This is a genomic window from Marinomonas piezotolerans (assembly GCF_003362755.1).
GTDB classification, from domain to species: domain Bacteria; phylum Pseudomonadota; class Gammaproteobacteria; order Pseudomonadales; family Marinomonadaceae; genus Marinomonas; species Marinomonas piezotolerans.
Map to the genome: position 1 here is coordinate 173,015 of NZ_QKRA01000002.1, position 57,671 is coordinate 230,685.

The window sequence follows — 57,671 nt, forward strand, 5'->3', positions numbered from 1 at the left end:
ATAGACAGTGTAGACGTTAGATTTGATCGAGGTGATGTGTTCTCGGATCAATGTCCATCGCGAGAGGTATTACGTCATGTGACAGGACGCTGGGGCATGCTGGTTTTTTTTGCACTGCGCGATGGCCAGTTTCATCGCTTTAGTGATTTGCGACGGATGATAAAAGGTATTAGCGAAAAAATGCTGGCTCAAACGCTACAACAGTTGGAAGGCGATGGTTTCATTGATCGTGTTGTCCATCCTGTCGTGCCACCGCACGTAGAATACCGGTTGACGCCTATGGGGGCTGAATTTTCAGAGCGTGTAATAGATCTCATAAGCTGGCTAGAAGACAACCTTTTAGATATTTTAGATCGCCGTCACCAAGCGTAAAAATGAAAAAAAAGACCCTGTGAAGCAAGGTCTTTCGTAAACATGATGTAAGTGCTTACTATGTCTGTAACGCTTTAATTAAGAGTATTTATGTAGCGTCGCAATGGCGAACGCGGCTAAATCTGTGTAAATATCAAAGTGGAAATCGATGTTCTTATACTGCGTTTCTCGGCCATTACCTGTGAGCACTAAAACGGGAGCACAGCCCCTAGCCTGCCCTGCTTGAAGATCGCGTAGTGAATCGCCCACCATAATGGCTGGCTGCTCTGTAAAGTCCATACCGAGGGATTTCTCGATCGCTTCAATCATTCCGCTTTTGGGTTTACGGCAATGACATGCGTCATCTGGCCCGTGCGGACAGTATTCTATGCCGTCAATTTGGCCTCCCTCAGCAGCCACTAGATCCGACATCTTTTGATGCATTGCTGCAAGTGTTTCTTCACTGTAGTAACCACGTGAGATTCCTGATTGGTTTGTGACCACGTATATTTTGAAGCCCGCATTACTTAACGCTGCGATGGCTTTGATACTGCCTGCTAACGGAATCCACTCTTCCACTGATTTCACATAGTCTTTTGAATCTTGGTTAATAACGCCATCACGGTCCAAAAGAATGATTGGCTTTTGCTGCACCTTCATATATGTCCTCAATATCGACATTAATTTTCCGTCAGTATAATGAATTCGCGTTGTTGGTGCTGGGGTTTCATGTGAAACAGTTATTTTTATTTTGACCTTTGATATACGTTACAATACGCCAACATCAATAATTAAAGTTGTTTGTATGTCTGACTCTACACCCTCTTCCTTTATTACGCGCTTTCTAAAAGTCATGGGGAAGCTTCCCCTTCCGTTTGTCCGATACATTGGCCGTATTGTTGGTGTGTGTTTATTACGCTTTGATCGACGGACACGTCGGGCGATTGATCGCAACTTAGAGCTTTGCTTGCCTAACCTAGATCGGGAGCAACGTGCTCGTCTACGTAATGAGCGTTTGGCACATATAGGTCAAACCTTTATGGAGATGGGGCACATGTGGACCAAAGATGTTTCGACCATTTTAAAACATTGCAGAGATGGCGACGGAGCTGATCGTTTTAAAGAAGCGGTAGCCGGTGACGGAGGCGTCATTGTACTTGCTCCTCATATTGGAAACTGGGAGGTATTGAACGCATACATCAGTGCTATTCGGCCTTTAACAGTGATGTATCGACCGCATAAAAACCCAAGTTTGGATGCGTTTATTTTGGCAGCACGAGAGCGTTCTGGCGCGGAGTTAGCACCCACTAATCGCCGTGGTGTATTGCAAATTATGAAGGCGTTGAATGCCAGTGGTGTGGTGGGAATTTTACCCGATCAGGTGCCACAGAAAGGCAGCGGTGAATTCGCCCCTCTCTTTGGTCATCGAGCTTATACCATGACGCTTGCCAGCCAACTGGCATATAAAACGGGAGCAAAGGCATTTGTTGTGGGCAGCATGCAAACCTCTAAAGGGTTTGAAATTGTCGCGCATGAAGTGGATGATCGTTTCTATTCAGAAGACACTCAAACCTCGCTTACGGGCCTTAATGCATCCATTGAGCGGTTAGTGAAAGTGCGCCCTGGTCAGTATCAATGGGAATACAAGCGCTTTAAGGTACAACCTGATGGCGCTTTGAATCTCTATCGCGAGAACACCTAGCCGATCATCGTAGGGAGGGCAGACTCGTTTAACCGCCTGCACTGCCTGCCTACGCTTCAGCAATATCTGCAAATACGGCTTGGCGACAAACTCCTGCCAGATCTTGGGGGGCCAGTCCGATATCAAAGCCCCTTTTACCACCACTGACGTAGATCTTTTTGGAAGATAAAGCGCTCTCATCAATCACGGTTGGTAGGGCTTTTTTTTGCCCTATTGGGCTAATTCCTCCAACGAGGTATCCAGTAATACGCTCTGCCTCTTTTGGCTCCGTCATCCGAAGCTTTTTGACGCGGAGCGCCGCTGCAGCACGTTTTAAGTTCAGTAGCCCTGTTACGGGAACGATTGCTACAAAAACACTTTTTTCGTCGGTAACGAGTAGTGTTTTAAAGACCTCTTCGGGATTCAATCCGAGCTTTTGCGCAGCTTCCTCGCCATAGTTTTGACTAGCCGGATCATGATCGTATTCATGTTGAGTGAATGGTATTTTCTTTTTCTGTAGTGTTAACACAGCGGGTGTCATGGTGCGCCTCGGGGTTGGAAGACAGAGCTATTTTTGCCAAAACATTGGCGTAAATAATACCAATAGAGTAAAGACTTCTAAACGGCCAAGCAGCATAGAAAAGCAAAGCATCCATTTGGCTGGGTCATTGATCGACGCAAAGTTTGCAGAGACTTCGCCTAGGCCCGGACCTAAGTTATTGAGAGTCGCCGCAACCGCCGACCACGCGGTGACTTGATCAATTCCCGTCGCCATTAGGCCAATCATCAGCATCACGTACACTAATAGGTATGCTGAGAAGAACCCCCATACTGCAGACACCACACGCTCTTGTATGGCTTTGCCGCCCACTTTTACTGGGATCACTGCATTGGGATGCACTAGACGTTGGATTTCTCGAAAACCTTGTTTAAGAATCAACAGGATGCGGATGACCTTCATGCCGCCTCCAGTCGAGCTGGCACACCCCCCCGCAAAGGACGTGACGATGAGAAGGAAGGGTAGAAAATGTGGCCACACGGAAAAGTCGGATGTGCTGAACCCCGATGTCGTTGCAATCGATACGGTCTCAAAGACTGCGTAACGCAATGAATCACTCCACTCATAGGTCGAAGTGAGGATCAGTACAAGTGTCGCTAAGACGATTGTGCTGAGTAGTAGAAAGAAGAAGAAACGCGCTTCGGGGTCTTTAAAGTAATGCCAGACACTTCGAGTGCGCCAAGCGTAGAAGTGCATACCAAAGTTGATGGCCGAAATAACCATAAATACCGTACAAATAATCTCAATGGTGACACTGTTAAAGTAGCCAATGCTCGCATCGTGGGTGGAAAACCCACCAATAGCAACTGTCGAAAAGCTGTGACAGATGGCATCAAATAATGTCATACCGGCTGCCCAATAACCGATCGCACACAGCAACGTGAGCGTTGCGTATATGTACCAGAGCGCCTTGGCTGTTTCGGCAATGCGAGGTGTCAACTTGGAGTCTTTTACTGGGCCTGGTGTCTCCGCCCTGTATAGCTGCATGCCCCCAACACCCAGCATGGGCATAATGGCGACTGCCAAGACAATGATACCCATACCGCCTAACCACTGTAGCCATTGGCGGTAGAATAGAATCGACTGAGGTAAATCATCGATGGCAGTTAGAATGGTAGCCCCTGTGGTGGTTAAACCTGACATGGATTCAAACAGAGCGTCCGTGTAGCTGAGATCAGGGGAAGTCGTTAATAGAAAGGGTACAGAACCAAATAAGCCTAACGTCGTCCAGAATAAGACCGTTACCAAGAACCCGTCTCGTATCTTGAGGTCTCCGCGATGATTTCGGAAAGGAAACCAAACAACCAGGCCACCGACTAAGTTAATGATTAAGGCATAAACAAACGCCATCAATGCACCATCATTGTATATCAGTGACACGACGATAGGTGGCAAAAGCGCAACGCTGAAGATCATAATCAACAAGCCGATGACGCGTAGGATTACCTGAATATGCATGATGTTTTGGTGTCCATTAACTTAGGTGTTATGCGCGCCCTTGTCTCTATGGCGCGCCGTTTAATTTAGTTTATATCGTTAGTAGATGTTATTGGCTAGCGTCCTAGAAGAACGTTAGACCTACCTGGAATAGCTGCTCGACCGCGGGAATTTGCTTCTTATTTGAAACAAATATAATGACATGGTCTTCTGCCTGAATGACAACATCACCTGTCGCGACGATGATGTCATCATTGCGAACAACCGCACCAATGGTGGCACCTTCCGGTAAATTCAAATTGGCAATTGCACGGCCGACTACTTTTGAGGAGCGATAGTCTCCATGCGCTACCGCTTCTAATGCTTCGGCAGCGCCCTTACGCATCGAATGTACGTTTACGACATCGCCTCGGCGGATATACGTCAGCAAGGAACTAATGGTGGTTTGCTGTGGCGATATGGCGATGTCGATCATGCCCTCTTGAACGATGTCGACATAAGCTGGGTTATTGATAATGGTCATGACGGTGCGAACCCCTAAGACCTTTGCCAGCATTGATGACATGATATTAGCTTCGTCATTATTTGTGATGGCACAGAAGACATCTGTCGATTCTATGTTCTCTTCCAATAGCAATTCTTGTTTCGACGCATCGCCGTTCAAAACGATTGTATTATTGAGCGTTTCGGATAAGTAACGGCATCGCTCTGGGTCACGCTCAATGATCTTAACGCGATACTCTTTCTCAAGACTTTGAGCAAGGCGTTCACCGATGTTGCCACCGCCAGCAATGATGATGCGACGATACGGAGTGTCTAAAGGGCGAAGTTCACTCATGACATCTAAAACGTCGCGCTGTGCTGTAAGGAAAAATACTTCGTCATTTGCATGGATTAGCGTATTGCCATCAGGTTTGATGGATTGGCCATTGCGGTAGATAGCGGCGATACGCGTTTGTATCGAAGGCATGTGCTCTTTTAAGTAGCTGATAGGGCGATCAATCAGCGGACCACCTTTTTCGGCTTTGACCACGACAAGCTGTATTTTCCCTTCGGCAAATTCCATGACTTGCAGTGCACCTGGGTAGCGGATGAGACGGCTTAAATGTTTGGTGACTTCTTTTTCTGGGCTAATGCGCACATCCATTGGCAAGGCCGTATCCCCAAATATTTTTGGGTATTTTGAGTAAGCGTTTGACCTAACTCGACCAATTTTTGTTGGGGTTTTAAACAAGGTGTGAGCCACCTGACAGGCGATCATATTGGTTTCGTCTTGGTTGCTTACTGCGATCAGCATATCTGCATCATTACAGCCAGCTTGGTCTAATACGTCAGGGTGGGAGCCACTTCCTTGAACCGTTTGAATATCGAGCCGATCTTGAAGCTCTCGAAGACGATTGGCATCAGTATCGATCACCGTAATATCGTTGTCTTCATTTGCCAGATTTTCTGCAAGGGTCGCCCCTACTTGTCCCGCGCCAATTATGATGATTTTCATTACTTGCCTTTGTGCTGATCGTCTAAGTGCATCCAAAATGGGTGCGATGAATAATGCCCAAAACTGCTCTTCATTTTAAACGTGATTGCATGAAGTTTTAATGTGCAATAGGTGAATTATTACTTTTATTTTTCGTTGATATCATTTGTGATGAACATCCTATTTGGGGGATGTTTTTATTAAAGAATGATCAATCATATTTGCATCTACAAAGGCAAAGCATGTTTCATGTGAAACATGCTTCGTCGCTACACTTGAATATCACAGTTTTCTTAACAAGCAATAGTAGAAGCCGTCTTGGCCTTTTCGACTTGGAAATATCTGCATACCATGGCTAACTTTTTTTCCGATGCCCATATTCAAGTTAGCGTTAAGGTAGTTCAACGACACTTCTTCTGCGTCTGACTGTGCGTTTAGAAATTGCTCCATCTGTCGCTCATTCTCTTCAGGCATTAAGGAACAGGTAGCATAAAGCATGACGCCCCCCGTCTTTAATGTCTTCCAGACAGCTTCAAGTATGCCCTTTTGTATGATGACCAGTTCATCAATATCTGCGGGCTTTCTATTAATCTTGATATCTGGATTACGTCGAATGACGCCAGTTGCGGAGCACGGTGCATCAAGAAGGACCTTATCAAACGGTTGACCGTCCCACCACTGATCGAGCTCACTAGCGTCACCGCAGATTAACTTTGCACTGAGACCAAGTCTATCTAGGTTGGATTCAATTCTTGATAGTCGCCATGTCTCTAGCTCAACGGCAGTCAGGTCCAGCTCATTCGCTCGCTCAAGAAGGTGTCCTGTCTTACCGCCTGGCGCAGCGCAAGCATCCAATAGTCGTTCACCTTGTTGGGGTGATAGAATCATCCCAGCAAGTTGCGCTGACTCGTCTTGTACGCTTGCATAGCCATCAAAGAATTCAGGTAACTCATTCACAGAAACTGCTTCATCTAGGTACAAACCTGAATCTGAAAAAGGCGTTTCACGTGAAACAATACCCTGCTCTTCCAGTTTAGCTTTATATGTTTCACGTGAAACCTTAGCGGTATTGACTCGGATGCACATGGGCGGGCGGGCATTGGTTGCTTCTACAATTTGCTCGAATTCACTCCCCCAGTGTTTGTTCAAGCGTTTGATAAACCACTTAGGTAAGTTGTATTCCATGGACGGTTGAGCGTCGAGTCGCTCAATAATGTCGTCGTGTTCACGCTGATATCGACGCAAAACGGCATTGATGAGTTTGGTTGCCCAGTCCTTTTCTAACTCGCGACACAATTCAACTGATTCGTTGACGGCGGCATGATCTGGGGTGTGCATATGGGTAATTTGATAGAGCCCCATTAGTAAGGCTGCATACAAATCAAAATCTTTCTCTTCGAATGGCTTAGTCAGTAAACTCAATGCAATACTGTTGAGCTGTGGATAATAGCGACAGACGCCAAAACAAAGCTCTTTAACTAGACTCTGTTCGTCAGGATCAGCGCTCGCAATCTGTTTGTTAATCTGAGTCGATAACGAGCCTCTTTGCAGTAGGACTTGCTCCAGTATTCGAGCACTGATTAAACGAGCAGACGTATGACTCATGATGTACTCTCCTGCCCTAGTATGTTGGCAACCCGAAGTTCCTCTTTGAATTTACCATTTAAGGCATCTTGAACCGACATCCGCTTGCCGCCTGGAAACTGTAGCTCGGTAATCAATATCGAGCCTTTGCCGGTAGACACGGCAAGTCCTTCTTGACTGACCATGGTGATTTCACCGTTTTCAAAATCTTGATTATCAGTGTCCAACAATGTGGCAGCATGTATCTTCATGGTCCCACTGGATGTTTGAGTATAGGCGCCTGGCCAAGGCAGCAAACCGCGGATCTTACGACTGATGGTCAACGCGTCTTGGCTCCAATCAACAAGACCTTCCTGCTTCGTCAGTTTGTCAGCGTAACAAGTAAGACTCTCATCTTGAGACTCTCCGTTTAATTGACCTACTCGAAGCGGCTCAAGTGCTTCGAGTAATGCTTGGCCTCCAAGTAAGGCTAAACGATCGTGCAGTGAACCTGATGTGTCTGTGGGCATAATGGGGCACTCTTTCTTGAGCAGCATGTCCCCTGTGTCGAGCCCCACATCCATTTGCATAATGGTGATTCCTGTGACGGTGTCTCCTGCAATCACGGCTCGATGGATAGGGGCTGCTCCGCGCCAACGAGGTAGTAAAGACGCGTGAACATTAATACAACCGAATTTAGGTGTATCAAGTACGGCCTTCGGTAGAATAAGCCCGTATGCGGCGACAATCATAATGTCTGCATTGAGGTCGGCTAAGTCCTGACGGTCCTGATTGGCTTTAAAATTGAGTGGTTGCAGCACTGGAATATTATGCTTCATAGCAAGCTGTTTAACAGGGCTAGCGACAAGTTTATGGCCGCGGCCTGCAGGGCGATCTGGCTGTGTGTATACCGCTACTAGCTCATACTGATTAGCTTCTTGAACGTCTATCAGTGCTTGCAGACTTGCTGCGGCAAAGTCCGGTGTCCCTGCAAAAATAATGCGTAATGGAGAAGTGTGTCGTGTCGTCATATTTAGAGTTAACTTCCGTAACAAAAAATCAGGCCGAAGCCTGATTTTAAAAAGTGTGTATCGAGTGTCCCAATTAATGTACTGAATTCGGCTATATTCGAGAGAGTTTTAAGCGCGCTTCTTTTGCTGTTTTTGCAGTTTAGTTTTGATGCGATTGCGCTTAAGGGGCGACAGATAATCTACCATCAGTTTTCCATCAAGGTGATCGATTTCATGCTGGACGCAGACCGCCATTAATTCATCAGTGTCCATCTCAAATCGCTCACCATGACGATCAAACGCTTTTACTTTGACCTTGGCTGCACGGTAGATATGTTCGTAGTAGCCTGGCACAGATAGGCAGCCTTCTTGGAACTCATTCGGCTCGTCATCTAGTACTTCAAATTCTGGGTTAATAAAGACAATTGGGTCGTTACGTTCCTCAGAAAAATCCATCACCACAATGCGGTAATGATAGTCTACTTGGGTAGCGGCCAGACCAACGCCCTGCTCTTCGTACATTGTATCGAGCATGTCATCAATCAACGTTTGTAGCCCTGCATCCTCAAATTGAGTCACAGGTTCAGCGACCTTACGAAGTCGCGGATCAGGGTATTCTAAAACAGGTAATACAGCCATATCGATATCCAATAACGTAATGCATGTGCTTAGCATTCTCTTAATCTGATTTGAGAAGCCATTTCTATCGCTCTATTGTAACCTAAGATTAGGAAAAGAGTGTCATGGCTGTGGCTAAATTTTGTGCAATATGCTTAAATACCGCGCGAATTTAGGCTGTAATGTGCCACGTTACAGCTCCCCATATTTTAATCTCTAATGCTCGCAAAGGATTGCCGCATGAATACTCACCACTTTGGCCTGTCATCTGAATGTTGGTTGGCCTTAAGCTTTATCCCAGGTATTGGGGCGAGTCGCTTATCTCGCTTATGGACCTACCTTTCGACATTGGATTCTGAGAACCAATCTAGCCCAAGTTTATTCGATGATCCGCTTCCCTGTTCAGAAGCGATCGACTACAGAACTCTACGAGCTTTGGGATGGAGTGAGCACGCCGCAAAGATGGCCGTTCGCTATCTCTCGCAACATGTTTTGCCCTACGAGGCAGAGAGTCAGCTTGAGCTTACGCAGAAGTGGTTGGAGCAGTATGATCAGCGCATTGTTTTCAGAGGTAATACGGAATATCCCCGATTGTTAAATGAAATTGCTGTGCCGCCAACGTTTCTGTACGTCAAAGGCAATGTGCAAGCTTGGCAAAAACCCACCATTGGCATAGTGGGGGCTCGGGAAGCCTCTGGCTATGGTCGTCAGGTTGCTCAAGCTTGGGCCCAGCAACTTTCCGAACAGGGGTTTTCTGTCGTCAGTGGCGGCGCTCGAGGTATCGATACGTTTGCACACAGAGGAGCGTTGGCAGCCCGTGCGCCCACGGTAGCCGTAATGGGAACGGGTCTACATCACTGGTACCCTCGTCAAAATGCGCGAATGTTTGAGTCGGTACTAGAGCATGATGGAGCACTGATTAGTGAATATTCACTAACTACAGGTGTTAGGCCGAATCTATTTCCGCCTAGAAATCGCATCATAAGCGGTATGAGCTTTGGTGTGTTGGTGGTAGAAGCCTCGGAAAAAAGTGGCTCGTTAATCAGCGCGCGGTATGCACTTGACGAAAATCGAGAGGTATTTGCCCTTCCTGGGCGGATTGGCGAACCGCAAGCGACAGGAACGAATCAGCTTATACGACAGGGTGCGACCTTGGTCACCTCGGTCGAAGACATACTGAGCGAATTACCTAGGGGGCTTCGATCACCTAAAGAAAGCGCTGCAATCAAAGGAGCGGTTGAACGATCCGAGCCAGATGTTTCACGTGAAGCCTTGTCACTATTCACCCTACTGCAACAGGAGCGCATTGCCATGGATTTTGATGCGTTGATAAGACTGACCCAATGGCAAGCGCCTGACCTCTCTCAGGCGCTCATGGAGCTTGAATTGGCGGGCGTACTTAACAACGCGCAAGGACAGTATCAAATTGCCTTAGAGGCGTCTTAGTCAGAGCTGAAGATATCGCGCTTAAGTTGTTTAATGTCTCGACGCTCTTTCTTATTGGGGCGATGGTCTGCCATGATTCGACCGCCAAAAGACTTATGCTCGATTGCGCGACGCTCGCGTTTTTCAATAGAATCTTGAGTTTCAGCGTAGAGCAATTGGGCTTCAGGCGCGCCGCGGCGTTGTTCACTTAGACCCTTAACTTCGACGGTGACTTCGTCCCAGCCTTTGCGTATCGTTATCAAGGCGCCGAGCTCAACATTACGAGCGGCTTTGCCTTTGGCACCGTTGTACATTACCTTGCCACCGTCAATCGCTTCCTTACACAATGAGCGTGTTTTAAAAAAGCGTGCGGCCCAAAGCCATTTATCTAATCTTACTGCTTGTGATTGCGACTGTTTTTCTGCTTTACTCATGCTTTCTGCTTTACTTATTGAAAGTGGGCATACAAATGATGAAACCAAAGAATTAGTACCTTTATGCTGGATGTAAGTCGTCACCCAACCTTTAAGGCATTGCAACAAATCATACACAATGCTGCCGATGTGATCATGGAGATTTATCAGAAAGCCGACCTTGGTGTCGTGCAGAAATCTGATGATAGTCCTGTGACGGCTGCTGATATTGCAGCAAACCAAATCATTATGGAAGGTCTAACTGAATTAGCGCCTGAGATACCGATTCTATCGGAAGAAGTCGTTGTCTCATTCGATGAGCGCCGAGAATGGCAGGAACTGTGGGTAGTCGACCCTTTGGATGGCACCAAAGAGTTCATCAAGCGTAACGGTGAATTCAGTATTAACATCGCTTTGGTTGTTGAAGGGAAGCCGGTCTTAGGGATGGTCTACTTACCGACAACGGGAGAAGGCTACTTTGGTGTGACCAAAAGCTGGCGTGGTCTGCCTGAAGGGGCGATCAAATGGCATGGTCAAGACATAGAAGAGATTTCAGTACGTGAGCCGAGAGATCCGCTGGTCGCGATGACCAGTCGAAGCCACGGTCCTTCCCTTCCTGAAGATCTTAAAGCCACCCTCAAATCAGCTTACGATCAAGTACGAGAGCTACCTAAAGGCAGCTCAATTAAAGGTTGTCGCATTGCCGAAGGTATTGCGGATCTGCATCTTCGCCGAGGCCCGACAAGTGAGTGGGATACGGCTGCTCAGCAAGCGATTATAGAAGCCGCTGGCGGCTTGCTGGTTGATCCGACAGGCGAACCTTTCCGTTACAACCAGCGTGATAGTCTACTCAATGGCCACTTTATCGTAGCAGGACCAGAGATCGCTCCGATAGTGCTCGATTGGTATAAGCAATCTGATGAAGATAATTAACCGCTTCTGATTCGGCCTACATTGGCGCATTTAGACCAACGAGGTCTTGATCTAAGCGTTTCAAGATTCGGAGCTTTGCACGATTTATAAATTCTTCACGTAGAGGCTCGGTGATGGACCGAGCTATGGATACCGTACCTACTAACGCAATCACCGTCTCCTCCGCTAAGCTTTTAGACTCTTGCACGCCACGCCTAGACAAAATAGACGCTAATCGATCAACTAAGTTATCAAAGCACTCTTGATAAGTTTGACGCACTTTTTCGTCTTGATGGGCCGCATCAGTGACAAGAAACTCCAGAGGGGAAGGAGCCTCTGAATTAGGGCGACTCCAGCTCAAATAACGGCTGATTAATGCTTTAAGGTGCGTGTCTTTGGTTTCTGTTTGTTTCTTTGAACGTGCCCCAAAGCCTTTTGAAGTGGCAAATTTCAGCGCGGCCTCATACAGAGAGCTTTTCCCCGAAAAATGGGCGTAGAACGCACCGTGGGTCATATTGGCCTGTTTCATTATTTGATTCAGTGTGACCCGATCAAAGCCATTGGAACAAAACAATGTCGCCGCAGCCTGTAAAATACGCAGACGAGTTTGCTCTTTGTGCTTGGGCGAATAAGGCATAAAACCCTCCGATAAATATTATCTTGATCATATTTAGTTCAACTCTAGCATAGACCCATCTGTCGCAGATCACATAATTAAGGAGAGTAAGATGCAATCCAATGAGCGTTATGTCATTACTGGAATGGGCTTAGTATCACCGCTAGGTATCGGCGTCGAAGCGGTTTGGCAACGGCTAATTAATGGGGAATCGGGGGTTCGTCAACTGCCAACAACGTTGTGTGAGGGCTTGAATACCCATATCGCTGGCCAAGTGCCTGCGTCATCGGAGTTGGAAAATGGCTTAAATGAAAATGACTATCTGTCCCCTAAAGAGCTAAAACGTATCGATCTGTTTACACTATTTGCGATCGTGGCGGCAGAAGAGGCACTTGAACAAGCGAATTGGAAACCTCAGACGGAAACCGATCAACAAGCCACTGCGACCATCATCGCAACCGGGATTGGAGGATTACCGACGATCACTCATGCTGAGAAGGTCCGCCAGATACAGGGAGCAAAACGGTTATCTCCGTTTACTGTTCCTGCTTTCTTGGCGAATTTGGCGGCGGGTAACGTATCCATTCGTTTTGGCTTTAAAGGCCCTTTGGGAACACCTGTGACAGCCTGTGCCGCGGGTGTTCAAGCTATCGGTGATGCGGTGCGATTGCTGAAAACAGGCGAGGCGAAAGTCGCGTTAGCAGGCGGCACCGAAGCGTGTATTGATCCCCTTTCTTTGGCGGGCTTTGGCGCTCTTAAAGCGTTGTCAAAACGTAATGATGCGCCAGAACAAGCCTCTCGCCCATTTGATACCGATCGTGAGGGGTTTGTGATGCAGGCCTGGTCGTAATTGAAACTCTGGAACACGCTCTAGAACGAGGAGCAACGCCACTGGCAGAAATTGTAGGATATGGTACGAGCGCCGATGCTTATCATCTAACCGCTGGGCCTGAGAATGGTGAAGGCGCGGCCAGAGCAATGCAGCAGGCAATAACAATGGCTGGAATTGACGCCGCTCAGATCGGCTACGTCAACGCTCACGCGACATCTACTCCAGTGGGGGATCGTGGTGAAATTAATGCCTTACGAGCAGTCTTTGGTGAATCCGTTACTCAAGTGGCGATCTCATCAACGAAATCCTCTACCGGTCACTTATTAGGCGCAGCGGGAGGCGTTGAGAGTATTTTCAGTGCCCAAGCGTTACGAACCAATACCCTTCCCCCTACCCTAAATTTGCACCACCCAGAAGACAGCATGGCGGATCTCGACTTAGTCCCTCTCAAAGCTCGCCAACAAGCCGTTGATTATGTGCTATGTAATGGGTTTGGTTTTGGCGGAGTGAATGCTGCGCTGATACTGAAACGTTTTACAGCCAAGGAATAGACCACTTTTGGGGTTAAACGAAAGGCGTAAAAAAGGCTGCCACAGCAGCCTTTGTAATGCACATTGATAACGCGAACGTCTGATACTCGATCAGAGCTAATTCATCAGCTTATCAGGTAGCCAAGTCACCAAATCTGGGTTGAACATCACGATGATCAGTACCAGAAGCTTAATCAAAACAAACGGTGTGACCGAGCGGTAGATATCGAGCATGGTTATCCCCGGTGGCGCGATACCTTTTAGGTAGAACAAGGCAAAGCCATAAGGAGGAGTTTGTACCGCGATTTCAATGTTTAAGATCATTAGGATACCGAACCAGATTGGATCAAAACCTAGTGATACCGCGATCGGGGTAAAGATGGGCGCGCACATTAAGACAATAATGAATTCATCAATGATGAAGCCAAGTAGAAGCATGATTACTTGGAACAGCAAGATGACCATCATGGGCGGTAAGCCTAAGTCTTGAGTGAACCCCGCAACCATGCTCTGTACGCCCATCAATAGATGGAAATTACTAAACACTGTTGCACCAAAGATAATCCACATTGCAACGCTAACGAGCGCTGCCGCGCGAATACCAGCACTTCTAACCATGCGAGGCTTTAGACGCTTAAAGAACATCGCTAGTAAGATAGCGCCTACAACACCAATCGCTCCTGATTCTGTGGGTGTTGCGATCCCCATAATAATACTGCCTAAGACCGCAACAATTAGTAGCAGTGCTAGGCCACCGTCACGTGCCGTTAAAAACTTTTCTTTGGTAGTTTTCGGGACGTCAGGCATTTTGTCCAGCGGTGCCTTTTTAGGGTTCAGTTTGCAAGAAATGACGACATACGCGATGAGTAAGATGATGGTAATCAGAGCCGGCACCAAAGCACCGATAAACATTCTACCAACGGAATTCTGTGTCGATGAAGCAAACATGATCATTGGAATGCTGGGCGGTATCAGTATCCCAAGACCACCGCCTGCCATAATCACACCTAATGCGAGACGTTTGTCATAACCACGTTCTAGCATAGGTTTTAGGGCGATACTGCCAGACGTCATGATACCGGCACCAATAATACCAACCATTGCCCCGATCATTGAGCAAACAACTATGACGCTGATGGCTAAAGAGCCCCGCACCTTGCCGATGATTATTTGGCTAGCATTAAACATGGCATCACCAATGCCTGAGCGTGTCAGCAGTTGGCCCATATATATGTACAGAGGAATCGCCAATAGGATGAAACTAAAATGAGTTGCTTCTAAAGTGGTTGGGATGACATTGAATAGGCCGTCACCCCACGTGATGTAGCCAATGCCCATTGCAATGCCGCCCAGTGCCAAACCAACTGGTGCGCCCAACGCAAATGTTATGAGGATACAAACCAGCAACACGCCAGTTAATACTTCGATACTCATCATTATTGGTTGTCCTCATCGTTTTCAAGATTAAGCTCAGGCAGTAGCTTCTTGCCAGTCAGTAGGTGATAAGCGTCGTCTAACCAGTCGCTCGATAACTGAACAATGAATAGAGCACTGGACACAGCCATCATCACCCAGTAGTGGTGCATCTGAGGTGCCCACTCACTTTGGCGGCGGTAATTAAACTCAATCGCCTCTTCAAATTTACCAATGCTCATTTTGAACACGATGACCAGAAAAAAAATGCCAAGCGCAAACGACAGCACGTTGAATAGGCTTTGTATTCTTGGAGAGACTTTGTTGTACAGAATGTCTACGTTGATGTGGCCACGGCGCTGTTGCGCATAGGCACCGCCCAATGCGGCGATATAGCCGAACATAAACAGTGATAGGTCGTAGGCCCAGATAGTAGGTTTGTTTAAGAAGTAGCGAGAAAATACTTCGAAAGCGACAACAAACGCCAAGGCTGGCATGGCATAAGAAACGGACTTGCCAACGAATGCCACCACACGGTGGACCGTAAGGCAATATAGCCTTATCGCAGTCAATAACATGCAAGTGTACCTCGAGAATAAACGAAAAAAGGCGAGCGTGGAGGCGCTCGCCTTAATAGGAAAGATCGATTACTTCTGTTGTTCGCGAAGAATATCGATCAGACGCTTGCTATAAGGGCCCGCTTTAGCGTACTCGTCCCATAGTCCTGCACCGGCTTCAGCCCAAGCTTCTTTGTCAGCTGCGCTTGGCTCTGGAGACCATTTCAAGCCTTTTGCTTCCATTTCAGCAACTGCTTCGGATTCCCATTGCTTAGACTTCTCTAATTGCTCTTGGGCATGCGTCGTTGTCGCCGCTTTAACGGCTGCTTGTTGCTCGTCAGTCAGTTTACGCCAAGCATTTCGGTTCACAATAATTGGTAACACTTGTGCGCCCGCTAGAGGAAGTGGGTACATATACTTAGCGACTTCTACATGGTTACCATCACGGTGGTCGATCATATTAGAGCCGATAGAACCATCGATGACGCCGGTAGAAAGAGACGTATAAATTTCAGACCAAGCTAAGGATACGGGTGATGCACCTAGATTACGTAAGAACTTTCCGTAAGCACCGGGAGCGCGGATCTTTAACCCCTTAAAGTCTTCAACTGAGTTGATTGGTTCTTTGGTGATGATGTACACCGGAGGCTGGATGTAAGGATCAAGCCAAACAAGACCTTGAGATCCATACGCTTCTTTCAGGACTTGATCCCAACCTTTCTCGTGGAACAGTGCATTCAGCTCATCAGTGTCATCCGTCCCGCCAGGAAGACCGATTTCAACAACGCCTGCTGGTAATTCACCCGCGTGCATGGATTGAAAAGGCGCACCCATGGTGACAAGGCCTGATTTAACAGCGCCTAAAATTCCTGTCGTGCCAACACCTTCACCGGAATACAGCACCTGAACTTTGATATCACCATTGGTGTTCGTTTCGATGTTTTTAGCTAGGTTTTCGTAGATTTCACCAAAAGCTGTTCCACGACCATAAAGGTTCGCAAAACGCCAATTGTGGTCAGCTGCATGAGCCGAAGTCATCACTGCGCTTGTTCCTAAAGCAACAGCGATAGAGCTAACGACTAAACGTTTTTTTACTTTTTGTAGAGTTTTTAACATGAGTAACCTCTTGCATAAGAGTCTTCCTAAACAAGCCACGTCCTCCCCGACAATGGCACCGTGGGGGCGATACTTTCAAAAAGTTTGCACAGATTAAACCGTGCAAAATCTACCTAAAGTTTTGTCCTGATCAAACAATCAGTGAGGAATAAAAAGCCCTTATAAATCATGCGTATAGTTACTTTCTATGAATTTCAATGCACTAGTTTAGGGCTAAATCATCATGCTGTTGGAACGGTTCTATAATGGTATAGAGGTTTGATTATTAACGTATTTTTTAACCATCATTGGTATAAAAATTAAATAATCAATCATGAGCGGATTGGCGCCTCACGGGCGCACTGATATAGTGCATTTTGGCGTCGATAAGTCGAAAAAAAAGGAAGCACTGCTTCCTTTTTTTTCTTATTAATTATTTTGAAAAAATAGTCATTATTTTATTTCAAATTGCGCGATTTGTTGCGTTAAGCGTGATGCATGACCATGGATATCTTGCCCTGATGCTTTGATATTTTGTGTGGCATGGTAGTTATGCTCGATGCTCTTAGCGATATCGTCCATATCTTTAGCCATTGCTTGGGTGGTTAGAACAACTTCTTGTATTGACGCCGAGATAGATTGGGTTTGTTCCGCTGCATCCAACGTTAAGGCTTCCACTGCTTTAATGGTGCTGACGGCGGCCTCGCCTTTCTCTTTGCCTGTGGCGACTTGTTCTAAGCTGGTTGCCATGGCCGAAATGACGTTTTGTGTCTCCTGCTGTATGCCTTCGATTTTACTGGTGATACTGCTGGTGGCTTTAACAGTCTGCTCTGCAAGCGTTCTGACTTCGTCTGCGACCACGGCAAACCCGCGGCCTGCCTCCCCTGCTCGGGCTGCTTCGATCGCTGCATTCAGCGCCAGTAGATTGGTTTGTTCAGCAACGCCGACGATCAGGTCGATGACGGAGTCTATTTCTTTGGAACGCTCACCAAGCTGAGAGACGCTGATGTGGGTTTGCTCAATAGAAGACGCGACAGCTTGAATGGCCTCAATCGCATTACCTATGACTTGAGCCCCTGACTGAGCCGATTGGTGTGCGTTGTTAGCTGCGTCATTGACCTGTTGTGTCATATTGCTGACGTCGGCGGAAGTGTGAGAAATCTCTTCGGTGGCCGTCGCCAATGTGTTACTACGATCTCGAATTTGTTCGCTGCTCGATACAATGGTAAATGCATCGTCACTCAGGTGATCGGCTGTCTCGACCAGCACCTGATTACTATCACGCAATTGCGTAACAAGCTCACTCAGGTTGGCGGTCATTGTATTAGAGGTCAGTAAAATCTGATCCAGCTCGTCTTTGTGGTTTAGATTATGGTCTGAATGGTGTGTCAGTTTACCACTTGCGACTTCTTGCAAGCGTTTCAAAATGGTTTGAATTTTTTGGCTCAGCGTATAAATCAGCATCGAGATGATCGCGCCAATTAAAAGCGTCAGTGCGACACCGCCGATAATAAGGTTACGGCGTGCTTCGATGGCGGTTTCATGGACTTGCAGTTGTGCCGTCTCTAGTAATGGACTTTTCAGGTATTCCGTCACTTGTCTCATGGTAACTGAGTTTTGCTCGCGAGCGGATTCCAAATGCTGGGATATTTGTTGCAGCGATAGCGATAAGCTGGAAACTTGGTCCACGACGGCGCGATAAGACTCAATAGCAGGATTAAAATCTTCGCCAAAACCGATATCGTTGATTTGTTTTAGAAGTCGATCGATGAAGCTATTCCAGACATCAAGGTTGGCTTGAGATGGGTATGCGAGAAAGTCTTTTTCCTTAGCTCGCACATCTTTAAACGTCGATGCGAATTGTGCCAGTATCGCTAACTGTTGCTGTGCTTCATTTGCTCTTTCATTGAGAGTGGATAACGCACCACTTTGATTGTCTGCGCCCAGCGATTGCATGATGTCGAGGAATTGTTTCAGACTGCTCAGATAGTCAGGCAGGCTCTCGGCTAATGTTTCCATGTCTTGCTTAGCTTGGCTGTCCAAATATGGGTTTTCAAGCGCGTTACGTACTAGGTTTTGCTGAGACAATTGCTCCAGTTCTTGATACAGCCAGTCCATATTGCTTGGCGTTGGATTGGCAGCCTGGCGCTCAAATTTTAGGAGCGTTACTTCCAAATTGCTCAGATCCGCGTAACTGTCTGCGATGAGATTGGCTTTGAGTGATGCATTTTGCATCTGTTGGAAATTCATAATGGCGTAGAAGCCAAATCCTGCAAAACCAACACAGACCAAGATTAAGACAGTGATTAACTTCTGACGCAAAGAAAGTGATAGTGGCACGATAACTCCTACGTTTGGGCAAGCGTTAAACTAAGACGGGTTTTGTCGGCGTATTAAAAAAAGCCCGTGCGGAGCTCGGGCTATTAAATAAGTACGTAGACTTTCAATTAAGAAGCGTGAAAGAGTCTTCTTAATTGCATTGAAGAAGATAAACAACAGGGTGATCAAATCTATCAACATCAATCGATTAACAATAGAGAAGCTAATAGGTGATTGAAATGTAAACATCTAAACCTAAAGTTAGGCGTTGACCAAACTTTGTGGATAAGCAAAATGACATAATAGAAGCCACTAACGATGAGGTGACTTAGGTATCATTTGAATGACAGATTGGGTTGAAGAGGGTGTCATGAGTACAAAAAACTATTCGCTTGGCCAAGTAGGTGACTACGAAATCAAGCAACTTAAAGTATTTAAAACAGTCGTTGACTGTGGTGGCTTCTCTGCGGCGGAAACCGTTTTGAACATCGGTCGGTCAACCATTAGCTTACACATCTCCAACTTGGAATCACGTCTGAATCTGACGCTGTGTAAGCGCGGTCGAGGCGGCTTTTCTCTCACCCAAGAAGGCGAAATCATCTATCGAATGACGGAGTCACTCATCGAGTCGTTAGACGCATTTCGAACGACCGTTAATAACTTGAACGCAAGTTTGACGGGACGATTGCGAATTGCGATGTCGGATAAAGTAAGCTTGGACCCGCGCAGCCGCTTTCCGGCCTTGATTCATGATTTTACTGGTACTGCGCCTGAAGTATCGATTACAACGCAAGTGGCTCCTATGGCAAATATCGAGCGAATGATCCTGAATGATGAGGCGGACATCGGTTTCATTCCCTACCATCGCAAGCTCGATGGCTTAGAGTATTTCCATTTATACAGTGATCGTTGTTTTGTTTACGCATCGAAAGACCACCCTTTGGCGAGCATGGATGAGGAGGAGCAGATTCGCACGGTGGATACCTTTCCAGCTTCACACGCAGGGTTAAAGCCTCACGAGGGCGTCAGCGAGCAAATCTCAAATATGAATTTGTCGGCCATTTCTTACTTTTATGATTCCAGATTGTCGCTGATTTTATCTGGGCGCTTTATTGGTTTCTTGCCCGAGGAATACGCCCGTGATTATGTGACGCGTGGCGATATTGTACCGATCGCTGTGAACCATCGATCTTATACACTAGGCATGGCTGTGACGTTCAAAAAAACAGCCCAACCCAACAAACCAAGAGAGCTGTTCTTACAAGTGATCCGTGAACACTTCGTCATGGATGATTCAAGCGTTGCGCCGTATTAGCGTTCGCTGCTTTGACCTTGCTTTCAAAGCAACTAAAAAAGCCCTTGTTCAAATAGAACAAGGGCTGAAAAAACAAGATAGACACTTTAAAAGTGCTATCTTGCGAACGGAAGCCTAGGAGGACGAACCGTTAAAACGAAAGGTTAAACCAGCTCTTTGAAGCAGCGTTTAAAGATCTCCATACCTTCGTCGATGATGTCCATTTCGATCGTTAATGCAGGTAGGAAGCGGATCACGTTGCCGCGAATACCACAAGAAAGAAGCACCAAGCCATTTTCAGCAGCTTTTGCAGATAGCCCTTTCGCTAGCTCGGCGTTAGGTTGGTTCACATCCCCCTCTTTCACCAATTCTACGGCGATCATCGCACCGGCATTACGGATATCGCCAATGATTTGCGGGTAGTCTGCTTGTAGACCTTTTAAATGCTCCACGAAACGATCACCGACTTGATTGGCACGGTCGCATAGCTTTTCTTCTTCAACGATGTCAAATACTGCAAGTGCTGCGGCACAACCCACAGGTGAACCGCCGTATGTGCCACCTAGTCCACCAGGGATCGGTGCATCCATGATGTCAGCTTTACCGACAACCGCGGCGATTGGGAAGCCGCCTGCGATGCCTTTTGCAGCCGTCATTAGGTCCGCTTCAATGCCTGCTTGCTCGTGGCAGAACATAGTACCTGTACGGGCAAAACCTGCTTGGATTTCGTCCAAAATCAATAGAATGCCATGCTCATCACACAAGGCGCGTAACTTCTGTAGGAAGCTGGCTGATGCAATGTAGAAACCGCCCTCACCTTGTACTGGCTCAATGATGATCGCTGCAACACGAGATGGCTCGATGTCACATGTAAAGCGCATTTGAAGGTCAGCAAGTGCTTGCTCTTCAGAAATACCTAGGTATTCATTTGGGTATGGCACATGGAAAATATCACTTGGGAAAGGTCCAAAGCCAATTTTGTAAGGGTTTACTTTACCAGTCAGACCCATGGTCATATTGGTACGGCCGTGAAAGCCACCATTGAATGCGATGATACCTGGGCGGCCAGTGTGGGCACGGGCGATCTTGACACAGTTTTCAACGGCTTCGGCACCTGTTGTTACAAAGATCGATTTCTTCGGAGTATCCCCTGGCGCTGCAGCGTTTAGCTTCTCTGCAAGTTCGACGGCTGATTCATAAGGCGTCACCATGACACATGTGTGGGTAAAACGCTCAAGTTGCGCTTGGACAGCGGCTTTCACTTTTGGATGGTTGTGGCCTGTGTTGACCACGGCAATACCTGCGCCAAAATCGATATGGCGGTTACCTTCTACATCCCAAATCTCTGCGTTCTGTGCACGGTCAACGTAGACAGGTGCCATGTTACCTTGGCCACGAGCGATGGCGTTTACTTTGCGTTCTTGTAGGCTAGCGTTTTTCATTTGTTATAGTCTCTCTAAATTAAGAAGCGATTTGAGTGGCTTACTTTAGGCCGCCCATGCATAAATATTTAATTTCTACGTACTCATCGATACCGTACTTGGAACCCTCACGGCCACTGCCAGATTCTTTTACACCACCAAATGGCGCAACTTCGCTGGAAATAATGCCTTCATTGATCCCCACCATGCCGTATTCCAGTGCTTCAGATACGCGCCAAATGCGGCTAATATTTTGGGAATAGAAATAAGATGCCAAGCCAAATGGGGTATTGTTTGCCATTTCAACGGCTTCTTCTTCTGTTTCAAAGCGGAACAATGGCGCGACGGGGCCAAAGATTTCGCTAGAGAAAATGTCCATATCTTGAGTCACACCTGTCAGGATGGTTGGCTCAAAGAATTGGTCACCCGCTTGCGTCGCTTTGTCTCCGCCGATTAAGGCTTTTGCACCGTGGTCAATGGCATCGTTCACAAGTTCTTGTACTTTATTCACGGCCGCAGCGTTGATCAGTGGTCCAATATTAACGCCATCCGTAAAGCCGCTTCCTGTTTTGAATTCAGCCACGCGTTTCGCCAGTTTCTCAGCAAATGCATCATAGACACCGTCTTGAACAAGGATGCGGTTGGCGCATACACAGGTTTGACCAGCGTTGCGGTATTTAGAGGCAATCGCGCCTTCTACTGCGGCATCAAGATCTGCGTCGTCAAATACGATGAAAGGTGCGTTACCGCCTAGCTCCATAGAAGTGCGTTTGACGGTTTGAGCGCATTGAGACAACAACAATTTACCGACGGGTGTTGACCCGGTGAAACTTAATTTACGCACAATAGGGTTGCCTGTCAGAACCCCACCAATGGCTTTAGCGTCCGTACCGACAACAACGTTTAGAACCCCAGCAGGGATACCCGCTTGGTGTGCCAACTCAGCGAGTGCTAGCGCGCTCAACGGTGTTTCTTCGGATGGCTTGATGACGATCGTACAGCCAGCAGCCAAGGCTGGGCCGGCTTTACGTGTGATCATGGCGATTGGAAAGTTCCAAGGCGTGATCGCGGCAACCACGCCGATGCCTTGTTTGACCGTGAGTACACGCTTGTCGTTGGCAAACGTTGGAATCACGTCTCCGTACAAACGGCGAGCTTCGTCCGCAAACCAGTCAATGAACGAAGCACCGTACAGTACTTCGCCTTTTGCTTCGGCCAAGGGTTTACCTTGTTCAAGCGTCATGATCTTGGCTAAATCTTCTTGGTTGTCCAAGATGAGCTGGTTCCACTTGCGAAGTAGCATTGCACGTTCTTTTGCCGTTTTCGCTTGCCAAGTTTTGTGTGCAGTATTGGCTGCTTTGACAGCACGCGTGGTTTCTTCTGCCGCAATGTCTGCCACATCAACAATGTGTTCGCCTGTTGCAGGGTCGATCACTGCGAATGTTTTACCAGAATCAGCCGTAATCCACTCGCCATTTACGTAAGATTGGCTTTTCAGCAGATTGGGTTGAGCTAACGTTACTTGCATAATCACTCCAGACTCATCATGAGAGGTTTGTGTACGGATACTTGCCATCCGTGATCACTGGATAGTAGGAGAACCTGTACAAAGGAAAAATGAGAAGCTATCAATGCTTTGTTTGATGCTTTTCAAACATTCCTAGACGTGCTCGTGATGGAGACGCTTTACGCTATAATACGCCCAGCTAATCGTACATATGACGCTTCAGTCGATGTCTGTTTTAACACGTCAGTTGGAAGAGGAAACATAAGTTGGTTCAAAAGAGAGCGGTTGTTCGTCAAAGCTTGCCAGATGTGATCGTTGCTGACTTACGCCAGCGCATTCTTTCAGGGGATTTAGAAGAAGGTGCCTTGATCCGCCAGGAAATGCTGGCAGAAGAATACGATGTTTCTCGCATGCCTGTTCGAGAAGCGTTAAAACGCCTTGATGCAGAAGGTGTGGTTGTGTTCCAGAATAACCGCGGTGCGACGGTGACGAAGCATTCCCTTGAGGAAATTGCCGAAATTTTTGATGTTCGAACGTTGCTGGAAGTCGATCTTTTTGCACGTGCCATTCCCAATATGACGGATAAGCACTTTGCCGCCTGTGAACGCCTTTTAAATGAGATGGATGCTTCCTACGAGGCTGAAAATGTCGCCGACTGGGGGCCGTTGAACGCGCTTTACCACCGGACACTCTATGAAGCGGCGGGTCGGCACCTGACCGAGCACTTGCTAGAGCGTGTTGCATTGCAAGCCAATCGTTACGTGAGCATGCATATTCACAAGTTAGATCAGAGAGATACGGCGAGTGCCGATCATCGGGCTTTGTTAGATGCCGCCCGCCAGGGAGATGTCTCGCTCGCAACCACCCAATTACGCCAACATCTTGAGCGAACGCGCGATCAAGTAATCGCTTTGATCAAAGAAGCTCGGGAACGTGCCGGGGATTAATATTCCCAAAGGCACTGCCCCAAGCTTATTTATCTAGGCGTCTTGCTTGAGCTTTATTAAATCCTCGTAGAGCGCTTTGGGAATGTCTACGGCATTGCGAGCAAGATTACGGGCTTTGGCCGCTTGTCGTCGTTGGGAAGGTAAGCGAGCCCCTTGATCGATGACGTCGGCAAACAAGCGCTCAGCTCGGTTATTGTTCTCCGAGACCCGCCCGCCGCTTAATAAATGAGGATCAAACGCGAGGATGATCTCACCATGGTACGGTGCTTCGTGTTTACCTTGTGCCGCGGCCATACTTTCTTTACTGGTTAGGTCGTCAATAAGCGGTCCTGCCATTAATTCAATCATGAGCGAAAGAGCCGAGCCTTTGTGCCCTCCAAATGTGAGCATGGCACCATTCATTGCTTTCTCCGCGTCGGTCGTGGGTTGCCCTGCTTCGTCCATCGCAACACCCTCAGGCAGAGGTTTACCGGCGCGCCGATAGAGTTCGATCTCGCCGCGTGCAAATTGGCTGGTAGCAAAATCAAAAGTGAACGGATCCTTACCTTGGCGCGGCCAACTGAAGGCAAAAGGGTTTGTCCCCAGTAACCCTCTTGTCCCCCCTGCTGGGGCGACCCAAGCATGACTGGGCAGCATTGCCATCCCAGCTAGGCCCGCTTCTGATAACATCTCTACTTCGGGCCACAGTGCTGAAAAATGAAAACAACGGTTTATCGCCAGTGCAGCAACGCCATTGTGTTTGGCTTTCTCAATTAATGTTGGCATGGCGGCTTTTAATGCCAACAATGAAATACCGTCATTGGCATCGGCTCGCACCACAGCTGGACCCGCATCAATAATGGTGGGCTCTGCGGTGCCATTGGCGCGCTTCGACTTGATGCTTTCAACACACATGAATAGACGATATAAGCCGTGTGAGTGACAGTCACCGAGTTGATTGGCGTAGATGATATCGGTGATGGCTTGGGCATGCTGCGCATTGAAGCCATGTTTCTTAAGAGTGGATTCACTCAGAGTTCTTACTTCTTCAAGGCTTAAAGTGATGTTGTCGTCCATCTCGCTCTCCAATGATGATCGATAATTCGACGGTGTACACAGTATAAAGCGTTGGGGTAACTAGAAACCATGACGCAGTGAATCGTCTGGATTGCTTATCAGTGTGCTTTCTCGTGTCACAAAGGCTCTACCTGTGATGCGAGGAATGATTCTCATGTGTGAGCTGTTGCTGTGGGAAGCGAGTTGATAACTGAGGGTGTAGCCACTGCCAATAGTGCTTTCTTGGTAAATCTCTTCCCCTGGCCTCAATGCTTGATCCGCAGCTAAACACGCTAGGCGGGCAGAGCTTCCCGTACCACACGGTGAGCGGTCATACGCATTATCAGGGCAGAGTACGAAGTTGCGGCTGTGTCCAGACTCTGTCAACGCTGGTCCATAGAAGATGACATGATCAATGACGGCGCCATGTTCACCGACGTATTGATTGGCCCAGAGAGTATCGCGAACTCGGATCGCTGTTTCTGTGAGTTGACGGATGTTGTTTGGTCGCACAGGAACTGGACTTGGATCGACAATAAAAAACCAATTGCCACCGTACGCAATGTCTCCGACCACAGTCCCGACTTCGGGCACCTCTAAGGCGATACGTTTTTGAAAGCGATAACTGTCGATGTTTTGCACCGTGACGGCATGTTTGTCGGTCAGCGTGACGTCGACGATGCCCACAGGGGTTTCGATTTTATGGGTGCCTACGTCGATTCGACCAAGGTGTGCAAGTGTCGCGGCGAGACCAATGGTTCCATGCCCACACATACCAATCACAGCCGCGGCGTCAAAGTATATGACACCTGTGACGCAGCGGGGATCAGTGGGTTCGACCAATAAGGCACCGACCATTGCTTCTTGTCCATAAGGTTCAGACACCACCGATCGACAGAAATCGAAGTACTCTGTTGCTAATTTTTCTGCTCTACTAGCAAGTGTCCCCATTCCAAGGTCTGGACCGCCGTTAAGTATTACCCGTGTCGGTTCACCTTCCGTGTGACTGTCAATTACTAGCATTCTGTGATGACTCCACCTTGTTTGAACCAGTCTCTGAACCATGCTTTGAACAATGCATATTGCTGTTCACAATAGCGCTTTTGGGCATTGGTCAGTTCATCTGTTGCATTGAAGTGTAGGCGATATTCTGGCTCCCCGTTGAGCTCAAGCAGGTATTTAAAAAAGAGCACCAACTCTGGACCTTCATCAAAACTCGCTAGGACACTTAGTGCTTCTTCCAACTCGAGTGCGCGCTGACGTGCTTCGGCATGACCCTGAGCGGCCTTGCGTGATAACCGTGCGAGCAACAAGACCTCTTTAGGCAGTGCGGTACCAATACCAGTGATCGCGCCCGACGCTCCACAATTCACAAAGCCGTGGTAAACAGCGGTGTCCACCCCTACCATAAGGAGGACATCGTCTCCTGATGTAATGTTTTCTGCTGCGTAGCGCAAGTCAGCTTCACCGCCAAACTCCTTAAAACCGATCAAGTTTGAATGCTCTGAGCGTAGGATAAAGAACAAATCTGCTCGGGTCGCAAAACCATAAACTGGGCTGTTGTAGATAATGGCAGGGATACTAGGGGCCGCCGCTAAAATCGCCTTAAAGTGATGTCTTTGGGCGGCAATCACACTGCCTCGTGACAGCACACGTGGAATCACCATTAAGCCCGCCGCACCGACATTTTCAGCATGGGCCGCATGAGCCACCGCAGATTTAGTATTAATGGCTCCGGTTCCGACGATTACAGGAATCCCTGCTTTCACCAACCGCTCGACGCCCTCCATGCGTTCTTGATCTGTCAGTAACGGCCAATCGCCCATTGAACCGCAATACACCACGGCTGACATACCCGCTGCGATCATTTCGTGGCCCTTTTTGACCAGCGCATCGTAATCAGGAGTGCGGTCTGCCTTACAAGGCGTCATAAGAGCAGGCATGATTCCATTAAATACCAATGTGTTCATCGCGTGATTCCTAAAAATGTATTTTGTATCCAAAATAGACTTCCTGTTCGCGAGCGTCAATGATATTTGAGGGTTTTTACGTCATCAGTTGATCGATTTTTGAACTTATTGCCTTTATTATGTCTATCTAAAGATAGGCATTTAATAAGGAATAATGGAATGGATATGCGATCTACGCTCGATGCGCCCGATAAGCCGATGAACCCTACTAAGTTAGCGATTATGGACGCGGCTGAGCAGTCAATTTTGAAACACGGCTATAAAGCAATGAGTTTTCGTGATCTAGCGGCTCAAGTTGGAATCAAGAGTGCAAGCGTGCACTATCATTTTCCGACGAAAGCAGATTTGTTGCAGGCGTTGTTAGTGCGTCATCAAAGTACGCTAGAAGCCGCAATGAAACCGCCTAAAAAGAAGCGACAAGCGGCTCAAAAAGCCTTAAATCAGTTTATTGAGTGTTATCGAGACATCACGATTTCGCGAGGATCTATGGCGCTCAGTGCTGTGCTGTTAGCAGAGCATAGCTTGTTGGATGCGCAGTCCAAGGAGCAGCTAAATGATTTGTACCAATGGCAGTGCGATTGGTTGGCGACCATCGTATCGTACCTGCACAAAGCAGAGGTGCCAACAGACTCAGATCGTCAGTATGCAAGCCAGATTATGGCGAGTTTGCATGGCGCTTCGATTTTGGCTAAAGCAACTCAAGATGCTGACATATTCGATCAGGTAACGCAGCCTTGGCGAACGTTGGTGGACCGTATTTGATTCGGACTCATGATCGATCAGTGCTAGAATGGTTCCAAACTATGTCGTACGGATTGGAGCCAGATTGTGAGCGCATTAACCGAGGATAAAATCAACGCCGTCAAAGACTATTTGATGAGCCTGCAAGACCACATTTGCCAACGTCTTGAAGCATTTGAACCCAGCGCGCGTTTTCATGAAGATGCGTGGCAGCGCGATACAGGCGGCATGGGGCGTACGCGTGTTTTGGCGGGTGAGGTGATTGAAAAAGGCGGCGTTAATTTCTCGCATGTGCACGGCGATAAGCTCCCTCCTTCTGCGACCGCAGACCGTCCGGAATTAGCGGGTGGACGCTTTGAAGCAATGGGTGTGTCGCTGGTGATTCACCCTGCAAATCCTTATGCCCCCACCTCCCATGCCAATGTTAGGTTGTTTGTTGTACACAAAGAAGGGTTAGATCCTGTCTGGTGGTTTGGTGGAGGTTTTGATCTGACCCCTTATTATGGTGATGATGCAGACTGTATCCAATGGCACCAGCAAGCATTGGATTCACTTGCTCCCTTTGGCGAAGCGTACTACGACCGCTTTAAAGCATGGTGTGATGAGTATTTCTTCCTAAAACACCGCCAAGAGCACCGTGGCATTGGAGGCGTTTTCTTTGATGATTTCAACGAGTTACCGTTTGATGAGAGCTTTGCCTTGATGCAAGCGGTCGGCAATGGTTATATCGACGCTTACGAACCTATTTTGGATAAGCATAAAGACACACCCTTTGGTGAGCGCGAACGAGATTTTCAGCTTCATCGCCGTGGCCGCTACGTAGAATTTAACCTAGTCTTTGATCGAGGCACTCATTTTGGTCTACAAAGCGGTGCTGGGCGTACAGAGTCAATATTGATGTCCTTACCTCCTGAGGTAAAGTGGACATATGGTTACGAACCAGAAGAAGGCAGTCCTGAAGCTGCATTAACAGACTATTATTTAACAGGTCGTGATTGGTTAGGTCGTACTCAGTGAATCCTATGACAATGGCGACATAATGATTAGTAACAATAGATCAGTGATTGAGGTTTACAGTGGAACAGCTTGCAGTAATCGGTAATCCAATAGAACACAGCAAATCTCCCGAGATTCATCATACCTTTGCCGCACAAACAGGCTTAGACGTGAACTACACGAAAATCTTAGGTGACTTAGACAACTTTGAGCAGCAAGTGCACGACTTCTTCGCAGAGGGTGGTTTAGGGTTAAATGTGACTGTGCCGTTTAAGCAACGGGCGTTTGATATGTGTGACAAGCTCAGCAAACGAGCGGAAAACGCGGGTGCAGTCAATACCTTGATGCTCGGTAAAAATGGCGAGTTATACGGTGATAACACCGATGGTGCAGGCATGGTACGTGACATCGTCAAAGTGCTTGAGCAACCCATTGCGGGCAAACGCATACTAGTGATAGGTGCTGGTGGTGCGGTGCGAGGGGTACTGGGTCCTTTAATGGGACAAAAGCCTGAAATCGTGACCATTGCCAACCGAACTCTCGCGAAAGCAGAAGAATTGGCCGTTTTATTTAATTGTGATTATGCCACCTTCGATGATCTCAAAGGCCCGTTTGATATGATCATTAATGGATCATCCGCGAGTCTATCTGGCGAATTGCCTCCCTTGAAAGACGAACTAATCTCAAAAAATACTTGGGTGTACGATATGGTTTACAGCGCGGAGCCGACTGCGTTTATGCAATGGGCGTTTGCTCGCGGTGCTGAAGGAGCCGATGGTTTGGGTATGCTGGTTGGGCAAGCGGCAGAATCCTTCTTTATGTGGTTGCATCAGCGACCTGACCAAGCGCCGGTGATCGCGAAGCTTCGTGCGGAGATGTAATTAATCCTATGAAAGCACAATGGTTTGCAGCCGTATCGGACATTGGTGCTGAGCGTTGGCGTCAAGCCATTGGCGAAACGTCTTATCCATTTGCACAGTATGCGTTTTATCAAGCATTGGAGGCTCATGATTGTTTGGGCGATGGCACGGGCTGGTACCCAGAGTACTTGCTGGTCATGGAAGACGACGATACTCCGATTGCCATTGCGCCGACGTTTTTGAAAACCCATTCACAAGGCGAGTTTGTGTTTGACTGGTCTTGGGCTGATGCTTACCAACGCTATGGTTATGACTACTTTCCAAAGCGCATTTGGGCGGTGCCCTACTCTCCCGTCACTGGCCCACGCCTATTTACGCATCTTGATCCAAAAGGCCAATCACAAGAGTACGCAGCCATGTATGCTGCGCTCGCTCCGCTGTTAACCCAAGCGAATCAAGATCGCGGCTTTTCTAGTTGGCATCTGCTATTTTGCCGAGAGCATCTTGCTCAGCATTTGGCCCAGTCAGATGAGTATTTGCACCGCATTTCCTGCCAGTTTCATTGGTTTAACAAAGGTTATCAGTCCATGGAGGACTACTTTGGCCATTTTTCAAGCCGCAAGCGCAAAAGCGCGCGTAAAGAGCGACAAAAAGTTGCACAACAAGGGCTAAGACTAGAGCGAAAACTGGGATCGGAATTGTCATCTGATGACGTGCGTTTTTTCTATGCGTGCTACCAAAGCACCTACGCAAAACGTGGGCAGATGGGGTATCTCAGTGAAGCTTTCTTTCAGCAGTTAGTGGATACCATGGCGGATCAAATCCTATTGGTACTGGCTTACAAAGATAACCAACCCGTTGGCGCTTCTTGGTGTTTCTTCGACGATCATTCACTTTATGGTCGTTATTGGGGCTGTATTGAAGAATTTGACTGCCTGCATTTTGAAGCGTGTTACTACCAGGGGATCGAGTTTTGCATCGAAAAAGGGTTACAGCATTTTGATCCAGGCACTCAAGGGGAACACAAAATCGCCCGCGGTTTTGAACCTGTGTTTAGTCACAGCGTGCACTACATCGCCAACCCTGGCTTTCGTGAAGCGATTGGAAAATTCTGCGAAGAAGAAGCTGAAGCCGTGCGCGGTTATCATCAGGACACCCACGCATTATTGCCGTTTAAGCAGGGTTAAAACCCCCTCCCGGCCTCCCCCTTAATAAGGGGGAGGAGCAAAGACCATCAGACCTGAGATATCTTGCGTCCCTTCCCCTTGTGTCTTTAAGGGGAAGGTTAGGAGGGGTTAAGCCTTTAAAAGCTTTGATGTGGTCCAAAGACTTCATAATGAATGCGGTCTTCGGTGACACCTAGACTTAGCAGTTGTTCTTTGATAAACATCATAAAACCGACTGGCCCACATAAGTAAAAGTCGCCATCGTTTAGCGGCAGTACTTCAGCTACTTGCGCCAGTTGCATTTGGCCGGCTAACACATGATCAGTGTTCTCAGGCGCATCGGTTTCATACCATGTGTAGTAAGTCAGTGCTAACGTATCCGCTAAGCTGGCAACATGCTTTGCGAATGAGTGCTGTTGTGGATTACGACATGCGTGCAGGTAGAAAATAGGGTTCTTACTGCTTTGTGCCGCCAGCGTATCCAGCATTGCGTTCATTGGGGTTAAACCCACCCCTGCTGAGATCAGAACGACCGGGCGTTCGCGCTCTTGATAACAAAAGTCTCCGGCTGGCGGCATTAATGCTACCTCATCGCCTTCTTGAACGCTTTCGTGCAGGTAATTAGAGACCACACCATTTTTTACATCGCTCAGCTCGCGCTTTACACTGATACGGTAGTTTTTGCCATTCGGGGCAGTAGAAAGGCTGTATTGACGGATCTCGTCAAATTCATGGTTCGTAGGATGAACTTTAATGCCGAGGTATTGACCCGGTTGGTAGTCAATCACCGCACCCCCATCAACAGGCTCTAGGACAAAGCTGGTAACGAGCTCGGATTCTGGTTGTTTTTTGATAACACGGAATTTACGGAAATCATCCCACCCACCTTGTTTTGCTGCATTCGCTTTGTATAAATCCCCTTCGATTTGGATAAAAATATCAGCAAGTTGCTGATATGCCGCGACCCAGGCCTCTTCAATCTCAGGGGTGAAGGCATCGCCTACTAGCTCACGCAGAGTTTCAATTAAATGATGGCCGACAATATCGTATTGGTCTGGCTGGATATTAAAGCTGGTGTGTTTGTGGGCGATGCGCATGACGGCCCCTGTTAACACTTCCAAATTATCGATGTGCGTCGCATAGGCGGCAATGGCATTGAACAGCGCCGCAGGCTGACGTCCCGTGGCCTGATGCGACATATTGAATACATCTTTTAGCTCAGGGTTATGAGTGAACATGCGGTTGTAAAAATGTTCGGTGATGGCTGTGCCTGCTGAGGCTAATACAGGAATTGTTGCTTTGACAGTATCAATATGTGTTTGAGACAACATAAATTAGGCTCCGTTAAGATGGTATCGCCGTTGCTTTATGGTTCTAAATACAGAACCTTTGTCTGGTACATAGCGAAAACAGTGCCAATTAATAATTTCTTTATAAATCAAATGTTTAATAAAAAATAAAAATTGACTTGAGTCATATTGACTCAATAATTTATGTGTCATTATGTTTTATTTAGGTCAATATGACTTATGTAAGAAACAGAGTGAGAAGACAATGATCTCCAGCGATACCTTACTTCGATTTGCGTTAGATCTTGCCAGTGCGGTGACACTGGAAGATCGCTTTGAGCGCTTGATTCGAGCGGTGCGAGCCATGATCGAAAGTGACGCCGTAGTTTTATTGGTGCGCCAACAAGGCGTACTGCAACCACTTGCGCAGCAGGGTCTGCGCGATGATGTTATGGGGCGCCGTTTTGATATTGCCGAGCATCCTCGCTTTGCAGCGATATGTGATTCCTATCAGCCCGTCCGCTTTCCTACGGGGAGTACGTTACCTGATCCTTATGACGGTATGGTAGTTGGTCATGATGATGGTTTGCCTGTTCATGCTTGTATGGGGATTCCCCTATATGTACAAGGAGAGCTATTGGGGGTGGTGACACTTGATAGTATGACTCCTGGAGTATTTGACGACATCGATGCGCGGGCATTAGATATCGTTGCCACTATGGCGGCGATGAGCTTAAACACTGCTATGCTGCTAGACCGCTTAGAGCAGCAGTCGAAACATGCGCAAAATCTGTTAGTTGAGTTCAACGAAGAAGCAATGCTAAAAGATGGGAGCGATATGGTGGGCAATAGCCCAGCGATGCACACCTTGCGTCAAAACCTTGAGTTAGTCGCACCGGCAGACTTAGCTGTTTTGATTGAAGGTGAAACAGGTGTCGGTAAAGAGCTGGTCGCGCGTAACCTACACCGCTTATCCAAACGCGGGCAAGCCCCCATGGTGTATGTAAACTGTGCTGCCATCCCTGAGAATTTGATAGAAAGTGAGTTGTTTGGTCATGTGAAAGGAGCCTTTACGGGGGCTGATAGGGATCGTATTGGCAAGTTTTCGCTGGCAAATGGTGGCACCTTGTTTCTTGACGAAATCGGTGAGCTACCGCTTGAAGCACAAGGAAGTCTACTCAGAGCCATTCAAAATCAGGAAATTCAAGCGGTTGGCAAGGATGCGTTAGAGTACGTCGACGTACGCATTATCGCGGCGACCAATCGTCATCTAAAACAGGATGTGATAGAGAAGCGCTTTCGCGCTGATCTCTACCATCGTCTGAGCGTGTTTCCGATTCGGGTGCCGCCTTTACGTGAGCGCGATGGTGACGTTTTACGGCTGGCGGGTTTTTTTGCTGAGCAACTGCGGCGTAAATTTGGATTACAGCAACTCACGCTATCTGCCAATGCCAGTCAGCTATTAGAACGCTATTCTTGGCCAGGCAATGTTAGGGAATTAGAACATGTTATGTCTCGTGCGGCGTTGCATGCAAAGCATCATACGCATCATGGTATTACTTGTATTGATACGACACATCTTAGTGGGTTGGACTTATTTGTCACTGAGACGGAGGTGGCTGACAATGCTCCTGATGATTCTACTGAGCTCCTAGCAACAACACAGAATTTAAAAAAAGCGACGGAGCAGTTTCAACGTCAGCAGATCCAGCAGGCACTGGACTCAGCGCAGCTCAACTGGTCCCAGGCGGCACGTTTACTGGGGATGGATCGTGCAAACCTCGTGCGGCTAGCCAAACGATTGGGGATAGAAGTAACCAAGCAGCGTAATTAGGACACTGTTTGCAAGGCTCATTTTGATTTATCGTTGGGCTTGGCTAACTTGTTGAATACGGCCTGCGGGTACACTTAGGGCTGATATTAGGTAGTCTTTCAAGTCGTCTGGGTAGTCACATTCGGCTAATGCATCGGCCATGCAGTTCAACCACATCATGCGTTCTGCATCATTGACGTTCAAATGCGCGTGCGCACGGGGCAAGGCGATTTGGCCGTATTTTTTGGCATACATACGCTCCCCGCCCATCCAGCCATGCAAGAATAAGATTAACTTGTCGATGGACGTATCAATGGGTTGAGGATGCATATCAAACAACGGACGGTAATCTGGTGTCGTTTCCATCAGACGATAAAAGCAATGGACGAGCTTGGTTAAGCCTTCCATGCCTCCCACGGCATTTAATGTCGCATCACCTTCTCCATAGCTAGGCATTGCTCTGGTCGTCCTTAGCGGCCTTTTTTTCGGCTTTGGCTTTGTCCATTTTGACAGAGTTATGCCAACCACCTAACGCCGCCAATGCGCCGATGATTAAACTCATGTACATTGGAATCGAAAACAGCATTGTGATGCTGACAAAGACACAGCCGACAGCGAGGCCTTCAAGTATGGGTTTAAATGTTTTTTTCATGGATAAGCCCTTAAAATATTTGGCGCGAAGTTTAGCAAATATACCGACATATTGAAGCAAATTGTGGAAAAAACGACCACTTATCCAGATGTCAATACATAAGGATACGTTTCGAATAAACCGCTTTTAATGTGGATAAAGTAGCTTTCTGACAATGTTTTTCCAATGTATATCCGTAAATGCTAATAAAAATCGGGGAAAACAACCGATCAATAGCTTATTTGTGTATAACCAATAGATATGTCCACAGATAGAAAAGACTTGCTGGTGTCAGTGGATAAAAATGTTATCCACATTTTTTCGCAGTGAGACTGGTTTTTTATAAAGGAATTGAAATTCATGTTTCAGTGGTTGATACAACGCATACCAGACTGGCCACTACACCGAAGAATTTGGCATATGGCTTGGCCCCCGATGATCTCAAATATTACGACGCCGCTACTTGGCTTGGTGGATACTGCGGTAGTGGGTCATTTGGAGACGGCCGTACATTTGGGGGCTGTTGCCATTGGGGCAAGCATATTCAGTTTTATCTTCTGGGCATTTGGTTTTTTGCGCATGGGCGCTACCGGATTAACCGCGCAAGCGTTGGGGCGAGAAGATGGTCGCCAAGTACGTGCTCTATTACTGCAGTCCGTCACGATGGGAGTGGGTATTGGAATGTTGTTGATCCTGTTTAAAACGCCATTGATCGATTTGGCGATCTACTTGATGGAGCCGAGTGCTGAGCTAGAGCCGTGGGCAAGAGCGTATTGTGAAGCACGCATTTACAGCGCCCCAGCGGTGCTGGCGGGCTATGCTTTGATGGGGTGGTTTTTTGGGGTGCAATATTCCAAAGGTCCATTATGGATGCTGTTGATTATCAACTTGGCGAATATGGTGTTTGACTATGTCGCGGTGTATCAACTGAATATGGCGAGTGTCGGCGTCGCGTGGGCAACGGTCGCCGCGCACTATCTAGGAGTCTGCGTGGCATTTTGGCTTGCAGCCGCGCAGTTGCGTAAGTTCGACGGCCACGTTCCGCTCCTATCGCTGGTGAAATGGCGCACTTACATCGAGCTTGTTCAAGTCAACCGTTACTTATTTGTACGTACCATTTTGTTATTACTAGTGATGAGCTTTTTTACCGCGATGGGAGCACGACAAGGGGATGCGATTCTCGCGGCAAATGCCGTCTTACTGACATTCTTGATGATTATCTCCAACGCGTTGGATGGTTTTGCATTCTCGGTAGAAGCGCTGTGTGGTGAATACATCGGTCGTAAAAACAAAGCCATGTTCCAAAAAGTGATTCGCCTTTCAACGCTTTGGGCGCTGATTTGTGCGGTCATATTGACCTTAGTATTTACCGCTTTTGGCAATCAAATCATTGCCTTACTCACCAGCGTTGAGTCTGTTAAAGAAGAAGCAAAACTGTATCTACCTTGGTTGATCGCTTTTCCTCTGTTGGGTATTTGGTCCTATATGCTGGATGGCATTTTTATAGGCACCACCAGCGTAAAACAGATGCAAAACACTATGATCCTCAGTGTGTTAGGTATCTTCTTCCCGCTTTGGTTCATCACCCAAGGAATGGGCAATCATGGTCTTTGGTTCAGTATGGCAACGTTCTTCGTCGCGCGAGCGATTACGTTATGGTGGTGTTACGAACGTAATATCAAACGGGGGGTGTGGTTTTAGTCTCTGGCCGTGAGTCATATCGTTGCCCGATGTTGGCCATGTTTTGATTTTTTGCATTGCGCCATGAGCCCCTTTTTTATATCTTTACGCGGACTTTTGTTGCGCGACACGAATGGAGTCGTGCTTTTAACTACGTTTTAGGGAATGACATTATGATCAAGCCAATTTCTGCTGCTATTCTAGCGACTGTTGCACTATCTTCTACCCATGCCTTAGCTGATGAAGACATCAACCCATGGAAACATTGTGGTATCGGTGCGATGATTTTTGATGATAACGGCACTGCGGCAGCACTTTCAAACATCATCTGGGATTTGGGTACAACGGCAGTATCGTCTAAATTGACGTCTGCTGGCTCTTGTGAAGGCAAGCGTGTTCAAACGGCCATGTTTATTCAAAAGAGTTTCAACAACGTACTAGAAGAAACGGCGAAAGGTGAAGGCGAGTATATCTCTGCGATGTTAGGAATGATGGATTGCCGTCAAGAAGACTACGCAACGATCATGTCTGGTGTGCGCTTGGACGTTGTCAATCAAGTATCTCAAGCGGGCTATGAAGCAATGGCTGTAAGCGCGAAATCTGAAGCTTACTACCATGCGTTGACTGCCAATGCCGTCAACTGCGGTGCTTAATCGCTAAACTGAAACATTGCTTTCTTATAAAGGCCATACTTTGTATGGCCTTTTTTATTCGATAATTCAAAAGGTCTGACATGAAAGCTTGGTGGATGATGAGCTTGCTCTGGCTCAGTACAGCTGCATGGGCACAAGACGCTTATCTAAAAGCGCTGGCAGAAAGTCCGCAATGGTTGCGCTTGGGTCACTATCAGAGTCAAATGATTACGGGGGTTAAAAGCTCGGTAACGTCCTCTGATTTTTTCTTATCGCAATCGGGGCCATCAGACCCCCACGCGGAATTACAAGCGACCCTTGATGCCTTTCTGTTTGGTTCTACATCTACTATTTGTCGATTTCCAGCTCGCTATCAATTTCTTCAACAACGTAAATTAGTATCAGCTAGAAATTTGGCTGATACATGTCCTGAGTACGAGCAGTACTTGAGTCAATATCCAGTTAACGAAGTGAGTGTTGTTTATGCCGCTGGATTTCTCGGAAACCCTGCGTCTATGTTTGGGCATTTGTTACTTCGGTTAAAACTCAACAACAATGCTCGCTTACTCGACAACACCTTCAATTTCGGGGCGATGGTCCCACCACAAGACAATAAATTAACGTATATTTTTCAAGGTATTACGGGTGGCTATGAGGCTCGGTTTTCCGATGAACCGTTTTACCATCATAGTCATGTTTATAACGAAGATGAGCTGCGCAATCTGTGGGAGTACTCGTTATCTTTAACACCGAAACAGATACAGTTACTTCTCGCACATAGGTATGAGTTACAAAATGTGGTCTTTGACTATTACTTTTTTACGGAAAACTGTGCGTTTCAGCTGGCTGAGCTTTTAGAGCTAGTCTCCAACAAATCGATACTTTCGACGAAGTACCCGTGGGTGCTCCCCTATGATGTTATTAGCTCCCTAGCGGATAACCACCCAGACCTTGTCACAAAAGTAGAGAGAACCCCTTCCCGACAACAGCAATTCTATGACCGATATGCACAGCTTACGGCAGCACAGCAGGAACACATCAGGGCTTTTGTCAGGCAGGAGACTCCCCTTGATCGATTGCTTAAGGATGAATCGTTCACCAGTCGTAATCAGATCCTAGATGTTCTGTTGGATTACTTTAGTTATTTGGAAGTGCGCCACGATGGGTTGACCGAAGTGCAAGCGATACAGCGCAAACAAGTATTATTGCAGCGGTTTACGCTTCCGGCGGGTCTTCATTCACAATGGTCTGATGTTGAGGCGGTGCCTCCTCACGCCACGCAAAAACCTTCGCTGCTGCAAATCGTACATCGAGCCGATCATCGCAACCAAGGAAGCACTGAGGTTCGCATTCGCGGTAATTATTACGATGAGTTATCAATCAATGAGCGTGAAAATAACTTCTCGGCTTTGCAAGCATTGGATCTAACGATCAGCGATCGTGAAAAAAATGGCATTAAGCGCCTTGGCTTGGTTGAGATACGGCATATCAAGCCTGACCAAACAGACTTGATTGGCGATAAAGGCTTATCGTGGAGCTTTGGCTTCGGTTTACGCCCTGCTTCTAATGCATGTCAGAACTGTACCGTTGGGTACATGGATGGTGGTATTGGCAAAGCGTACGGCACAGACGAGACTGTCGTGTACGGCTTAATAACGGGCAGAGTGCAAACCGCCTATAGGGCATTAAGCTACACATATCTTGGCTCAGAGCTGGGCGTTATTACCAAGCCTACTCGTTGGTGGCGTACCAAGGTTACAGCGAAATGGGAAACAGGGTTAGAACAGTCTAACCACGACCAAGACATGGTCGTGACTTGGGAGCAGGCGCTGGGCGCATCGCCAGACTGGGATGTTCGTACATCGCTCAGCTCGTCGCGCCAACAACGGTGGTCATTGAAGATGGGTTACTACTGGTAGCAATCACTCATGCTCATTACGCCGCAAAGATCGCTGAATTCTTGACGCTTCGCGGCGCATTTCTAATAGGTTATCTTCGACAAACACCAGATGTTCGTGCACGGCATTGCGCGCGTCGTCTGGTCGGCCTTCCATAATGGCGTCGTACAACGCTTGATGCTGTGCCATGACTTGCGGGCGTGCATTTTTCTTTTCAAATAAGTTGGTTAGATTCGAAGAGATGCTGCGTTCGAGGGTAGAAAACAAGCTGCGAAGCGTGTGGAGCAGCACAACGTTATGGGCCGCTTCTGCAATCGCCATGTGAAACTCTGCATCGAGTTTTGATTCGAGCTGGGCATCTTCTTGTTCGTTGGCTGCAACGAGCGCTTGGTACCTGCGCGTGAGCATGGCTTTATCGGCATCGGTACTGCGCAGTGCCGCGTAATAAGCCGATAACCCTTCCAGCGCGTCACGAAACTCAAGTTGGTCATACAGAAATTCATCATGTGAACTCAGTAACGCCTGTAGAGGATCCGTAAACGAAGCGCCGAGTTTATCTGACACATAGGTGCCACCACCTTGGCGCGAATACAATATGTCTCGAGCGACCAGCTTTTGTATGGCTTCGCGCAGTGAAGGCCGCGATACCTCAAAACGCTCGGCAAGTTGGCGCTCTGGCGGAAGCTTCTCACCTGGTTTAAACGTGCCATCTAGGATCATGCTTTCTAGCTCTTGCATGATGATGTCGGAAATTTTGGGCTGCTTTACACGGTTTAGTGAGGGTCGATTCATTCTACATCCTGCTACAACGATCTCTAAATCATTGAGTTGAGAAAGGTTCTTCATCTGGTCTGACCAATAGCCGTGTTATCCCATAATCTAGATCATCTGTGGATAACCAATAAATTGGTAAAACCAATTAAACTGCTACAAAAATGCAGCTAAAATCCTAAAAAATCATTCATTGACAATGTTAGGAAAGATTTCTATTGTCTACAAAATAACAAAGGTAAATTGGTAATACCAATTTATTTTGATTGTGGAAGACACTATGAAGCCTCAATACCAATCCTTGCTCGATACGCTAGCGCGGCACATTGACCGAGAGCGTTTGATTCACGACCCATTACGTACCTTGGCATACGGCACAGACGCCAGCTTTTACCGTTTGGTGCCACAACTTGTGGTGCGAGTGCACGATGAAGACGAGGTGCGCTGTGTGTTGCAAGAAACCCAAGCACGCAATATCCCCGTAACGTTTCGCGCGGCAGGGACCAGTTTGTCAGGGCAAGCAGTGACCGACTCGGTGTTGATTCAGCTATCGGATCAATGGAAAGGCTATCGAATCCACGAACAAGGGCACTCTGTATCACTGCAACCAGGAGTCATCGGCGCACGTGCCAATCAGTTGCTTGCTCCCTATCAACGCAAAATCGGCCCTGATCCTGCGTCCATTAACGCTTGCATGATCGGCGGAATTGCCGCTAACAACGCCAGCGGCATGTGCTGTGGTACTGCACAAAACAGCTATCACACCGTTCAATCCATGCGCATCATCATGGCCGACGGCACACTGCTGGATACAGCAGATGAGCAAAGTCGGGCGGCTTTTAGAGAAAGCCATGGAACACTGCTGTATGAGCTGGCGTCAATGTCTCGTACGGTACAAAGCAATCGTGAATTAGCCGACAGAATAAGACACAAATACCGCTTAAAGAATACAACAGGATACAGTATCAACAGCCTTATCGACTTTGATGACCCGTTCGATATCTTGATGCATTTGATGATCGGTTCGGAAGGCACACTGGGCTTTATCAGTGAAGTGACGTACGCCACCGTAGAAGAGCATCCAATCAAAGCAGCTGCGTTAATCTACTTCCCTGATATGGACGCCGCCTGCCGCGCAGTCACCGTATTAAAAAGCACGCCGGTATCCGCCGTAGAGCTGATAGACCGAGCGGGCTTGCGTACCGTTGCAGGTAAACCCGGTATGCCTGAGCTATTGAACCACCTAGGCGATGAGGTAGCAGGCTTACTGGTTGATGTCCGAGGTAGCACGGCTGAGGCGCTTGAAACAAAGCTTTTGCAGGTGACGCAGGCGCTACAGGGCATGAATGCTTTGTACGAGATTGAGTTTACCCAAGAAAAAGTCCTGTACGACACCTACTGGAAAATCCGCAAAGGGATGTTTCCAGCGGTGGGAGCGGTGCGTGAGGTGGGGACGACGGTCATCATCGAAGACGTAGCGTTTCCCGTGGAACAATTGGCCGAAGGTGTGGCTGAGCTACAAAGTGTTTTTCAAAAATACGGCTACAGCGAGGCGATTCTGTTCGGACATGCGCTGGAAGGCAACCTGCACTTTGTGTTCACTCAAGGCTTTGATGACCCGGCGGAAGTAAAACGCTATGAAGCGCTGATGGACGAAGTCGCCCAGCTGGTCGCGGTGAAATACAACGGCTCGCTGAAAGCAGAGCATGGCACAGGCCGTAATATGGCACCTTACGTGCTGTTGGAATGGGGGCAGCAAGCCTATGACATCATGTGGCAACTCAAAAAAGCGTTTGATCCCAAAGGTTTATTGAACCCAGATGTGATTCTCAGTCATAACGCCAACATTCATGTTGAAAACCTAAAGCCGCTGCCGCAAGCCAACGATAAAGTGGATACCTGCATTGAATGTGGCTTTTGTGAACACGCCTGCCCGTCTCGTGATCTGACGTTAACACCACGCCAACGCATCGTACTTTGGCGTGAAATCCAGCGTTTGGAACGCGCCGGCGACGCTCCTGAGCGTCTAGCGGAACTTCGTCAAGCATACAGTTACCAAGGCGTCGATACCTGTGCCGCATGCGGATTGTGCTCAATGCAATGTCCTGTCGGGATCAATACTGGCGATTTAAGCCGTGAGCTGCGCCATGATCGTTACGGTGATAGCAAGGTTGGCTATTGGATTGCGGATCATTTTGCAGGGGTTAGCCATACGGCACGCGCAGGATTATCCGTGGCAAATGGCATGCGCTCCGTAATCGGCAACGGCGGTATGAAGGCGGTCACCAAGCTGGCGAACGGTTTAAGCGGCGGCATGATACCAAAATGGCATGCGCAAATGCCGAGCGCCGCAGCCATGCCACAGCGCATCCCGCTGGTGAACGACGAGCGCCCGAATGTAGTGTACATGCCTAGCTGCGCGACACGTGTGATGGGCGCAGGCCCAGATGCGTCCGACAAGCGGCCAGTCATGGAGGTCATGCTATCTGTTCTTAAAAAAGCAGGTTATAACGTGATTGTACCTAAAGGCATCGAAAGCCAATGCTGTGGCATGGCGTTCCAATCCAAAGGGCAATTCGACGCGGCAGCTAAAAAAGCCAACGATCTCAACACCTTATTGATGGAGGCCAGTCAACAAGGCACACTCCCCATCGTCTGCGATACCAGCCCATGCTTACTGACCATGAGAGACACACTCGATCCATCTTTGACGCTTTACGAGCAAGTCGAATTCTTATCTAAGTTTGTCGTGGCAAATCTATCGATAGAGCAAAAGCTACCGAAAATGGCATTGCACATCACCTGTAGCACCACCCGCATGGGATTAGGGCAAACATTTATCGAGCTTGCCGAACAACTGGCTGACGACGTCGTGATCCCGCCAGACATCACCTGCTGCGGCTTTGCGGGCGACAAAGGCTTTTCCAACCCAGAGCTGAACCAAAGCGCCCTCAAAACCCTGAAAAGCGCGGTGCAAGACTGCGATGTTGGCTACTCCAACTCCCGCACCTGCGAGATTGGCTTAACCGAACACTCAGGGATTGAGTACCAATCGATCGTCTACCTCGTCGACCAACTGGCACAGTGAACCAACCCCCACCCAACCCCCTCCCAGCCTCCCCCTTGGTAAGGGGGAGGAGCTAGACCTTCAGTACTGCAGCGCTTCGAGTTCCCTCCCCTTGGTTCTTTAAGGGGAGGGTTAGGGAGGGGTTAAAGTGCTTGGATAACCTCAGGCGTTGCAACCCACCCAACCCCCTCCCAGCCTCCCCCTTGGCAAGGGGGAGGAGCCAGATCTTCAGCATTGCAGCATTTCGAGTTCCCTCTCCTTGTTTTTTTAAGGGGAGGGATAGGGAGGGGTTAAAGTGTTTGGGTAACGTCAGGTGTTGCAACCCCCACCCAGCCTCCCCCTTCGTAAGTGGGAGGAGCTAGATCTCCAGCACTGCGGCATTTCGAATTCCCTCCCCTTGTTTCTTTAAGGGGAGGGTTAGGGAGGGGTTAAAGTGTTTGGGTAACGTCAGGTGTTGCAACCCCCACCCAGCCTCCCCCTTGGTAAGTGGGAGGAGCTAGATCTCCAGCACTGCGGCATTTCGAGTTCCCTCCCCTTGTTTCTTTAAGGGGAGGGTTAGGGAGGGGTTAAAGTGTTCGGGTAACGTCAGACATTGCAACCCCCACCCAGCCTCCCCCTTAGTAAGGGGGGAGGAGCTAGACCGTCAGCACTGCAGCGTTTCGAGTTCCCTCCCCTTGCTTGTTAGAATAATACATACCATACTGTATGGTATGTATTATTCGAGGAGGTGTTCCAGTGTCCATTTTCTTTTCTCAAGTGAGGGCCTTGCCAGAGCCTAACGATGATCGCTTATCCTCTCTGGCGCGCGCGCCCTATTTTCGTGATGTGTTGCAGGTACCATTGAATCAAACGGAGTTAGTAGCGAGTCAGTTACAGTTTGGAATCTTTAACTACCTACCGAGTTGGGTAAATGCTTTGATGGGGCTACGTAACCACCTGGTGAAACGGTTGGGTTTTGAGGTGGGGCAGACAACCATGACGCCTGAGGCGGATCATTGGGAGGTAGGTACCAAAGCGGGCTTTTTAACGGTAAAGGAGATTTCTGATAATGAAGTCATCAGTGGGGCAGAGGATAAGCACATGAGTTTCTTTATTAGCGTCAAGAAGACCAACAACACCGTGATCGTTTCAACGCTCGTGAATCAAAAGACCTTTTTGGGGCGCGTGTATGTGAACGCCATCTTACCATTCCACTACGTGATTGCCCGAGTTGTGATTAACAATGCCGTGAAGGCAGGAAGGATATAAATATGTCGGATCAAAATAGTCGCCAAGATTGGCTTACCTTTGCTTTGGATGTCTTGATCAAGAAAGGTCCCGAGCATTTAAAGATCACACCCTTGTGTGAGTTGAAAGGCGTGACCAAGGGCTCGTTTTATCATCACTTCAAAAACAGAGCCGTTTTCATCGATAGTTTAATGGACCATTGGTATCAGACCACCACCCAAGGTTTTATTGATCAAGTGGACGCCACCCTCCCAACACTCAAACGATTACAAGCGCTGGATCGTATCATCAACAGCCATAGTATCGAGGCTGAACACCACATACGTGCGTGGGCGTTAAAAGAGCCATCCATCAGACTGCACCTAGAAAAGATTGATCGGCAACGTCAAAGCTACCTAGCAGAGTGCTATCAAGAGATTGGATTATCTCCACAACAAGCCAACGACGTGGCCTTGATCGCCTACTCAAGCTTTTTAGGCATGGCGCAAATCTATCCCACGCCATCGTCAGAAGAAGTCGAGCGTGTCACGAATATGGCAATGAAAGCGCTGCTGCCTAATTTATTTGAATGAGGGCGAGTCGGCATTAGGGAAGCGTAATAAAAGGAGTCAAGGAATGACGAAGATTTATAATCAGAAAAGAACAAAGAGCTTACGTTCTCAGCTAAGAGCAAATATGACGGACCCCGAAAGGCGGTTGTGGCGCTATCTGCGTAAAAATCAGTTGGGAGTGAAAGTTAGACGTCAGTTTGGTATTGGGCGTTATATTGTCGATTTTTATTGTCCAGCCAAACGGCTAGTCATTGAGGTAGATGGCGATAGCCACTATACCGAAGAAGGAATGGCTTACGACCAAGTGCGTGACCAATACATGGCGTCACTAGGTATTTGTGTCATGCGTTTTACTAATCAGCAAGTGATGCAAGAAATGGAAGGGGTTGTCGATGTCATCGCCGCGGAACTAAAGAAATAACCCCACCCAACCCCCTCCCAGCCTCCCCCTTGGTAAGGGGAGGAGCTAGACCTCCAACACTGCAGCATTTCGAGTTCCCTCCCCTTGTTTCTTTAAGGGGAGGGTTAGGGAGGGGTTAAGTTGTTTGGGTAACGTCAGGCGTTGCAACCCCCTCCCAGCCTCCCCCTTGGTAAGGGGGAGGAGCCAGATCTTCAGCATTGCAGCATTTCGAGTTCCCTCTCCTTGTTTTTTTAAGGGGAGGAGCTAGATCTTCAGCACTGTAGCATTTCGAGTTCCCTCCCCTTGTTTTTTTAAGGGGAGGGTTAGGGAGGGGTTAAGTTGTTCGGGTAACGTCAGACATTGCAACCCCCTCCACTAGACCTTCAGTACTGCGGCATTTCGAGTTCCCTCCCCTTGTTTTTTTAAGGGGAGGGTTAGGGAGGGGTTAAGTTGTTTGGGTAACGTCAGACATTGCAACCCCCACCCAACCTCCCCCTTGGTAAGGGGGAGGAGCTAGATCTTCAGCTCTGCAGCATTTCGAATTCCCTCCCCTTGTTTTTTTAAGGGGAGGGTTAGGGAGGGGTTAAGTTGTTCCCAGCTTTACAACCAGAACGTCGAGTACAAGCCAAACACACAGACGAGCAACAATGCCCAGCCGATAAATTTGAAGAAGGTGGGCGTGTCGGTTTTTTCAATACGTTCGTGAAAGTGCTGACCGATTAAGTGGCCGATGAAGGCACACGGCAACAGCCACAGTTGGTGGATCAATTGCAGATCGACGCCCGCAATCAAGAATGACACCATTTTGATGCAGACTAAGATAAACCACAGCACAAACAAGGTATCGCGTAGCTGGTGGTGCGGTACTTTTGTGGCAAACACCGAAACAATCAACGGCGCGCCGATTAATGATGTGCCGCTCACATAACCGCCCATCATCAGCAGGCCGGTGCTGACGATAGGGTTGTTACTGTAAAACGGTTTATTGACGATGTAAGACATCGCAAACACCGCCACAATGACAAATATCACGCCTGTGACGATGTCATTCGGCAAGGTCAGTAGGCCAAATACACCAATGAGCTTGGGAACGATCATGATCCCCAGCGCTTTACGCAAATACCCCCAAGCGATATTGCCCGACGCGTCACCGCGCTCTGCGGTGGAGCGTCCTTGTTTGGCTTTTTGTGAGCCTCGCCATGCGATCCAGCTCGAAAACACCAGTAAATGTATCGAAATGATGGGTAAAAATACCAACGGGTCATTGTGAACCAGTAGCAAGAATGGCAAAGCTAAGACGGCTCCGCCAAAGCCTAATCCGGTGCGAACAAAGCCGCTCCAAATGAAAATCCCTGCGATGGCGGCGTACTGCCACCAAACTAAGTGCTCCATAATCAATGTTTCTTCTGTGGTGGTGGGTGAAGAGGTCTAAATTATGACGCTTGAAACCAAGCTTGGCTATCTAGAAAAGGCGATCTATCAAATCAATGGGGCACGTCAAATGGTCGCTGGTACGAAAAAGATTCAAAAGTATCTATGATGATCCTATCTATGGTCTGCTATGCTCGCTGCTTTGATTGCTTATGAATAAACGCTGAGGCGCCTTATGAAACACCGTATTATTTTTGCGACGATGATGTCTTTCGTATTGTCGTTGTTGATGTCCGCTTGGATTACCTTCTTGAACATCGGCTTAACCCCTGACTTCGTTTCGTCTTGGTTGCACGCTTGGATATTGGCTTGGCCTGCAGCGGGTGTCATCTCGTTTGTGTTTGCGCCCTTCTTACATCAATTAGCGCATCGTTTGGCTGAGAAGCTATAGAGCGCGAAAACGCCACAGGCGGTTAATGGCTGCCTTCTAATGTCAGCAACGCGGCTTTGCGTTCTAGCCCGCCTGCATAGCCTGTGAGCTTGCCGTTGCGGCCGATCACTCGGTGGCACGGTACCACAATGGAAATCGGATTCTTGCCATTGGCGAGGCCCACCGCGCGCACGCCTTTTGGGTTGTCGATGGCATTCGCGATGTCTTGGTAACTGCGTGTTTCACCAAAAGGTATGGCGCAAAGCGCTTGCCAAACGTTTTGCTGAAACGGCGTTCCTTGAGCCGCCAGCGGCAAATCAAACACCGTCAGCTGGCCCGCAAAATACGCATCGAGCTGGCGGCCGGCTTCAATGGTAAGCTCAGATGGGTTTGACGAGGGCGCACTCGACGCTTCGACAAACCGAATCGCCGTAATGCCCTCCTCGGTCGCTTGAATATGAATCAGTCCACAAGGGCTTTGAAGGTATTGGTTGTACATAGCAGGTTCCTTATTTTTGATGACATCGGCCATGTGCCACAACTGAATGGCTAAATAACTGCGCCAAGGCGCCGCGCGCTCAGGTTGGATCGGCAGCGTCTCGGTCATAGTGCGCACGATTAAGTCGCCCGCTAACGTTCTGTCTGGGTCGCTCAGCCCGCGCATCATTATATAATCCAGCGTCCAAGGGCCAATGCCTTTTAACGCCAATACGGCATCGGGCGAAAAGTCTTTGGTGTCGGTGGTGGCCATATAATGGGCAAACGCTCGCAAGGTGTTTTTTCTCGCTTGCGGCATTTTAAAGAAATCTAAGTCACTGGCCGCGACCGCCTCTGGCGTCGGAAATGTTAGGCCGAAGCCATTGTCTTGTCCTAAGGCTTGAGTCAGTTTGTTGAGTTGGGAAATGGCCGCTTTCACCGCCACTTGCTGACCTAAAATGGCTCGGCACCCCGCTTCAAACACACTCCAAACACCGGGTAACCGCAGCCCTTCGACTGCTTCGTCAGGGCTGATGCCCGCCGACAACAGCGCTTGGAAAATGAGATCAGGGTCGGCATTGAGGTCGAGCACGCGCGTTAACGTCCCCAGTATGTTAGGCGCTGCTTGCAACGTATCAATCGATAAGCTCACTGCAAACCCATTGTGCTCGGGTTGATGCTCTGCATAGATCCAACCATTGACGTCACCCTCGCTAAATACGCGTCGATAGCTGTGATCGCGCACCTCTTCTACCTCGGTAAGGGCGCGCTTACGCAAGAAATCTCGAACCATCGCCCATTGATAAGGTGGACGATACGCAAGAAAGAGGGTCAACTGAGGCACAGCCTGTTCCAAGCCGTCGATGTTTGCGCGGCGCAGTTGCGAGGGTGTTAATGACCAATGGCTTTTCATCATGCTCTGCAAACGTCTGGCGGAGTGAAAGCCAACGCTCGATGCCACGTCCTCAATAGGCAGACGGGTTTGCTGCAACAAACGCTTAGCAAACATTAGCTGGTGGTAAAGCTGGACACTCTTAGGCGACAGGCCCAACTCGGCGTGAATCAATTTATGTAAGTAACGCTCGGAGATGCCCAAACGCTCGGCAATCGTGCTAATCGGCTCCGGTGGCAGATTCGACAGCAGCGTTTGCGCTCGCGTGGCTGTGGTTTGAGCGCCCTGCCAAGCACAGGAACCGGGTGCACTGTCGGGTCGGCAACGTAAGCACGGACGATAGCCGTCGCGCATGGCTTCCAGCGCTTGTTGGTAGTAGGCAACGTTGGATTCGTTCGGCAAACGCGCAGGGCAAATAGGACGACAGAAAATCCCCGTGCTTTTGACCGCCACGAAAAACGTCCCATCAAAACGCGGATCACGCGCCAGCCTTGCTTGCTGAAAGGCCGACCGCTGCTGGCTAGAAAGCGTATTACTGCTCATCCTAATTACCCATTAAAAAAGAGTGTCAGCAACAGTGTAAATCAACACGCCCAAAAACATGCGACGAAATCGGAACTTAATAGAATCCCTTCATACCTGCGGGTTGGCGATACCACGCATTTGCGTCGCTTGCGCCATGTCTCGTTCCGAGACCGTCAGCGCGAATCAAACGCATGGAAGCCTATGCATCTATACTTGGCCCAATTATTGTAGGTCGTGATTTATCGCGACAAGGCCATCAACCTCCATGACAAATCGCAGCAACCCTTAAAATATCTGGCCATGACAATTGGCACTCATTTAAAAATAGATTAGTGTGTCAACATAGCGTCAAGGAAGACGAGAGCCCACACCCTTCTCCCCTCCTTGATTCGCACGGTTATTTAGAAAAACGCGCATACTTGTTTTTATAGTGAGTGAGCGCCTGAAGATGCTTTTTAGCCCTTAATAATCAAATGCTTAGTGCTCTTATCCTAAAAGCACTAAACAGAATAACCCGCACGCACGGTTTATTGTATAAACGAGCATGCGCACTATTAAGCTGTTATGCAAAGTAGCGTCAGATAAGGATAAATGAATATGCTTAAATTTTTATCAGGAACAGTTAAAGCTGGTTTTGGATTGGCTGCAATTTCAGCAGCTATATTTTGGTCTGTGCATCAGGGTTTTATACAAGCAAATGCGTTTTCAGCTATGACACCAGAGCAAACATTTAAAGCATTTATCTGGTCTTCTGGAATAGCGGGAGTATTGCTATTAGTTGCTATCCTTCTATCATCAGTAACGAAGTCAAACGGGAAATCAATTACTGCTGATAATGGTGGTATTGCTGTTGATAACTCTGGTTTTTTGAATTTTTTTAAGTTCTTTAAAAATAAATCGGATGATAAATAATGGCATATAAGGACATTAAAGCCGATCGTGGTGGTCTGGCATATGATGGGTCTGGTATTGGTAATAGTCCAACTTTCAACCTGAACCATGTCGCTAGATTTAGCTCACTTCTTAACCCTCTGCTGGAGAAAATAATTGAAAATTATGATCCTGAGATGGAGGCCAATAGTGCCGGTGAGTTGCCTGAACCAGATGAGAAGCTAGATTTTAATAATGTAAGAGTGTTTTCTGAAGAAATCATCGACTGTGTTAGTTTTTTAACTCTAGTAGAAGAGCAAATTGATGCGATTGATGATGAGGATCCTGGAGCAAAAAATAAGTTTCTTAGGTCTATACATCAAAACTATAAGAATCATCGCCGACAACTTCTGATTCATGAAAGAGTAGCAATTAAAGATAAGGATTCAGTGATTTCGACTATTCGAAATCACTCAGACCTACTTTTGCAGCAAGTTACTGATTCAATTTTAGAGAATGCAAGAATTGATTTTCATGCAACCCCAGTGGAAGACGTTCGTGACTCAGCAAACTTGATAGTTTGCTATGGGTTTATCAATTGTAAAATATTGGAGAGGCCTTATGATTATTGATGATGTATCTGAGCCTCAAAAAAGCCTATATGTTATAGGAGCTTCTATTATTTTAGTTCTAAGAGAATCGAATGAGAAATCTGTTGATCCTATAAGGCTATTTGACCTTTTTCATAATAGAACTAACAAGATTTCTTTAACTTACTTTTATTTGGGGCTTGATTGGTTGTATCTGCTGAATGCAATTGAGCTGGATAGCTTCGGAAACATAAAATTATGCAGATAATTAATTTAAAAGTATTTTTCGACGAGATAATAATTCGTGAAATTCAATTCAAAGACGGAATTAACATAATTACCAATAGCGAGGACGACGGTAACCAGATTGGGAAAAGCACTGCGCTAAGAGTATTAAACTTTTGCTTAGGCTCTGATGGTAAGAGTATTTGGCATGACCCAGAGTCACGAACGAAAAATGAAGCCATTGAGGATATGGTTACTAGTGGAAGGGTGTTGTTTTCCCTTGATGTGTGCGTAAATAAAAAGAATTATAGAATTAATCGTAGAATACATAAGGTTCAGCAAAAAAAACGCACTATTCAAAAAATATATTCATCTATTAATGATGATAAATTTGATACAAATGGAAAATTTAAAGCAGCGTTAGCCCCGATCCTCGGGTTTAGTATTGCTAACCCTACCTACTCTTCAATTAAGAATCGTTTTGTTCGCTTGGATAAAAAAACTGCCTCTAATATCTATCGATATCTAAACTCAAATACAAGTGACCAGCAGTATATATTGTATTACTCATATCTATTTGGCTTTTCGGGGCATAATGATCTTTCTAGTGAGATTCAGTTTGGGGAAGAAAGAAACCAACGAAATGATAGAATTTCAATGCTGTTGAATGGAAGGACGGAGCAAGACTATAAAGATAAGCTTAAATCTATCGATGATGAAATAGAGATATTAAAGAATAAAGAAGAGTTGTTTGATTTCAAGGATTCTCAAAACAAAGGCGTTGAAAAGCTAAAAAAAATTCGAGAGGAAATTGCACAATTAACAAGTGAAATATCAAAGTTGAATATAAGAATCTCATATTCTCAAAGAACCATAAGTGGATATGAAGAAAAGAAATCGAATATAAATACTGATTTAATAGAGAAGGTATATGAAGAAGCTAAATTGTTGCTCCCTGATCTTAAAAAAACACTGGAAGATACAATAGAGTTTCATAAGCAGGTGGTATCAAAGAAGGTTAATTATCTTAATGATAAAATCAGTGACTATAAACTCACTGTAGTTAATATGGAAAATAGGTTGAATAGCCTATTAGATGAAGAAAAGAATCTGTTCTCTGCACTTGTAGGTGAATCGCATCTTTCGGGCTTCGTCGTGATAGAAAAAGAAATACAAGACAAACGTGAAGAGAGAGGCAGGATAAGCGTAGTCGTCGATGAAGTTCAGCATGAATCTAGTGAAATATCTAAGCTAGACATAAATATTCAAAAACTCCGAGAAAAAAATAAACTTCAAATATTACAACTAAGTCAGAATATTGAAGTATTTAATAAGCATTTGAAGTCATTTAGTAGGGCGATATTTAAAGACTTTTCTTTGAGCTTTAATGTTGGCACCAAAAGCGATACAAATGAAATTGAGTTTTCAATCGTAAATCAAGAAAGAGTTTCTGGAGATGGTGCTCCGAGGGCTGCTGCATTAGCATTTGATATGGCATTTGTGGAATTCGTTAAAGAAACGGGTGCGTCCTTTCCTGAATTTACTATACAAGATTATTTGGAAGCGTCGGATCAAGATAAATTAGCAACACTGGCATGTCTAGCAAATGAGAATAAAGTTCAGGTCATTATGTCTGTGCTAAAAGATAAATTGGCTTCACTAAGCCAAGAGTTTATTGATGAAAATTCTGTGTTAACACTTAAAAAATCAGATAAATTCTTCAGACTCGGTTAATGAAATACATGCATAACAAGTTGCTGCGCACGGACAAATTACTCGCTGCGCTCCTAATTCACCGGTGAGCAAAGCGTTAGGTTTCAAATGGAACGAATAGACAACATCGATCAAGCCAAAGAGAAAGTTCTCTCAGACATGAACACCTTTTTATCAAGTGTTCGTGAGTTTGCCGACGAAAACGTCGAAGATCTTGGGGTAGGGCTGTCTAAGCTCAGAAGCATTCGCTCTTCCGTGTATGAAAACCTTAACCAAATTCAGCATGAGTACCTGATTCTTCAGGGACTAATCTGGCTTAATTCAAATGAACACGCGCATCCCGAAACACAATGGTATTGGAATCCTCGTCAAACCGGTGATTCCGCTGAACCTGATTTGCGGGGCACCTACGAAGGTCAGGTTGTTGTATCCGCTGAGGCAACCACTTCCGAGAAACCTCAAGGTGTGATTGATACGCGAATGAAAAACACCATGGCGAAGCTCAATGTAATGGAAGGTAAAAAATTCTATTTCATTAGAACTAATGCAATGGAAATGCGTGCAGACACCAAGGCCACGAATAACGGTTGGCAAATTACGGTGGTGAAGCTTGAAGGCTAAAAACCTAATAAAAACATCAACTATGCGCCTATCGGCGCCGGGTATGTTAGCGTTATACATTAATCTCACTCCAGAGGGGTTTATCTGGAGGATATTATTGAGCCCATTCTAAAAGCTATGGAAAAATTCTTAGGCTGCACGGGCAAAATGGTCAAGGTGTCTCCAATGATGCTTTTTTGTTGATCTTCTTTTGTTTTTTTGGCTCAGCACCCACCACTAGGAAATCGACGATTGTAAGGGGGTTGGTCAATTGGGACCAGATAAAAACACAAAAGCCACGCCTGTGTCAGGCGTGGCTTTTGTGTGTCAGGCGTGTTGGTTACGCAGGAATTTGCTGGGTAATGCAGTGCAAGTTCCCGCCGCCCAGTAGCACTTCACGGGATGGAATGCCGACGATGGTATGCTCCGGAAAGGCTTTTTCAAGCACGTCTTTCGCGCGGTCATCTTGTGTGCTGTCGAGCAGTGGGTAGAACACCGCGCCGTTACAGATCAAGAAGTTCGCGTAGGACGCGCCCAAACGTTCGCCCGCTTCGCGTGCCATACGATCCGGTTGTTCCAAGCCTGCGGCTTCGTCCTCAGACATGTAAAGTGGCCCCGGTAGCGGCATCTGGTGCACTTTGATGTGTCGTCCGCGCGCATCGGTTTCGTTGGCCAGTACGTCTAATGCCTTTTGGCTGATGGCGTATTGCGGATCCGCGTTGTCTTCACAGACGGTGAGGATCACTTCGCCGGGTTTGACCACATGCAGGATGTTGTCAATGTGGCCATTGGTTTCATCGTTGAATAGACCTTGTGGCAACCAGATCACTTTTTCTATGCCCAGATAATCCTTCAAGTGCGCTTCAATATCCGCGCGGCTCAGGTCGGGGTTACGACTGGGATGAAGCAGGCATTCTTCGGTGGTGTAGACCGTGCCTTCCCCATCGCTATGAATGGAGCCGCCTTCAAGGATCAGCGGTGCGTCGTAGCACACTGCGCCTTCTTGTTCGGCCACACGTTTGGCAATGGTTTCATCGTCAGACCAATCATCGTAGAGGCCATCTAGCTCACCACCCCATGCATTGAACTGCCAATTTACGGCGCGTTTTTCGCCCGCGCTGTTCACGACCATCGTCGGGCCGATGTCCCGCATCCAAGAATCGTTATAAGGCATGGCAAAAATCTGTACCTTTTCTGGCAGCATGGCTCTTGCTTGTGCCTCTTGCTCAGGAACAACGGCCACTTTTACTGTGACGTAGTCGCTGAGACGCTCGATAAAGTGAGCAAATGTTGCCTGCCCTGGCACAGCCTGTTCGCGCCAGTTATCAGGTCGAGTTGGCCACGCCAACCAGACGCTGGACAGCGGGCTATGCTCTCCGGGCATCCAAAAGCCGTCTGCTTTAGGGGTTGAGGTCTGCATAGCGTCTCCTATTTTACTTGTCCATCAAGGGTTTTGAGCACACCGTAGTGCTCTGGACGACGATCTCGGAATAAGCCCCACGCTTTGCGCTGAGTGCGTATGTGCGCAAGGTCGAATGTGTGGACTAAGACGTCCTCGCTGTCGCGGTTGGCTTGTTGAACAAGCTCGCCGGTTTCATCACAAATGAATGAAGATCCGTAGAAGGTCAGCTCTAGGTCACGATGCTGAGCGGCTTCGGTACCAATACGGTTAGAAGCAATCACTGGCACTTGGTTGGCAGCCGCGTGACCGCGCATGGTGTTGGTCCAGTGTGGCATGGTGTCCAGTTGTGGTTGGCTTGGTTCAGAGCCAATCGCAGTTGGGAACAATAATAGGTCTGCGCCCATTAAGGCCATAGAGCGGGCGGTTTCAGGGAACCACTGATCCCAGCAGATGCCGACGCCGACGCTGCCGTATTTCGTTTGCCAGACTTTAAAGCCAGTATCTCCTGGGCTGAAGTAGTACTTCTCTAAATAGCCATCGCTGTCAGGGATGTGTGTTTTACGATACACGCCCAGCAGCTCACCACCCGCATCAATCATGGCGACGGAGTTAAAGCGCACTTGCCCTGATTTTTCAAACCAGCTAAAAGGCAACACGACGTCAAGTTCTTTGGCCAGCGACGTAAAGCGTTGGAATGCTTCGTTTTCTTCAAGCGTGGTCGCCAAATCGTGGAAAGGCTCATGGATTTCAATACAGAAGTACGGCGTTTCAAAGAGTTCTTGAATCAAGATCACTTGCGCACCTTGAGACGCGGCCTTGCGAATCAATTTCTCAGCGCGGTTAATATTTTCTTGCTGATCCCACGTACAATGCATTTGCGTGGCCGCCACGGTTACCTTTGACATAGAGTGTTCTCCAAATCGTCACCCACAGGGGTATTGTTATCATAATAAACAAATTGGCGAAGACGCCGCTTTGACTGTTTACACCATCTTAGTTGACTACTGAAAAAACGATATACCCCCACGGGGATATGGTGAGATAGGATGACCCTCAGTTAACTTAGATTCACTGCAACTCATCACACGCTTCGAGTGAGCGTCAGAGGAAGGAATTACGAATGAAGACCTACGAACAATGGCAAACGTTAAAAACGGAATTAAACCTGTCGACACAGGCGTATATCGACGGACAGTTTACGCCAGCGCTTAGCGGTGACACATTCGCGTGTATCAATCCGACCGATGAGTCCTTGCTTGGTAACGTTGCAAGCTGTGATACGGCGGATGTCGATCAGGCGGTCTCTGTTGCGAAAGCGGCGTTCAAGAGCGGCGCTTGGTCCAACATGGCGCCCGGCAAACGCAAGCGTATCCTCCAAAAATGGGCGGATTTGCTAGAGCAGCATAAAGATGAGTTGGCCCTGATCGACACCTTAGACATGGGCAAATCCATCTCTGAGATGGTCAATATCGATGTGCCCGACTCGATTGATTGTTTGCGCTGGTCGGCAGAATGCATCGATAAGTTATATGGCGAAATTGCGCCAACGAATAAAGACAATCTTGCGTTAATCAGTCGCGAAGCATTGGGAGTGGTGGCGATTATTACGCCATGGAACTACCCATTGATGATGGTGATGTGGAAGATCGCACCCGCTTTAGCAGCGGGCAACTGTGTGATTCTCAAACCTTCTGAAAAATCGCCATTGAGTGCGTTAAGAATTGCAGAGTTAGCAACGCAAGCGGGGGTTCCAGACGGTGTATTCAACGTCCTCCCCGGTTTTGGTCATACTGCTGGAAAAGCCCTTGCGTTGCACCATGACATCGGCACCCTTGCCTTCACTGGCTCAAGCCGAGTGGCGGGGATGCTGATGCAATATGCCGGTCAGTCCAATATGAAACGGGTCTGGCTTGAAGCGGGCGGTAAGTCCCCTTGCCTAGTGTTTGAAGATTGCAAAGATATCCAAGCGGCGGCGAAAGGCGCAGCGACAGCGATCTTTACCAACCAAGGCGAAGTCTGTATTGCCTGCTCGCGTCTGTACGTGCAAAACAGCATCAAAGACGAGTTCATGGCGGCATTGCTTGAGGCGGCTAAGGTTTACGTGCCCGGTGACCCATTGGATCCTGCTACGAAAATGGGACCAATGGTCGATAAAGCACAACTGGACACCGTGACACGCTTCATCGAAAGCGCGATGGCCGATGGCGCGACGCTGGCGATGGGCGGCAAACCCGATTACCAAGAAGGTCAAGGTTTCTACGCTAAGCCAACGATCTTTACCGATGCGACGCATGAGATGGACTTTGTTCGCGAAGAAATCTTCGGGCCGGTGTTGGCGGTAATGGGGTTTGATAGCGAAGAAGAAGCCATTGAGTTGGCAAATGACTCCCAGTATGGCTTGGCGGCGTCTATATGGACCAATGATTTAGGCCGTGCCCATCGTGTGAGTGGCTTATTAGAGTCCGGCATGGTGTGGGTTAACACTTGGGGTGATGGTGATACAACCGTGCCATTTGGCGGTATTAAGGCGTCCGGTAATGGCCGCGATAAGTCTTGGCATGCGTTAGAGAAATACACCGAACTCAAAAACACGTGGATCAGCCTGAAGTAAGCGCCGATCCAACTTAACATTCGTAGTTGCCTTCTCAGAGCTTAGGGGGAAGGCAATAGGTGGGCTTACCTACCGCGAACCAATTATCAGTCTTTAAGCTTTGGAAGGTCGTTCATTATGTCAACTCCTACTCATGCAAATTCGTATTACGCGGCGTCGGCAAACGACAAAGCGTTGCGCCCACAGCTGACTGGCGAGCTTCGCTGCGACGTCTGTATCGTTGGAGCTGGTTTTACCGGCATCTCTACGGCGCTTGCGTTGGCAGAAAAAGGCAAAAGCGTCATCGTTGTTGAAGGCTCTCGTGTAGGCTTTGGTGCATCGGGTCGTAACGGTGGCCAAATCGTCAACAGCTTTAACCGCGACATTGATTACATCTTCAATAACTACGGCAATGTGATTGGCCAAAAAATGGCGAAAATGGCGTTTGCTGGTGCGGATCTGATTCGCCATCGTATTGAAAAGTACAACATTGATTGTGATTTAAAACACGGTAACGTCTTCGCAGCCTGTAATAAAAAGCAATTTGAAGAGCTAAAAGCCAAACAAGCATTGTGGGAATCCCACGGCCACAATGATCTAGAGCTACTTACTGCATCAACGATCCAAGATCACATCGGGACAGATCGCTATGCTGGTGGTTTGCTGGATCGTAAAGGCGGTCACATTCAGCCATTAAATCTTGTGTTGGGCCAAGCCAAAGCGTTTGAAAGCCTTGGTGGACAAATCTTTGAAGACTCAGAAGTGGTGCGTCTGGAGCAAGGTGTGCCGGGTAAAGTGGTCACCAAGCAAGGCAGTGTCGTCGCGGATAAGATCGTCGTCGCGGGCAATGCCTACGTCTTTGGTTTGTTACCAGAAATTGAGAAAAAGGCGATGCCTTGTGGCACGCAGGTGATTGCGACGGAGCCACTGTCCGAAGACATGCAAAAACAACTGTTACCGACAGATCGCTGTGTAGAAGACTGTAACTATGTACTCGATTATTACCGTTTATCCGGCGACGGTCGCTTGATTTACGGTGGCGGTACGACTTACGGTGCGCGCGATCCGGGTAAGATTGAGTCGATCATTGTGCCGAAAATGTTGAAAACCTACCCAATGTTAAAAGGGACTAAAATCGACTTCGCCTGGACCGGTAACTTCCTATTGACCATGATGCGTATGCCTCAGGTGGGTAAAATCGGTGACAACCTGTATTACGCGCAAGGTTACTCCGGTCATGGTGTGACGAACTCACATCTTATGGGTGAAATCCTGTCGGATG

The 57,671-nt window shown here is 47.6% G+C and carries 52 protein-coding genes and 1 pseudogene (2 of these 53 running past the window's edge); 27 read left to right on the forward strand and 26 right to left on the reverse strand.

Going from position 1 to position 57,671, the window contains the following annotated elements; translation table 11 throughout:
* Nucleotides 1–372, forward strand: partial view of a winged helix-turn-helix transcriptional regulator gene (locus tag DN730_RS04760; RefSeq protein WP_115466971.1) — the 3' portion only. 18 nt of this gene lie to the left of the window's left edge; the window shows 372 of its 390 coding nt (coding positions 19–390); the start codon falls outside the window, past its left edge; the stop codon is at nt 370–372.
* A gap of 78 nt (nt 373–450) precedes the next feature.
* Here DN730_RS04760 and gmhB read toward each other — a convergent pair whose 3' ends face one another.
* Entirely contained in the window at nt 451–1,011 is a 561-nt protein-coding gene (gene gmhB, locus DN730_RS04765; RefSeq protein WP_115466972.1) for a D-glycero-beta-D-manno-heptose 1,7-bisphosphate 7-phosphatase, read from the reverse strand.
* 145 nt (nt 1,012–1,156) lie between these two features.
* Here gmhB and DN730_RS04770 point away from each other — a divergent pair, with 145 nt between their 5' ends.
* Nucleotides 1,157–2,053 carry a lysophospholipid acyltransferase family protein gene (locus DN730_RS04770; RefSeq protein ID WP_115466973.1) on the forward strand — a complete coding sequence of 299 codons (897 nt, stop codon included), beginning with the start codon at nt 1,157–1,159 and terminating at the stop codon, nt 2,051–2,053.
* A 49-nt stretch (nt 2,054–2,102) separates the two neighbouring features.
* Here the strand turns inward: DN730_RS04770 and ybaK are convergent, their stop codons facing one another.
* The 6 genes from ybaK to def form a co-directional block, all read right to left on the reverse strand.
* Nucleotides 2,103–2,573 (reverse strand): Cys-tRNA(Pro) deacylase, encoded by a 471-nt coding sequence (gene ybaK, locus DN730_RS04775; RefSeq protein ID WP_115466974.1) that lies wholly within the window; start codon nt 2,571–2,573, stop codon nt 2,103–2,105.
* A gap of 27 nt (nt 2,574–2,600) precedes the next feature.
* Nucleotides 2,601–4,049 carry a TrkH family potassium uptake protein gene (locus DN730_RS04780; RefSeq protein WP_115466975.1) on the reverse strand — a complete coding sequence of 483 codons (1,449 nt, stop codon included), beginning with the start codon at nt 4,047–4,049 and terminating at the stop codon, nt 2,601–2,603.
* Nucleotides 4,050–4,152: 103 nt separating this feature from the next.
* On the reverse strand, nt 4,153–5,526 hold the full coding sequence (gene trkA, locus DN730_RS04785) for a Trk system potassium transporter TrkA (protein ID WP_115466976.1): 1,374 nt from the start codon (nt 5,524–5,526) through the stop codon (nt 4,153–4,155).
* Between the two features lie 261 nt (nt 5,527–5,787).
* Entirely contained in the window at nt 5,788–7,110 is a 1,323-nt protein-coding gene (gene rsmB / locus DN730_RS04790; RefSeq protein WP_115466977.1) for a 16S rRNA (cytosine(967)-C(5))-methyltransferase RsmB, read from the reverse strand.
* Nucleotides 7,107–8,099, reverse strand: coding sequence for a methionyl-tRNA formyltransferase (gene fmt, locus DN730_RS04795; protein WP_115466978.1), 993 nt, complete (start codon nt 8,097–8,099; stop codon nt 7,107–7,109). The genes rsmB and fmt overlap by 4 nt, the downstream gene beginning before the upstream one ends.
* Nucleotides 8,100–8,207: 108 nt before the next feature.
* Nucleotides 8,208–8,717: a peptide deformylase gene (def, locus tag DN730_RS04800; RefSeq protein ID WP_115466979.1), complete on the reverse strand. Its 510-nt coding sequence runs from the start codon at nt 8,715–8,717 to the stop codon at nt 8,208–8,210.
* A gap of 219 nt (nt 8,718–8,936) precedes the next feature.
* On the opposite strand from def, the gene dprA reads away from it, so the two are divergent.
* Nucleotides 8,937–10,142, forward strand: coding sequence for a DNA-processing protein DprA (gene dprA, locus DN730_RS04805; protein ID WP_115466980.1), 1,206 nt, complete (start codon nt 8,937–8,939; stop codon nt 10,140–10,142).
* On the opposite strand, the gene DN730_RS04810 is transcribed toward dprA, so the two are convergent.
* Nucleotides 10,139–10,555, reverse strand: coding sequence for an RNA-binding S4 domain-containing protein (locus tag DN730_RS04810; RefSeq protein WP_115466981.1), 417 nt, complete (start codon nt 10,553–10,555; stop codon nt 10,139–10,141). The two genes, dprA and DN730_RS04810, sit on opposite strands and share 4 nt — an antisense overlap.
* 63 nt (nt 10,556–10,618) lie before the next feature.
* Here DN730_RS04810 and cysQ point away from each other — a divergent pair, with 63 nt between their 5' ends.
* Nucleotides 10,619–11,467: a 3'(2'),5'-bisphosphate nucleotidase CysQ gene (gene cysQ, locus DN730_RS04815; RefSeq protein ID WP_115466982.1), complete on the forward strand. Its 849-nt coding sequence runs from the start codon at nt 10,619–10,621 to the stop codon at nt 11,465–11,467.
* Between the two features lie 16 nt (nt 11,468–11,483).
* On the opposite strand, the gene DN730_RS04820 is transcribed toward cysQ, so the two are convergent.
* Entirely contained in the window at nt 11,484–12,083 is a 600-nt protein-coding gene (locus DN730_RS04820) for a TetR/AcrR family transcriptional regulator (RefSeq protein WP_115466983.1), read from the reverse strand.
* 91 nt (nt 12,084–12,174) lie between these two features.
* On the opposite strand from DN730_RS04820, the pseudogene fabF reads away from it, so the two are divergent.
* Nucleotides 12,175–13,445, forward strand: a pseudogene (fabF, locus tag DN730_RS04825) (beta-ketoacyl-ACP synthase II).
* A 96-nt stretch (nt 13,446–13,541) separates the two neighbouring features.
* On the opposite strand, the gene DN730_RS04830 reads toward fabF, so the two are convergent.
* The 4 genes from DN730_RS04830 to DN730_RS04845 form a co-directional block, all read right to left on the reverse strand.
* Nucleotides 13,542–14,861, reverse strand: a complete 1,320-nt coding sequence (locus DN730_RS04830; RefSeq protein ID WP_211313829.1) for a TRAP transporter large permease — start codon at nt 14,859–14,861, stop codon at nt 13,542–13,544.
* Nucleotides 14,861–15,415, reverse strand: a complete 555-nt coding sequence (locus tag DN730_RS04835) for a TRAP transporter small permease subunit (protein WP_115466984.1) — start codon at nt 15,413–15,415, stop codon at nt 14,861–14,863. Before DN730_RS04835 ends, DN730_RS04830 begins: the two co-directional genes overlap by 1 nt.
* 69 nt (nt 15,416–15,484) lie before the next feature.
* Nucleotides 15,485–16,510, reverse strand: coding sequence for a TRAP transporter substrate-binding protein (locus DN730_RS04840; protein WP_115466985.1), 1,026 nt, complete (start codon nt 16,508–16,510; stop codon nt 15,485–15,487).
* 432 nt (nt 16,511–16,942) lie between these two features.
* Nucleotides 16,943–18,829 (reverse strand): methyl-accepting chemotaxis protein, encoded by a 1,887-nt coding sequence (locus DN730_RS04845; RefSeq protein WP_115466986.1) that lies wholly within the window; start codon nt 18,827–18,829, stop codon nt 16,943–16,945.
* Between the two features lie 349 nt (nt 18,830–19,178).
* On the opposite strand from DN730_RS04845, the gene DN730_RS04850 reads away from it, so the two are divergent.
* Nucleotides 19,179–20,123, forward strand: coding sequence for a LysR family transcriptional regulator (locus tag DN730_RS04850; protein ID WP_115467482.1), 945 nt, complete (start codon nt 19,179–19,181; stop codon nt 20,121–20,123).
* Between the two features lie 143 nt (nt 20,124–20,266).
* Here DN730_RS04850 and gabT read toward each other — a convergent pair whose 3' ends face one another.
* The gene (gabT, locus tag DN730_RS04855) at nt 20,267–21,544 is read right to left on the reverse strand and encodes a 4-aminobutyrate--2-oxoglutarate transaminase (protein WP_115466987.1); all 1,278 of its coding nucleotides are present in this window, start codon (nt 21,542–21,544) and stop codon (nt 20,267–20,269) included.
* A 40-nt stretch (nt 21,545–21,584) separates the two neighbouring features.
* Nucleotides 21,585–23,051 (reverse strand): NAD-dependent succinate-semialdehyde dehydrogenase, encoded by a 1,467-nt coding sequence (locus DN730_RS04860; RefSeq protein WP_115466988.1) that lies wholly within the window; start codon nt 23,049–23,051, stop codon nt 21,585–21,587.
* Nucleotides 23,052–23,296: 245 nt separating this feature from the next.
* Between DN730_RS04860 and DN730_RS04865 the strand changes: the two genes are divergently transcribed.
* Complete coding sequence (locus tag DN730_RS04865; protein ID WP_115466989.1) at nt 23,297–23,977, forward strand: GntR family transcriptional regulator; 681 nt, start codon at nt 23,297–23,299, stop codon at nt 23,975–23,977.
* Between the two features lie 33 nt (nt 23,978–24,010).
* On the opposite strand, the gene DN730_RS04870 is transcribed toward DN730_RS04865, so the two are convergent.
* Genes DN730_RS04870 through DN730_RS04880 form a run of 3 tightly spaced genes read right to left on the reverse strand, consistent with a single transcriptional unit; the run spans nt 24,011 to nt 26,982 of the window.
* On the reverse strand, nt 24,011–25,033 hold the full coding sequence (locus DN730_RS04870; RefSeq protein ID WP_115466990.1) for an Ldh family oxidoreductase: 1,023 nt from the start codon (nt 25,031–25,033) through the stop codon (nt 24,011–24,013).
* A 60-nt stretch (nt 25,034–25,093) separates the two neighbouring features.
* Nucleotides 25,094–26,035, reverse strand: coding sequence for a 4-hydroxyproline epimerase (locus tag DN730_RS04875; protein ID WP_115466991.1), 942 nt, complete (start codon nt 26,033–26,035; stop codon nt 25,094–25,096).
* Nucleotides 26,029–26,982 carry a dihydrodipicolinate synthase family protein gene (locus DN730_RS04880; protein ID WP_115466992.1) on the reverse strand — a complete coding sequence of 318 codons (954 nt, stop codon included), beginning with the start codon at nt 26,980–26,982 and terminating at the stop codon, nt 26,029–26,031. The genes DN730_RS04875 and DN730_RS04880 overlap by 7 nt, the downstream gene beginning before the upstream one ends.
* Nucleotides 26,983–27,141: 159 nt before the next feature.
* On the opposite strand from DN730_RS04880, the gene DN730_RS04885 reads away from it, so the two are divergent.
* The 4 genes from DN730_RS04885 (at nt 27,142) to DN730_RS04900 (ending at nt 30,766) form a co-directional block, all read left to right on the forward strand.
* Nucleotides 27,142–27,744, forward strand: a complete 603-nt coding sequence (locus DN730_RS04885) for a TetR/AcrR family transcriptional regulator (RefSeq protein WP_115466993.1) — start codon at nt 27,142–27,144, stop codon at nt 27,742–27,744.
* A 66-nt stretch (nt 27,745–27,810) separates the two neighbouring features.
* Nucleotides 27,811–28,740: an oxygen-dependent coproporphyrinogen oxidase gene (hemF, locus tag DN730_RS04890; RefSeq protein WP_425452697.1), complete on the forward strand. Its 930-nt coding sequence runs from the start codon at nt 27,811–27,813 to the stop codon at nt 28,738–28,740.
* A gap of 59 nt (nt 28,741–28,799) precedes the next feature.
* Nucleotides 28,800–29,600, forward strand: a complete 801-nt coding sequence (gene aroE, locus DN730_RS04895) for a shikimate dehydrogenase (RefSeq protein ID WP_115466995.1) — start codon at nt 28,800–28,802, stop codon at nt 29,598–29,600.
* Nucleotides 29,601–29,608: 8 nt separating this feature from the next.
* Complete coding sequence (locus DN730_RS04900) at nt 29,609–30,766, forward strand: GNAT family N-acetyltransferase (protein ID WP_115466996.1); 1,158 nt, start codon at nt 29,609–29,611, stop codon at nt 30,764–30,766.
* 116 nt (nt 30,767–30,882) lie between these two features.
* Here the strand turns inward: DN730_RS04900 and hmpA are convergent, their stop codons facing one another.
* Entirely contained in the window at nt 30,883–32,076 is a 1,194-nt protein-coding gene (hmpA, locus tag DN730_RS04905; RefSeq protein ID WP_115466997.1) for an NO-inducible flavohemoprotein, read from the reverse strand.
* Between the two features lie 172 nt (nt 32,077–32,248).
* On the opposite strand from hmpA, the gene norR reads away from it, so the two are divergent.
* Nucleotides 32,249–33,868 carry a nitric oxide reductase transcriptional regulator NorR gene (gene norR, locus DN730_RS04910; RefSeq protein WP_115466998.1) on the forward strand — a complete coding sequence of 540 codons (1,620 nt, stop codon included), beginning with the start codon at nt 32,249–32,251 and terminating at the stop codon, nt 33,866–33,868.
* A gap of 27 nt (nt 33,869–33,895) precedes the next feature.
* On the opposite strand, the gene DN730_RS04915 is transcribed toward norR, so the two are convergent.
* Together DN730_RS04915 and DN730_RS04920 are read right to left on the reverse strand one after the other, a co-directional pair.
* Nucleotides 33,896–34,303 carry a globin domain-containing protein gene (locus DN730_RS04915; protein WP_115466999.1) on the reverse strand — a complete coding sequence of 136 codons (408 nt, stop codon included), beginning with the start codon at nt 34,301–34,303 and terminating at the stop codon, nt 33,896–33,898.
* A complete protein-coding gene (locus tag DN730_RS04920) occupies nt 34,296–34,499 on the reverse strand; it encodes a hypothetical protein (protein ID WP_115467000.1) in 204 nt (67 codons plus the stop codon). The genes DN730_RS04915 and DN730_RS04920 overlap by 8 nt, the downstream gene beginning before the upstream one ends.
* Nucleotides 34,500–34,838: 339 nt before the next feature.
* On the opposite strand from DN730_RS04920, the gene DN730_RS04925 reads away from it, so the two are divergent.
* From DN730_RS04925 to DN730_RS04935, 3 genes are all read left to right on the forward strand, one after another.
* The gene (locus tag DN730_RS04925) at nt 34,839–36,179 is read left to right on the forward strand and encodes an MATE family efflux transporter (protein WP_245957889.1); all 1,341 of its coding nucleotides are present in this window, start codon (nt 34,839–34,841) and stop codon (nt 36,177–36,179) included.
* A gap of 152 nt (nt 36,180–36,331) precedes the next feature.
* Nucleotides 36,332–36,811, forward strand: coding sequence for a DUF3015 family protein (locus DN730_RS04930; protein WP_115467001.1), 480 nt, complete (start codon nt 36,332–36,334; stop codon nt 36,809–36,811).
* Between the two features lie 80 nt (nt 36,812–36,891).
* On the forward strand, nt 36,892–38,709 hold the full coding sequence (locus tag DN730_RS04935) for an Lnb N-terminal periplasmic domain-containing protein (RefSeq protein ID WP_115467002.1): 1,818 nt from the start codon (nt 36,892–36,894) through the stop codon (nt 38,707–38,709).
* Nucleotides 38,710–38,712: 3 nt separating this feature from the next.
* On the opposite strand, the gene DN730_RS04940 is transcribed toward DN730_RS04935, so the two are convergent.
* Entirely contained in the window at nt 38,713–39,480 is a 768-nt protein-coding gene (locus DN730_RS04940) for an FCD domain-containing protein (protein WP_115467003.1), read from the reverse strand.
* Nucleotides 39,481–39,739: 259 nt separating this feature from the next.
* Between DN730_RS04940 and DN730_RS04945 the strand changes: the two genes are divergently transcribed.
* From DN730_RS04945 to DN730_RS04960, 4 genes are all read left to right on the forward strand, one after another.
* Nucleotides 39,740–42,547, forward strand: coding sequence for an FAD-binding and (Fe-S)-binding domain-containing protein (locus tag DN730_RS04945; protein ID WP_115467004.1), 2,808 nt, complete (start codon nt 39,740–39,742; stop codon nt 42,545–42,547).
* A 714-nt stretch (nt 42,548–43,261) separates the two neighbouring features.
* The gene (locus DN730_RS04950; RefSeq protein ID WP_245957890.1) at nt 43,262–43,774 is read left to right on the forward strand and encodes a DUF2867 domain-containing protein; all 513 of its coding nucleotides are present in this window, start codon (nt 43,262–43,264) and stop codon (nt 43,772–43,774) included.
* Nucleotides 43,775–43,776: 2 nt separating this feature from the next.
* The gene (locus tag DN730_RS04955) at nt 43,777–44,325 is read left to right on the forward strand and encodes a TetR/AcrR family transcriptional regulator (RefSeq protein WP_115467006.1); all 549 of its coding nucleotides are present in this window, start codon (nt 43,777–43,779) and stop codon (nt 44,323–44,325) included.
* Between the two features lie 43 nt (nt 44,326–44,368).
* A complete protein-coding gene (locus tag DN730_RS04960; protein ID WP_115467007.1) occupies nt 44,369–44,725 on the forward strand; it encodes an endonuclease domain-containing protein in 357 nt (118 codons plus the stop codon).
* A gap of 579 nt (nt 44,726–45,304) precedes the next feature.
* Here the strand turns inward: DN730_RS04960 and DN730_RS04965 are convergent.
* Nucleotides 45,305–46,096: a sulfite exporter TauE/SafE family protein gene (locus DN730_RS04965; RefSeq protein ID WP_115467008.1), complete on the reverse strand. Its 792-nt coding sequence runs from the start codon at nt 46,094–46,096 to the stop codon at nt 45,305–45,307.
* 214 nt (nt 46,097–46,310) lie between these two features.
* Between DN730_RS04965 and DN730_RS04970 the strand changes: the two genes are divergently transcribed.
* Nucleotides 46,311–46,526, forward strand: a complete 216-nt coding sequence (locus DN730_RS04970; protein WP_115467009.1) for a DUF2798 domain-containing protein — start codon at nt 46,311–46,313, stop codon at nt 46,524–46,526.
* A 22-nt stretch (nt 46,527–46,548) separates the two neighbouring features.
* Here the strand turns inward: DN730_RS04970 and DN730_RS19385 are convergent, their stop codons facing one another.
* On the reverse strand, nt 46,549–48,417 hold the full coding sequence (locus DN730_RS19385; RefSeq protein WP_115467010.1) for a methylated-DNA--[protein]-cysteine S-methyltransferase: 1,869 nt from the start codon (nt 48,415–48,417) through the stop codon (nt 46,549–46,551).
* 579 nt (nt 48,418–48,996) lie between these two features.
* On the opposite strand from DN730_RS19385, the gene DN730_RS04980 reads away from it, so the two are divergent.
* From DN730_RS04980 to DN730_RS05000, 5 genes are all read left to right on the forward strand, one after another.
* A complete protein-coding gene (locus DN730_RS04980; protein ID WP_115467011.1) occupies nt 48,997–49,311 on the forward strand; it encodes a hypothetical protein in 315 nt (104 codons plus the stop codon).
* Complete coding sequence (locus tag DN730_RS04985) at nt 49,311–49,901, forward strand: hypothetical protein (RefSeq protein ID WP_115467012.1); 591 nt, start codon at nt 49,311–49,313, stop codon at nt 49,899–49,901. The genes DN730_RS04980 and DN730_RS04985 overlap by 1 nt, the downstream gene beginning before the upstream one ends.
* Nucleotides 49,891–50,127: an ABC-three component system middle component 6 gene (locus DN730_RS04990; RefSeq protein ID WP_115467013.1), complete on the forward strand. Its 237-nt coding sequence runs from the start codon at nt 49,891–49,893 to the stop codon at nt 50,125–50,127. The genes DN730_RS04985 and DN730_RS04990 overlap by 11 nt, the downstream gene beginning before the upstream one ends.
* The gene (locus DN730_RS04995; protein WP_115467014.1) at nt 50,118–51,818 is read left to right on the forward strand and encodes a DUF2326 domain-containing protein; all 1,701 of its coding nucleotides are present in this window, start codon (nt 50,118–50,120) and stop codon (nt 51,816–51,818) included. Before DN730_RS04990 ends, DN730_RS04995 begins: the two co-directional genes overlap by 10 nt.
* Before the next feature lie 87 nt (nt 51,819–51,905).
* A complete protein-coding gene (locus tag DN730_RS05000; protein ID WP_115467015.1) occupies nt 51,906–52,418 on the forward strand; it encodes a hypothetical protein in 513 nt (170 codons plus the stop codon).
* A gap of 319 nt (nt 52,419–52,737) precedes the next feature.
* Here DN730_RS05000 and aguA read toward each other — a convergent pair whose 3' ends face one another.
* Together aguA and aguB are read right to left on the reverse strand one after the other, a co-directional pair.
* Nucleotides 52,738–53,817, reverse strand: a complete 1,080-nt coding sequence (gene aguA / locus DN730_RS05005) for an agmatine deiminase (protein WP_115467016.1) — start codon at nt 53,815–53,817, stop codon at nt 52,738–52,740.
* A gap of 8 nt (nt 53,818–53,825) precedes the next feature.
* Entirely contained in the window at nt 53,826–54,704 is an 879-nt protein-coding gene (aguB, locus tag DN730_RS05010) for an N-carbamoylputrescine amidase (protein WP_115467017.1), read from the reverse strand.
* A 215-nt stretch (nt 54,705–54,919) separates the two neighbouring features.
* Between aguB and DN730_RS05015 the strand changes: the two genes are divergently transcribed.
* Nucleotides 54,920–56,410: an aldehyde dehydrogenase gene (locus DN730_RS05015; RefSeq protein WP_115467018.1), complete on the forward strand. Its 1,491-nt coding sequence runs from the start codon at nt 54,920–54,922 to the stop codon at nt 56,408–56,410.
* Between the two features lie 117 nt (nt 56,411–56,527).
* A protein-coding gene (locus DN730_RS05020; RefSeq protein ID WP_115467019.1) for an NAD(P)/FAD-dependent oxidoreductase crosses the window boundary here: on the forward strand, nt 56,528–57,671 show its 5' portion. Its footprint extends 140 nt past the window's final position; the window shows 1,144 of its 1,284 coding nt (coding positions 1–1,144); its start codon is at nt 56,528–56,530; the stop codon falls past the right edge of the window.

Excerpts from the sequence above, each read along its gene's own strand:
- ybaK (WP_115466974.1), bottom strand. The coding sequence starts at position 2,573 with ATGACACCCGCTGTGTTAACACTACAGAAAAAGAAAATACCATTCACT.
- DN730_RS04935 (WP_115467002.1), top strand. The coding sequence starts at position 36,892 with ATGAAAGCTTGGTGGATGATGAGCTTGCTCTGGCTCAGTACAGCTGCA.
- fmt (WP_115466978.1), bottom strand. The coding sequence starts at position 8,099 with ATGACGACACGACACACTTCTCCATTACGCATTATTTTTGCAGGGACA.
- DN730_RS04835 (WP_115466984.1), bottom strand. The coding sequence starts at position 15,415 with ATGTTATTGACTGCGATAAGGCTATATTGCCTTACGGTCCACCGTGTG.
- DN730_RS04810 (WP_115466981.1), bottom strand. The coding sequence starts at position 10,555 with ATGAGTAAAGCAGAAAAACAGTCGCAATCACAAGCAGTAAGATTAGAT.
- DN730_RS04985 (WP_115467012.1), top strand. The coding sequence starts at position 49,311 with ATGGCATATAAGGACATTAAAGCCGATCGTGGTGGTCTGGCATATGAT.
- DN730_RS04925 (WP_245957889.1), top strand. The coding sequence starts at position 34,839 with ATGTTTCAGTGGTTGATACAACGCATACCAGACTGGCCACTACACCGA.
- gmhB (WP_115466972.1), bottom strand. The coding sequence starts at position 1,011 with ATGAAGGTGCAGCAAAAGCCAATCATTCTTTTGGACCGTGATGGCGTT.
- DN730_RS04960 (WP_115467007.1), top strand. The coding sequence starts at position 44,369 with ATGACGAAGATTTATAATCAGAAAAGAACAAAGAGCTTACGTTCTCAG.
- DN730_RS04860 (WP_115466988.1), bottom strand. The coding sequence starts at position 23,051 with ATGCAAGTAACGTTAGCTCAACCCAATCTGCTGAAAAGCCAATCTTAC.
- DN730_RS19385 (WP_115467010.1), bottom strand. The coding sequence starts at position 48,417 with ATGAGCAGTAATACGCTTTCTAGCCAGCAGCGGTCGGCCTTTCAGCAA.
- cysQ (WP_115466982.1), top strand. The coding sequence starts at position 10,619 with ATGCTGGATGTAAGTCGTCACCCAACCTTTAAGGCATTGCAACAAATC.
- DN730_RS04820 (WP_115466983.1), bottom strand. The coding sequence starts at position 12,083 with ATGCCTTATTCGCCCAAGCACAAAGAGCAAACTCGTCTGCGTATTTTA.
- DN730_RS05015 (WP_115467018.1), top strand. The coding sequence starts at position 54,920 with ATGAAGACCTACGAACAATGGCAAACGTTAAAAACGGAATTAAACCTG.
- def (WP_115466979.1), bottom strand. The coding sequence starts at position 8,717 with ATGGCTGTATTACCTGTTTTAGAATACCCTGATCCGCGACTTCGTAAG.
- DN730_RS04965 (WP_115467008.1), bottom strand. The coding sequence starts at position 46,096 with ATGGAGCACTTAGTTTGGTGGCAGTACGCCGCCATCGCAGGGATTTTC.
- aguA (WP_115467016.1), bottom strand. The coding sequence starts at position 53,817 with ATGCAGACCTCAACCCCTAAAGCAGACGGCTTTTGGATGCCCGGAGAG.
- DN730_RS04995 (WP_115467014.1), top strand. The coding sequence starts at position 50,118 with ATGCAGATAATTAATTTAAAAGTATTTTTCGACGAGATAATAATTCGT.
- DN730_RS04980 (WP_115467011.1), top strand. The coding sequence starts at position 48,997 with ATGCTTAAATTTTTATCAGGAACAGTTAAAGCTGGTTTTGGATTGGCT.
- DN730_RS04875 (WP_115466991.1), bottom strand. The coding sequence starts at position 26,035 with ATGCTAGTAATTGACAGTCACACGGAAGGTGAACCGACACGGGTAATA.
- norR (WP_115466998.1), top strand. The coding sequence starts at position 32,249 with ATGTTTTATTTAGGTCAATATGACTTATGTAAGAAACAGAGTGAGAAG.
- gabT (WP_115466987.1), bottom strand. The coding sequence starts at position 21,544 with ATGAAAAACGCTAGCCTACAAGAACGCAAAGTAAACGCCATCGCTCGT.
- DN730_RS04945 (WP_115467004.1), top strand. The coding sequence starts at position 39,740 with ATGAAGCCTCAATACCAATCCTTGCTCGATACGCTAGCGCGGCACATT.
- DN730_RS04840 (WP_115466985.1), bottom strand. The coding sequence starts at position 16,510 with ATGTTAAAAACTCTACAAAAAGTAAAAAAACGTTTAGTCGTTAGCTCT.
- DN730_RS04970 (WP_115467009.1), top strand. The coding sequence starts at position 46,311 with ATGAAACACCGTATTATTTTTGCGACGATGATGTCTTTCGTATTGTCG.
- rsmB (WP_115466977.1), bottom strand. The coding sequence starts at position 7,110 with ATGAGTCATACGTCTGCTCGTTTAATCAGTGCTCGAATACTGGAGCAA.
- DN730_RS04900 (WP_115466996.1), top strand. The coding sequence starts at position 29,609 with ATGAAAGCACAATGGTTTGCAGCCGTATCGGACATTGGTGCTGAGCGT.
- DN730_RS04915 (WP_115466999.1), bottom strand. The coding sequence starts at position 34,303 with ATGCCTAGCTATGGAGAAGGTGATGCGACATTAAATGCCGTGGGAGGC.
- DN730_RS04885 (WP_115466993.1), top strand. The coding sequence starts at position 27,142 with ATGGATATGCGATCTACGCTCGATGCGCCCGATAAGCCGATGAACCCT.
- trkA (WP_115466976.1), bottom strand. The coding sequence starts at position 5,526 with ATGAAAATCATCATAATTGGCGCGGGACAAGTAGGGGCGACCCTTGCA.
- DN730_RS04850 (WP_115467482.1), top strand. The coding sequence starts at position 19,179 with ATGAGTACAAAAAACTATTCGCTTGGCCAAGTAGGTGACTACGAAATC.
- DN730_RS05000 (WP_115467015.1), top strand. The coding sequence starts at position 51,906 with ATGGAACGAATAGACAACATCGATCAAGCCAAAGAGAAAGTTCTCTCA.
- DN730_RS04780 (WP_115466975.1), bottom strand. The coding sequence starts at position 4,049 with ATGCATATTCAGGTAATCCTACGCGTCATCGGCTTGTTGATTATGATC.
- hmpA (WP_115466997.1), bottom strand. The coding sequence starts at position 32,076 with ATGTTGTCTCAAACACATATTGATACTGTCAAAGCAACAATTCCTGTA.
- DN730_RS04955 (WP_115467006.1), top strand. The coding sequence starts at position 43,777 with ATGTCGGATCAAAATAGTCGCCAAGATTGGCTTACCTTTGCTTTGGAT.
- DN730_RS04830 (WP_211313829.1), bottom strand. The coding sequence starts at position 14,861 with ATGATGAGTATCGAAGTATTAACTGGCGTGTTGCTGGTTTGTATCCTC.
- DN730_RS04870 (WP_115466990.1), bottom strand. The coding sequence starts at position 25,033 with ATGGACGACAACATCACTTTAAGCCTTGAAGAAGTAAGAACTCTGAGT.
- DN730_RS04880 (WP_115466992.1), bottom strand. The coding sequence starts at position 26,982 with ATGAACACATTGGTATTTAATGGAATCATGCCTGCTCTTATGACGCCT.
- DN730_RS04930 (WP_115467001.1), top strand. The coding sequence starts at position 36,332 with ATGATCAAGCCAATTTCTGCTGCTATTCTAGCGACTGTTGCACTATCT.
- DN730_RS04920 (WP_115467000.1), bottom strand. The coding sequence starts at position 34,499 with ATGAAAAAAACATTTAAACCCATACTTGAAGGCCTCGCTGTCGGCTGT.
- DN730_RS04940 (WP_115467003.1), bottom strand. The coding sequence starts at position 39,480 with ATGAATCGACCCTCACTAAACCGTGTAAAGCAGCCCAAAATTTCCGAC.
- aguB (WP_115467017.1), bottom strand. The coding sequence starts at position 54,704 with ATGTCAAAGGTAACCGTGGCGGCCACGCAAATGCATTGTACGTGGGAT.
- DN730_RS04770 (WP_115466973.1), top strand. The coding sequence starts at position 1,157 with ATGTCTGACTCTACACCCTCTTCCTTTATTACGCGCTTTCTAAAAGTC.
- DN730_RS04990 (WP_115467013.1), top strand. The coding sequence starts at position 49,891 with ATGATTATTGATGATGTATCTGAGCCTCAAAAAAGCCTATATGTTATA.
- dprA (WP_115466980.1), top strand. The coding sequence starts at position 8,937 with ATGAATACTCACCACTTTGGCCTGTCATCTGAATGTTGGTTGGCCTTA.